Origin of the sequence: Paenarthrobacter sp. CC6 (assembly GCF_040560085.1) — a bacterium.
Lineage (GTDB): Bacteria > Actinomycetota > Actinomycetes > Actinomycetales > Micrococcaceae > Arthrobacter > Arthrobacter nicotinovorans.
Map to the genome: position 1 here is coordinate 112737 of NZ_JARDAN010000007.1, position 56995 is coordinate 169731.

55 protein-coding genes, 1 pseudogene and 1 riboswitch (1 of these 57 running past the window's edge) are annotated in these 56995 nt (G+C 63.1%); of the genes and pseudogenes, 34 read left to right on the forward strand and 22 right to left on the reverse strand.

Going from position 1 to position 56995, the window contains the following annotated elements; all coding sequences use genetic code 11:
• The first annotated feature begins 66 nt into the window (after nt 1-66).
• The gene (locus PV760_RS07375; RefSeq protein WP_079582113.1) at nt 67-789 is read left to right on the forward strand and encodes a hypothetical protein; all 723 of its coding nucleotides are present in this window, start codon (nt 67-69) and stop codon (nt 787-789) included.
• A 141-nt stretch (nt 790-930) separates the two neighbouring features.
• On the opposite strand, the gene PV760_RS07380 is transcribed toward PV760_RS07375, so the two are convergent.
• The gene (locus tag PV760_RS07380) at nt 931-1614 is read right to left on the reverse strand and encodes a type 1 glutamine amidotransferase domain-containing protein (RefSeq protein WP_018778756.1); all 684 of its coding nucleotides are present in this window, start codon (nt 1612-1614) and stop codon (nt 931-933) included.
• Complete coding sequence (locus tag PV760_RS07385) at nt 1611-2243, reverse strand: TetR/AcrR family transcriptional regulator (protein ID WP_210078130.1); 633 nt, start codon at nt 2241-2243, stop codon at nt 1611-1613. The genes PV760_RS07380 and PV760_RS07385 overlap by 4 nt, the downstream gene beginning before the upstream one ends.
• Nucleotides 2244-2341: 98 nt before the next feature.
• Between PV760_RS07385 and PV760_RS07390 the strand changes: the two genes are divergently transcribed.
• Nucleotides 2342-3289 carry an NAD-dependent epimerase/dehydratase family protein gene (locus PV760_RS07390; protein WP_354627466.1) on the forward strand — a complete coding sequence of 316 codons (948 nt, stop codon included), beginning with the start codon at nt 2342-2344 and terminating at the stop codon, nt 3287-3289.
• 496 nt (nt 3290-3785) lie between these two features.
• On the opposite strand, the gene PV760_RS07395 is transcribed toward PV760_RS07390, so the two are convergent.
• The 7 genes from PV760_RS07395 to PV760_RS07425 form a co-directional block, all read right to left on the reverse strand.
• Nucleotides 3786-4982 (reverse strand): Gfo/Idh/MocA family protein, encoded by a 1197-nt coding sequence (locus PV760_RS07395; protein ID WP_354627467.1) that lies wholly within the window; start codon nt 4980-4982, stop codon nt 3786-3788.
• Between the two features lie 5 nt (nt 4983-4987).
• Nucleotides 4988-5734 (reverse strand): ThuA domain-containing protein, encoded by a 747-nt coding sequence (locus PV760_RS07400; protein ID WP_193590031.1) that lies wholly within the window; start codon nt 5732-5734, stop codon nt 4988-4990.
• Between the two features lies 1 nt (nt 5735).
• Complete coding sequence (locus PV760_RS07405; protein ID WP_018778751.1) at nt 5736-6839, reverse strand: Gfo/Idh/MocA family protein; 1104 nt, start codon at nt 6837-6839, stop codon at nt 5736-5738.
• A gap of 47 nt (nt 6840-6886) precedes the next feature.
• Nucleotides 6887-7789 (reverse strand): carbohydrate ABC transporter permease, encoded by a 903-nt coding sequence (locus PV760_RS07410; protein WP_193590033.1) that lies wholly within the window; start codon nt 7787-7789, stop codon nt 6887-6889.
• On the reverse strand, nt 7786-8727 hold the full coding sequence (locus PV760_RS07415; protein ID WP_354627468.1) for a carbohydrate ABC transporter permease: 942 nt from the start codon (nt 8725-8727) through the stop codon (nt 7786-7788). The genes PV760_RS07410 and PV760_RS07415 overlap by 4 nt, the downstream gene beginning before the upstream one ends.
• 2 nt (nt 8728-8729) lie before the next feature.
• Nucleotides 8730-10037 (reverse strand): ABC transporter substrate-binding protein, encoded by a 1308-nt coding sequence (locus tag PV760_RS07420; RefSeq protein ID WP_354627469.1) that lies wholly within the window; start codon nt 10035-10037, stop codon nt 8730-8732.
• A 197-nt stretch (nt 10038-10234) separates the two neighbouring features.
• Complete coding sequence (locus PV760_RS07425; protein WP_354627470.1) at nt 10235-11230, reverse strand: LacI family DNA-binding transcriptional regulator; 996 nt, start codon at nt 11228-11230, stop codon at nt 10235-10237.
• Between the two features lie 559 nt (nt 11231-11789).
• Between PV760_RS07425 and PV760_RS07430 the strand changes: the two genes are divergently transcribed.
• Complete coding sequence (locus PV760_RS07430) at nt 11790-14735, forward strand: NACHT domain-containing protein (protein ID WP_354627471.1); 2946 nt, start codon at nt 11790-11792, stop codon at nt 14733-14735.
• 120 nt (nt 14736-14855) lie between these two features.
• Here the strand turns inward: PV760_RS07430 and PV760_RS07435 are convergent, their stop codons facing one another.
• Nucleotides 14856-15542, reverse strand: a complete 687-nt coding sequence (locus PV760_RS07435) for a HEPN domain-containing protein (protein ID WP_354627472.1) — start codon at nt 15540-15542, stop codon at nt 14856-14858.
• Complete coding sequence (locus tag PV760_RS07440; protein ID WP_354627473.1) at nt 15514-16527, reverse strand: GmrSD restriction endonuclease domain-containing protein; 1014 nt, start codon at nt 16525-16527, stop codon at nt 15514-15516. Before PV760_RS07440 ends, PV760_RS07435 begins: the two co-directional genes overlap by 29 nt.
• Nucleotides 16528-16934: 407 nt before the next feature.
• Here PV760_RS07440 and PV760_RS07445 point away from each other — a divergent pair, with 407 nt between their 5' ends.
• The 11 genes and pseudogenes from PV760_RS07445 (at nt 16935) to PV760_RS07495 (ending at nt 28455) form a co-directional block, all read left to right on the forward strand.
• Nucleotides 16935-17738: a hydroxypyruvate isomerase family protein gene (locus tag PV760_RS07445; RefSeq protein ID WP_018778737.1), complete on the forward strand. Its 804-nt coding sequence runs from the start codon at nt 16935-16937 to the stop codon at nt 17736-17738.
• 80 nt (nt 17739-17818) lie between these two features.
• A pseudogene (locus PV760_RS07450) lies at nt 17819-18700 on the forward strand (2-hydroxy-3-oxopropionate reductase); the annotation flags it as partial.
• A gap of 120 nt (nt 18701-18820) precedes the next feature.
• On the forward strand, nt 18821-20596 hold the full coding sequence (gene gcl / locus PV760_RS07455) for a glyoxylate carboligase (RefSeq protein WP_039242967.1): 1776 nt from the start codon (nt 18821-18823) through the stop codon (nt 20594-20596).
• A 25-nt stretch (nt 20597-20621) separates the two neighbouring features.
• Nucleotides 20622-21788 (forward strand): glycerate kinase, encoded by a 1167-nt coding sequence (locus PV760_RS07460; protein WP_354627474.1) that lies wholly within the window; start codon nt 20622-20624, stop codon nt 21786-21788.
• Nucleotides 21781-23130 carry an allantoinase AllB gene (allB, locus tag PV760_RS07465; RefSeq protein ID WP_018778733.1) on the forward strand — a complete coding sequence of 450 codons (1350 nt, stop codon included), beginning with the start codon at nt 21781-21783 and terminating at the stop codon, nt 23128-23130. Before PV760_RS07460 ends, allB begins: the two co-directional genes overlap by 8 nt.
• Before the next feature lie 11 nt (nt 23131-23141).
• A complete protein-coding gene (locus PV760_RS07470) occupies nt 23142-23867 on the forward strand; it encodes a winged helix-turn-helix domain-containing protein (protein ID WP_039242970.1) in 726 nt (241 codons plus the stop codon).
• A gap of 81 nt (nt 23868-23948) precedes the next feature.
• On the forward strand, nt 23949-24416 hold the full coding sequence (gene bcp / locus PV760_RS07475; RefSeq protein ID WP_018778731.1) for a thioredoxin-dependent thiol peroxidase: 468 nt from the start codon (nt 23949-23951) through the stop codon (nt 24414-24416).
• Nucleotides 24417-24594: 178 nt separating this feature from the next.
• Nucleotides 24595-25713: a PP2C family protein-serine/threonine phosphatase gene (locus tag PV760_RS07480; RefSeq protein WP_110505498.1), complete on the forward strand. Its 1119-nt coding sequence runs from the start codon at nt 24595-24597 to the stop codon at nt 25711-25713.
• Between the two features lie 19 nt (nt 25714-25732).
• Nucleotides 25733-27721: a glycosyltransferase family 2 protein gene (locus PV760_RS07485; protein WP_039242973.1), complete on the forward strand. Its 1989-nt coding sequence runs from the start codon at nt 25733-25735 to the stop codon at nt 27719-27721.
• A complete protein-coding gene (locus PV760_RS07490; protein WP_018778728.1) occupies nt 27711-28043 on the forward strand; it encodes an STAS domain-containing protein in 333 nt (110 codons plus the stop codon). The genes PV760_RS07485 and PV760_RS07490 overlap by 11 nt, the downstream gene beginning before the upstream one ends.
• The gene (locus PV760_RS07495; protein ID WP_039242974.1) at nt 28036-28455 is read left to right on the forward strand and encodes an ATP-binding protein; all 420 of its coding nucleotides are present in this window, start codon (nt 28036-28038) and stop codon (nt 28453-28455) included. Before PV760_RS07490 ends, PV760_RS07495 begins: the two co-directional genes overlap by 8 nt.
• A 509-nt stretch (nt 28456-28964) precedes the next feature.
• On the opposite strand, the gene PV760_RS07500 is transcribed toward PV760_RS07495, so the two are convergent.
• Nucleotides 28965-30059 (reverse strand): pyridoxal-phosphate-dependent aminotransferase family protein, encoded by a 1095-nt coding sequence (locus tag PV760_RS07500; protein WP_354627475.1) that lies wholly within the window; start codon nt 30057-30059, stop codon nt 28965-28967.
• A 25-nt stretch (nt 30060-30084) separates the two neighbouring features.
• Nucleotides 30085-31326, reverse strand: coding sequence for an MFS transporter (locus tag PV760_RS07505; protein ID WP_354627476.1), 1242 nt, complete (start codon nt 31324-31326; stop codon nt 30085-30087).
• A gap of 62 nt (nt 31327-31388) precedes the next feature.
• On the opposite strand from PV760_RS07505, the gene PV760_RS07510 reads away from it, so the two are divergent.
• The 7 genes from PV760_RS07510 to purM all read left to right on the forward strand — a co-directional run bounded on the left by PV760_RS07510 (nt 31389) and on the right by purM (nt 37107).
• Nucleotides 31389-31850, forward strand: coding sequence for a winged helix-turn-helix transcriptional regulator (locus PV760_RS07510; RefSeq protein WP_354627477.1), 462 nt, complete (start codon nt 31389-31391; stop codon nt 31848-31850).
• Between the two features lie 77 nt (nt 31851-31927).
• Nucleotides 31928-32758 carry a phosphatase PAP2 family protein gene (locus tag PV760_RS07515; protein ID WP_354627478.1) on the forward strand — a complete coding sequence of 277 codons (831 nt, stop codon included), beginning with the start codon at nt 31928-31930 and terminating at the stop codon, nt 32756-32758.
• Between the two features lie 154 nt (nt 32759-32912).
• Nucleotides 32913-33422, forward strand: a complete 510-nt coding sequence (gene uraD, locus PV760_RS07520; RefSeq protein ID WP_018778722.1) for a 2-oxo-4-hydroxy-4-carboxy-5-ureidoimidazoline decarboxylase — start codon at nt 32913-32915, stop codon at nt 33420-33422.
• On the forward strand, nt 33419-33760 hold the full coding sequence (gene uraH / locus PV760_RS07525) for a hydroxyisourate hydrolase (RefSeq protein WP_018778721.1): 342 nt from the start codon (nt 33419-33421) through the stop codon (nt 33758-33760). Before uraD ends, uraH begins: the two co-directional genes overlap by 4 nt.
• Nucleotides 33761-33851: 91 nt before the next feature.
• Entirely contained in the window at nt 33852-34184 is a 333-nt protein-coding gene (locus PV760_RS07530) for a hypothetical protein (protein ID WP_039242993.1), read from the forward strand.
• Nucleotides 34185-34330: 146 nt separating this feature from the next.
• Complete coding sequence (gene purF, locus PV760_RS07535; RefSeq protein ID WP_055972604.1) at nt 34331-35962, forward strand: amidophosphoribosyltransferase; 1632 nt, start codon at nt 34331-34333, stop codon at nt 35960-35962.
• On the forward strand, nt 35959-37107 hold the full coding sequence (purM, locus tag PV760_RS07540) for a phosphoribosylformylglycinamidine cyclo-ligase (RefSeq protein WP_055972608.1): 1149 nt from the start codon (nt 35959-35961) through the stop codon (nt 37105-37107). The genes purF and purM overlap by 4 nt, the downstream gene beginning before the upstream one ends.
• A gap of 204 nt (nt 37108-37311) precedes the next feature.
• Here the strand turns inward: purM and PV760_RS07545 are convergent, their stop codons facing one another.
• On the reverse strand, nt 37312-38082 hold the full coding sequence (locus tag PV760_RS07545; RefSeq protein ID WP_354627479.1) for a VOC family protein: 771 nt from the start codon (nt 38080-38082) through the stop codon (nt 37312-37314).
• Nucleotides 38083-38330: 248 nt separating this feature from the next.
• Nucleotides 38331-38555: a DUF3073 domain-containing protein gene (locus tag PV760_RS07550; protein WP_018778327.1), complete on the reverse strand. Its 225-nt coding sequence runs from the start codon at nt 38553-38555 to the stop codon at nt 38331-38333.
• Nucleotides 38556-38799: 244 nt separating this feature from the next.
• Between PV760_RS07550 and PV760_RS07555 the strand changes: the two genes are divergently transcribed.
• Nucleotides 38800-39747 (forward strand): septum formation family protein, encoded by a 948-nt coding sequence (locus tag PV760_RS07555; protein WP_354627480.1) that lies wholly within the window; start codon nt 38800-38802, stop codon nt 39745-39747.
• 12 nt (nt 39748-39759) lie between these two features.
• Here PV760_RS07555 and clpB read toward each other — a convergent pair whose 3' ends face one another.
• Nucleotides 39760-42417 carry an ATP-dependent chaperone ClpB gene (clpB, locus tag PV760_RS07560; protein WP_354627481.1) on the reverse strand — a complete coding sequence of 886 codons (2658 nt, stop codon included), beginning with the start codon at nt 42415-42417 and terminating at the stop codon, nt 39760-39762.
• Nucleotides 42418-42554: 137 nt separating this feature from the next.
• On the opposite strand from clpB, the gene PV760_RS07565 reads away from it, so the two are divergent.
• The gene (locus PV760_RS07565) at nt 42555-43172 is read left to right on the forward strand and encodes a pyridoxamine 5'-phosphate oxidase family protein (RefSeq protein WP_055972618.1); all 618 of its coding nucleotides are present in this window, start codon (nt 42555-42557) and stop codon (nt 43170-43172) included.
• Between the two features lie 177 nt (nt 43173-43349).
• Here the strand turns inward: PV760_RS07565 and PV760_RS07570 are convergent, their stop codons facing one another.
• Genes PV760_RS07570 through PV760_RS07585 form a run of 4 tightly spaced genes read right to left on the reverse strand, consistent with a single transcriptional unit; the run spans nt 43350 to nt 46447 of the window.
• Nucleotides 43350-44420, reverse strand: coding sequence for a sulfate/molybdate ABC transporter ATP-binding protein (locus PV760_RS07570; RefSeq protein WP_354627482.1), 1071 nt, complete (start codon nt 44418-44420; stop codon nt 43350-43352).
• Nucleotides 44417-45226 (reverse strand): ABC transporter permease, encoded by an 810-nt coding sequence (locus PV760_RS07575; RefSeq protein ID WP_354627483.1) that lies wholly within the window; start codon nt 45224-45226, stop codon nt 44417-44419. Before PV760_RS07575 ends, PV760_RS07570 begins: the two co-directional genes overlap by 4 nt.
• 7 nt (nt 45227-45233) lie before the next feature.
• Nucleotides 45234-46040 carry a molybdate ABC transporter substrate-binding protein gene (modA, locus tag PV760_RS07580; protein WP_354627484.1) on the reverse strand — a complete coding sequence of 269 codons (807 nt, stop codon included), beginning with the start codon at nt 46038-46040 and terminating at the stop codon, nt 45234-45236.
• Nucleotides 46037-46447 carry a TOBE domain-containing protein gene (locus PV760_RS07585; RefSeq protein ID WP_018778319.1) on the reverse strand — a complete coding sequence of 137 codons (411 nt, stop codon included), beginning with the start codon at nt 46445-46447 and terminating at the stop codon, nt 46037-46039. Before PV760_RS07585 ends, modA begins: the two co-directional genes overlap by 4 nt.
• A gap of 203 nt (nt 46448-46650) precedes the next feature.
• On the opposite strand from PV760_RS07585, the gene PV760_RS07590 reads away from it, so the two are divergent.
• The 6 genes from PV760_RS07590 to PV760_RS07615 all read left to right on the forward strand — a co-directional run bounded on the left by PV760_RS07590 (nt 46651) and on the right by PV760_RS07615 (nt 52872).
• Nucleotides 46651-47826, forward strand: coding sequence for a sensor histidine kinase (locus tag PV760_RS07590; RefSeq protein ID WP_018778318.1), 1176 nt, complete (start codon nt 46651-46653; stop codon nt 47824-47826).
• The gene (locus PV760_RS07595) at nt 47823-48473 is read left to right on the forward strand and encodes a response regulator (protein ID WP_354627485.1); all 651 of its coding nucleotides are present in this window, start codon (nt 47823-47825) and stop codon (nt 48471-48473) included. The genes PV760_RS07590 and PV760_RS07595 overlap by 4 nt, the downstream gene beginning before the upstream one ends.
• A gap of 88 nt (nt 48474-48561) precedes the next feature.
• Nucleotides 48562-49443 (forward strand): hypothetical protein, encoded by an 882-nt coding sequence (locus PV760_RS07600; protein ID WP_354627486.1) that lies wholly within the window; start codon nt 48562-48564, stop codon nt 49441-49443.
• Nucleotides 49444-49561: 118 nt separating this feature from the next.
• Nucleotides 49562-50431, forward strand: a complete 870-nt coding sequence (locus tag PV760_RS07605; protein WP_193590059.1) for a DUF4031 domain-containing protein — start codon at nt 49562-49564, stop codon at nt 50429-50431.
• Complete coding sequence (locus PV760_RS07610; RefSeq protein WP_354627487.1) at nt 50428-51204, forward strand: 2-phosphosulfolactate phosphatase; 777 nt, start codon at nt 50428-50430, stop codon at nt 51202-51204. The genes PV760_RS07605 and PV760_RS07610 overlap by 4 nt, the downstream gene beginning before the upstream one ends.
• Nucleotides 51205-51213: 9 nt before the next feature.
• Nucleotides 51214-52872, forward strand: coding sequence for a sialidase family protein (locus PV760_RS07615; protein WP_354627488.1), 1659 nt, complete (start codon nt 51214-51216; stop codon nt 52870-52872).
• 12 nt (nt 52873-52884) lie between these two features.
• On the opposite strand, the gene PV760_RS07620 is transcribed toward PV760_RS07615, so the two are convergent.
• Both PV760_RS07620 and PV760_RS07625 read right to left on the reverse strand, forming a co-directional pair.
• The gene (locus PV760_RS07620; RefSeq protein ID WP_018778312.1) at nt 52885-53286 is read right to left on the reverse strand and encodes a YccF domain-containing protein; all 402 of its coding nucleotides are present in this window, start codon (nt 53284-53286) and stop codon (nt 52885-52887) included.
• Between the two features lie 318 nt (nt 53287-53604).
• Nucleotides 53605-54201: a phosphoribosylanthranilate isomerase gene (locus PV760_RS07625; RefSeq protein WP_018778311.1), complete on the reverse strand. Its 597-nt coding sequence runs from the start codon at nt 54199-54201 to the stop codon at nt 53605-53607.
• A 98-nt stretch (nt 54202-54299) separates the two neighbouring features.
• Here PV760_RS07625 and PV760_RS07630 point away from each other — a divergent pair, with 98 nt between their 5' ends.
• The 5 genes from PV760_RS07630 to PV760_RS07650 form a co-directional block, all read left to right on the forward strand.
• Nucleotides 54300-54947, forward strand: coding sequence for a HutD/Ves family protein (locus PV760_RS07630; protein ID WP_193590063.1), 648 nt, complete (start codon nt 54300-54302; stop codon nt 54945-54947).
• A 57-nt stretch (nt 54948-55004) separates the two neighbouring features.
• Nucleotides 55005-55070: riboswitch (guanidine-III (ykkC-III) riboswitch) on the forward strand.
• A 9-nt stretch (nt 55071-55079) separates the two neighbouring features.
• Nucleotides 55080-55394 carry a DMT family transporter gene (locus PV760_RS07635; protein WP_064722538.1) on the forward strand — a complete coding sequence of 105 codons (315 nt, stop codon included), beginning with the start codon at nt 55080-55082 and terminating at the stop codon, nt 55392-55394.
• A gap of 2 nt (nt 55395-55396) precedes the next feature.
• Nucleotides 55397-55771 (forward strand): DMT family transporter, encoded by a 375-nt coding sequence (locus PV760_RS07640; protein ID WP_354627489.1) that lies wholly within the window; start codon nt 55397-55399, stop codon nt 55769-55771.
• A gap of 197 nt (nt 55772-55968) precedes the next feature.
• Nucleotides 55969-56973 carry an aldo/keto reductase gene (locus tag PV760_RS07645; protein WP_354627490.1) on the forward strand — a complete coding sequence of 335 codons (1005 nt, stop codon included), beginning with the start codon at nt 55969-55971 and terminating at the stop codon, nt 56971-56973.
• Nucleotides 56974-56977: 4 nt separating this feature from the next.
• Nucleotides 56978-56995: the 5' portion of an MBL fold metallo-hydrolase gene (locus PV760_RS07650; RefSeq protein WP_018778306.1), read on the forward strand. Its footprint extends 633 nt past the window's final position; 18 of the gene's 651 nt are visible here — the first part of the coding sequence; the start codon lies at nt 56978-56980; its stop codon lies beyond the right edge, outside the window.

Consider the following 56995-nt stretch of genomic DNA (forward strand, 5'->3'; position numbering starts at 1 on the left):
GACCGATAGTCTTATCTCGACTGGGAATCGCCCGGCTGAAAAAGTAGACCCAATGGGGGAAATAGAGTGAAGAAGTTTGCGCTGCAGAGCGTCGGAATGTCGGCGTTGGTAGTGATGGCACTGACCGGATGTGGTGGGTCGACCGGCTCCACTGGTAGCGCTTCGCAAGAGGCTACGGCGTCACCCACGCCCACCGCTGCCAAGCAGTACACCAACGACGAGCTCGTTGAACTGGTCAAGCAGATCAAGCCGAAGTCAGGCAAGGAATTGACCATTGCTTCCAGCGAGGAACTCGCCCAAGAGAACCCCATGAAGGCGCTCATGAGCATGTTCACCATCGAACCGGCTGAGTGCAAGGACCTCGCAACGCTGGGTGGCAGTGAGACCCTCGCCGGTTCAACCACCGCTGCCGGCGCAGATCTGGACGCTGCATCAGGGGTCATGACAATGGTGACCCTTACGTCCGGGCTCGATAAGCAGAAGCTTCAGGACAGCATCGATAAGAGCGGTGTCCAGGCAGAGAAGTGCTCGAAGATGACGCTGTCCATGTCCGGTCAATCGATGAACGTCGCCACTGAAAAGTTCGACGGCATCAACACGGTCCCCGGAACTGTGGCCTACAAGACCGAAATGTCCACAGCCAGCGGCGCGGCACAAACCACCTACATGGCATACGCCATCAAGGAGGGCGTGCTGATCTCCGCTACGGCGTCCGGCAAAGGCGCTGATGCCAACGGCGTTGCCACGGCCAGCGACCTCATGGAGCAGGCAGCAGCACTGATCAAGTAGCAGCCCGCCCTATCAGGGCCGCGACCCTCAAGGGTCGCGGCCCCTTCCTATTTTCCAGGGGCTGAATTTCCCGGCCCTCCGGATCAAAAAATCAACCCCCGACGCCGGCACGCGCGTTTCGTACTATCGCCGCCAGACGCTTTAGAGAAGTTCCGCGACCTTCCGCGCCGTCTCCTTGGCCGATCCAGGATTCTGCCCGGTAACCAGTTTCCCGTCCGCAATGGCGTAGGAGACGAAGGGGAGCTTGGCCTTCTCATAGCGCGCCCCGCGCTTCTTCATCTCCTCTTCGGCGTTGTACGGCACAAGCTTGTCCACCCGGGCCAGGACTTCTTCCTGCCACGCGAATCCGGTGACCTTCCGGCCCTCCACCAGGAGGCTGCCGTCTGAAAGCCTGGTGTTGAGCAGGCCGCAATATCCGTGGCAGACCGAGGATACGATGCCGCCCTGTTCCCAGATTTCGCGGGTGATCCTCTGCAGGCCCAAGCTGTCGGGGAAGTCGTACATCACCGCATGGCCCCCGGTGAAGTAGATGGCGTCGTAATCCGTGGCCTCAATGCCTTCGGGGCTGGCCGTGTTCTCAAGAAGGGCCATGCGCTCCGGGTCCGCATGCCACGCCTTGGAAGCTCTGTCATAGCTTGGGAACTTCAGTGATCGGGGTTCCAATGGGACCGCTCCGCCCTCAGGACTGACGATGGCTTGCTCGAAACCGTGTTCCTCAAACACCTCCCAGGCGTGAACCAGTTCGGAGAGCCAAAGGCCGGTGGGGTGTGACGGATCGTCGTAGTGGCTGACGTTGGTGACGACGTGGAGGATGCGTTTGGTCATGCTGGTTCTCCTTCTGGCGGCCCGGCGGGGACTTGGCCCGCCGTCGTCTTGCTGTTGTTGAGCGCGAAGATTGCCCCGACCGCCAACTTCACGCGGGCTGCAACGTCGTCGTTGCTTTGGGGCGGCAGTTTGCCGTCCAGGTGCAGGAACGCCAAGCCGTGCGCCATGCTCCACAGAGCGACCGAAAGGCCTGAATTGCCTGGAAAAAGGCGCTCGAACACTCGGTTCAACATGCCATGGAGTTGCCCAGCCGCCTGAACACGTTCGCTGTCGGCCTCGTCGCATTCGTTGCCGAACATCAGCCGGAATACGGCGGGCCGCCTCAAAGCGAACGCCACGTAGGCCACACCTAGAGCCGTGATGACATCCTGTGGCGCCGCAGCCTCCGGCAACCTATCCGAAGCAGCTTCCAGATCTGCCAGGAGGTCACGGAAGCCCTCCACGGCAACAGCGTTATCAAGAGCCTCCCGATCAGCGAAATGCCGGTACGGCGCAGTCGGAGACACCCCCGCGCGGCGGGCCACGGCTCTCAGGGAGAACGGCTCCCCCGCTTCCAGGCTCTCGACGGCGGCAGCGACCAGTGCTGCACGGAGGTCACCGTGATGATAGGGCTTTACTGATGTTGACACTGCTAACTTCGCCTCCTACGCTGATGTAAGCAGTGTACACATAGCGCACTGACACGTCCACGCCGGCGCACAAAGCGCGTACGAAACCGAGGTTGAAAATGCAGACAATATTGGGCGCCAACGGCCAGATCGCAATCGAACTGGCCGAGGAGCTGCACCGTGCCTACACCGAGGACCTGCGGCTTGTCAGCCGGAACCCCCGTAAGGTCAACGAGTCGGATTCGCTGGTCAAGGCAGACCTGCTCGACGCCGAACAGACGGCTGCGGCGGTCAAGGGCAGCGATATCGTCTACTTCACGGCTGGCCTCCCGGCGAACACGGAGCTGTGGGAAGCACAATTTCCCACCATGCTCCGCAACGCATTGGAAGCATCAAGGGCTGCCGGGGCCAAGTTCGTCTACTTCGACAACACCTACATGTACCCCCAGGACGATCGCGTTCAGACCGAAGAAACCTCGTTCGCGCCCGTGGGGCGTAAGGGAAAAGTCCGCGCGGACATGGCATCGATGGTGCTGGAGGAAATGGCCAGGGGCGATATTCCTGTCCTCATCGCCCGGGCACCCGAGTTCTACGGACCGGGCCGCACGCAGAGCTTCACCAATGCGCTCCTCATCGACCGCCTGAAGAAAGGCAAGAAGCCCTTCGTGCCCGTGCGGGACGACCGCGAAAGGACGCTGATCTGGACACCGGACGCCAGCCGGGCTCTCGCTCTTCTGGGCGACACGCCTGACGCTTTCGGGCAGACGTGGCACCTCCCGGTCGATGCGGAGTCACTGACCTACCGGCAGTTCGCCAACATCGCCAACGAGGCGTTCGGACAGGACGCCGGCTACACCGTCGTGCCCCGATGGGTTCTCAACGTCGCAGGACTGCTCTCAGCCCAAGTGCGCGAGTTGCGGGAACTTCTTCCGCGCTACGAACACCACAACCGCTTCAGCTCCTCGAAATTCACCTCACGGTTTCCTGAGTTCGCGGTAACTTCCCCTCGGGACGGCCTGGCAATCATATGCCGCGAAGCCGATTCGTCGCTGCCGGGTTCAGACTAAGGCGCCCAGTACCTGCTACATCTGGAACGGTGGTCGAGGAAGGCGGCAAAGCTGGTGGTTGCGTCATCGCATGAAAGTGACCCGTCGAAAGCGCCGCAGTATCGTCGTCTTCCTAGCTGGATTTATCTCTTTCGCTATGTTCTGGCCGGCCTTCGGCGTATTGCCTTCGCTCGGCATCGGGTTCGCAGCAGCAGCAGCCGCTATGGCAATTGATGCTGGAATAGCTTCTCGCCGCAATTCGCGACGGGCTTAGTTACTGCCTGGGCTCCCCTTGATGCTCCAACGCGGGTCCTGAATGTGGGACCTCTTGAATTTAGGTGATACCCGCAGAACCGGCAGAAAATTCGACTCAGGATCGTACGTTGGGCTTAATAAAAGATGTCCAGGGCTGGTTGAGACATGTTTTATTAAGGCCGTCTGGCCCAACGGTCCGTGCCGCGGCGTCTGCGTTACGGACGCCCGTTTCCCGGCAGGGAACGACTTCAACCGTCTTTCTCTAGATAACTCCGACGACAGAGGAGTCTCGGTCGTTGATCTCGCCCATAGATCGAACCCCCGTCACCACACTCCTGTTCCGCGCCGACTCCTCGACGGCGGCCAGCACCCGCTGGATCTGCAGCCCGTCATCGAACGACGGCGACGGCTGGCTTCCGTCGCGAACGGCAAGCAGGAAGTCGCGCACCTGGTGCGTGAACGTGTGCTCCCAGCCGATGATGTGCCCTTGCGGCCACCACGCCTCGAGGTACGGATGCTCGGGCTCGTTGACCAGGATCCGCCGGAAGCCCTGTTCCCGCACAGGCAGCGTAGCGTCCAGGAAGCCAAGTTCGTTCAGGTTCTCCAGATCAAACGTCAGCGAACCCGAAGACCCGTAGATCTCTACCTTCAAAGAGTTCTTCTGTCCCGTAGCCACTCGTGACGCTTCTACGGAGGCACTCACGCCGCCGGTCAGGCCCAAAGTGGCCCACGCGGCGTCGTCGACTGTCACTTTCTCCAGCCCAGCGGCACCGGGGCGTTCGGTCACAAAGGTCCGCAGCGTGCCCGTCACCTCGGTGACGGTTTGGCCCGTGAGGTGCTGGACCTGGTCGATGGCGTGCGAGGCGATATCGCCCAGCGCTCCGGACCCGGCCGTCTCCTTGCGGAGCCGCCAGCTCATGGGGGTTTCGACGTCGGAAAGCCAGTCCTGCAGGTAGGCGGCACGGACGTGCCGCACGGTTCCAAGACGCCCTTCGGCAATCAGTTCCCGGGCCAATGCAAGTGCAGGAACGCGGCGGTAGTTGAAGCCGATCATCGATTGCACACCCCGGCCCCGCGCCGAAGCTGCAGCGGTAGCCATCAACTCGGCCTCTTCCAGAGTGTTGGCCAGCGGTTTCTCCACGAGCACGTGCTTCCCGGCGGCCAGAGCTTCCAAAGCGATCTCCGCGTGCATCCAACCGGGCGCGCAGATATCCACAATGTCGATGTCGTCCCGCGCTATCACGGAACGCCAGTCCGTGGCTGACTCGGCCCAACCGTACTTGGCAGCGGCCTCGGCCACCGCCGAGGCGTCCCGACCAACCAGCACTTTCTGCTCGAAGGCCGGGACTTCGAAGAAGCTGGCCACGTTCCGCCACGCGTTCGAGTGGGCCTTCCCCATGAAGGCGTAACCGATGGCGGCCACGCCCAATGGACGGCCACTAGGAAGAGGAGTGTTCATCGTCTTTAGGCCTCGAACCAGCCCCGTGCAGGGTTGGAAACCTCGGGTGACTCCCGGAAGACGCCCGGCTGGGCCACCCAGCCGACACCGTTGGCGATGACCTTCTGGATCTGTGGCTGGTGGTACACCGGGTATTCCTGGTCGCCGGGGCTGAAGTAGAAGATCCGGCCCTTGCCCCGGGAGAACGTCACGCCGGAACGGAACACCTCTCCCCCGGTGAACGAGCTGATGAAGATCAGGTCATCGGGCTCCGGGATGTCGAACAGTTCGCCGTACATTTCCTGCTGCGGAATAACAATCGGGCTCTCAATGCCGGCTGCGATCGGGTGCGACGGCTTGACCGTCCACACCAGCTCGCGTTCGCCCTCGTTACGCCACTTCAGCGAGCAGGTGGTTCCCAGCAAGCGGGTGAAGATCTTGGCGAAGTGCCCGGAGTGGAGCACCACAAGGCCCATGCCGCCGAGCACGTGGCGCTGCACGCGTTCCACTACTTCGTCAGCAACTTCCCCATGCGCAATGTGCCCCCACCACAGCAGCACGTCAGTCTGCTCCAGCACCTCTTCGGAGAGTCCATGCTCGGGATCGGCGAGTGTCGCCGTCGTGATTTCGGAGTCCGGGTAGAAGCCGCGCAGCCCGGCGGCGATGGCGCCGTGGATCCCTTCGGGGTACATCTCGCCGATGGTTGCGGGCTCGTTACGGGCCTCGTGGACAGCTTCGTTCCAGACGACAATCTTCAATTTCGCATCAGACATTTCAGAGCACCACTTCACGTTGTTCAAGGGCGGATTTGTAGCAGGCATCGAGCACCAGGGCCCGGCTGAGGGCGAGCGAACCGTCGTGGCTTCCCCACACGGTCTCGCCGCCGCGCACAGCGGCGATGAAGTCGTCGACGACGGCCTGGTGGGCTCGCCCGGGTTCGGCCACCACTTCGAAGTCCGCGTTTTCGCCGTCCTTTTCGGTGAAGACGTGGACGTCCGCTACCGGGTTCTCGGAGGCGCCGACCGAGCGCAAGTCCGCGCCGCCGTCGGTCCCGTAAACAGTGAAGTCCATAAGGTCCCGCTCGTCGCGGTACGTGGCCCAACCGGCTTCCAGGATCAGGGTGCCGCCGCCTTCCAGCCGGATGAATGCGGAGGCGAAGTCTTCCACTTCAAACTTGTGGCTGGAGTTCGACGCCGTGTACCGGGCGTTGCCGCCGAGGCCACGCGGGCCGAGTTCGGAATGGGTCGACGCGGAAACGGCCAGCACCTTGGGCTCGCCGAGGAGGTGCAGCGAGTAGTCCAGGACGTGCACGCCGATGTCAGCAAGCGGCCCGCCGCCGGCGAGTTCCGGGTTGGTGAACCAGCTGCCCAGCATCGGAATGCCCTGCCTGCGCAGCCACGACGCCTTAGCGTAGTACGGGCGACCTAGCGTCCCGGCGTCGATCACTTCCTTGAGTGCCTGAATGTCGCCGCGGCGGCGGTGGTTGAACGCGACGTCCAGGACGCGGCCGGCCTTACGGGCGGCGTCCACCATCTGTTGACCCTCGACGGCGTTACGCGCCAACGGCTTTTCGCTCAGCACATGCAGTCCACGCTCGAGCGAGGCAATGGCGATGGGTGCGTGCAGGAACGTCGGCACGGCGACGCTGACGGCGTCGAGGCCTTCCAGCTCGATCATGTCCTCCCAGCGGGCGAACGCGTGGGGAATGCTGTACTCCTCCTTCAGCTGGGCAAGGAGGTCGGCTTCCATGCCCGCGACGGCGACGATCTCGACGCCGTCGATGTTGCTGTACGCCTTGAGGTGCTGCTGGCCGGCCCAACCGATGCCCACAACTCCCACTTTGAGGGTTGTGGACGGGGCCTGCTGCTGAATGCTCACGTTGTTCCTGTTCTTTCCGGGTTTCTGGTTGTGGGTTTGAAAGGCGCTTAGCCCTTGACCGCGCCGGCCGTCATGCCGGACACGATGCGCTTCTGGCACAAGAGCACCAGGATCACCAGCGGCACGGTGATGATCACCGACGCGGCGCTGATGGTGCCGAGGGGTTGGTCGAACTCGCTGGTGCCGCTGAAAAACGCGATCGCGACAGGCACGGGCCGGGCTTCGGGCGAGGTGGTCAGCGTGACGGCCAGGAGGAATTCGTTCCAGACCGAAATGAACACCAGGATCGCCGTCGTCGCCAGGCCGGGGACCGCCAGCGGCAGGATGACCTTGCGGAAGGCGACAAACGGTGTGGCGCCATCCATGTACGCGGACTCCTCAAGTTCACGCGGTATCTCCTTGAAGAAGGACGTCAGCGTGTAGATCGCCAGCGGCAACGCGAACGTCAGCTTCGGAATGATGAGGCCAAGCAACGTGTCGTACAGCCCGATCTCGCGCCAGATGGAGAACATCGGGGCCGCGATGGCGATGGCCGGGAACGTGGTGACCGAGAGGATCAGCGTCAGGATCATCGCCTTGCGGCGCATCTTCAACCGGGCCAGCGCATAGGCGGCAAAGGACGCGAACACCAGCGCCACGGTTGTAGTCACGACGGCGATAATCACCGAATTGCGCAAGGCCAGGAGGAACTCGGGGTTCTGGAAGACCACCAGATAGTTCTCCAGGGTCGGCTGGCTCGGGAAGAGCTCACCTTGGGACAGGCTCGCGCCCTTCTTAAGGGAGGTGTTGACCAGCCAGTAGAACGGGATGAGCGAGAAGCCCATGACGGCCACCACGAACACCCAGACCATGGGGTGCAGTTTCGCTTCCCCACGCAAGCGACGACGTTTCGGCGCCTTGGCGCGCGTGGCGAGTTCCGGCGTCGGGCGTTCAGCAGTCAGCGTGCTCATTGTTCCTCCTTCGCGACGTCGCGGATGTTGCCGCCGGCGAAGCGGACGTAGATGACCGAGACCACCATGACGGTGAGGAAGGTCAGGATGGACAGCGCCGAGCCTTCGCCCACCAGCCGGTTTTCGCGCAGCTGTGTGTAGGCGAGCATGGACATGGATTCGGTGCCGTTGGCTCCGCGGGTGAGGACGAACGGCAGGTCGAAGACTCGTAGGGCGTCCATGGTGCGGAAGATCGCGGCGAGGACGATCGCCGGACGCAGGAGCGGCAGGGTGATGTTGACGAAGGTCTGCCATTTGCTGGCGCCGTCGAGTTCCGCGGCCTCGTACGTTTCGGCGGAGATGACCTGCAGGCCGGCCAGGATGATGAGCGCCGCGAAGGGCGTGGTCTTCCAGACGTCGGCCATGACGATCACGGCCATCGCGTAACCGTGCTCCCCGAGCCAGACGACGTCACCGCCCGGCAGCCCCAGTGTGGAGAGGACGTTGGTGACCAGGCCCATGTTGGGCTGGAACATCGTTTGCCAGGTGATGGCGCTGACCACGGTGATGATCGCGTACGGCAGCAGCACCACGGTGCGCAGGACCGCGCGGCCCTTGAAGGCGAGGTTGAGCAGGAGCGCCATGGCCGTGCCGAGGACGAGTTCCAGGGTGACGGAGAGGCCTGCGAAGAGGAAGGTCTGGCCGAAAGCCGCCCACCATTCCCGGCTTGCGAGGGCGTTGATGTAGTTTTCCAGGCCGACAAAACGGGACAGGCCTGCGGTGCGGACGCTGTACTGGTTCAGCGAGAGCCAGATCGCGTAGCCAATGGGGACTGCCGCCACCAGCGCCATGATCACCAGCGACGGGGCCGTCATGCGGAAGGCGAGCTTCCGTTCGGCCCGGTCGCGGCCGCTTGTCTTCGCTGGGCCGCGGCTTGGCGGGATTGTTTTGAGGGCCATGGCTAGAAGCTCGCCTTGGCGGTGGTGATTTCGTCAGCCATCTTCTTCACGGCTTCCTCGGTGAAGGTGGTGCCGGAGAGGACGGCGTAGACGTTCTTGTAGATCGCCTGCGAGATCTGCGGGTAGACCGGGGAGATCGGGCGCGGCTTGGCACCCTTCACCGAGGCGAGGAGTTCCGTGGCGAACGGCATCTTTTCTAGCACAGCCGCGTCAGAATAGGCGGCCTCGTTGACCGGGGCCTGCGAGTAGTCCATGGCCACGTGCTTCTGCCAGTCCGGGGTGGTGGCGAAGTCGATGAACGCAACAGCTCCGGCCTGGTTGGTGGAGTGCGCCGAGATGGCGAGGTTCCAGCCGCCGAGCACGCCGGAGGCCTTGCCGCCTTCCCATGACGGCAGCGGTGCAACCGCGAAGCTGGACGCCAGCGGTGTTGCGTTCAGCAGGCGGTAGACGTGCGGCCAGTTGCGCTGGTATCCGAAGTCGCCGGACTCGTAGGCGAGGCGGGCCGGGTCTTCGTTGTAGGTGAGGACGGCACGGTCGGCTGAGCCATTCTTGAGGCCGTCGCTCATGAAGTTGAGCACGTCGCGGGTTTCCTTGGAGTCGATCTTGACGTCGCCCTGGTCGTTGAGGACTTCGCCGCCTGCGCTGTAAAGCATTTCGAGGAAGTTCACCGTGAGGCCCTCGTACTGCTTGCCTTGGTAGACGTAGCCGTTGCTTGGCGCCTTGGCGGCTTCGGCGTAGAGCTGCTGCCATGACTCGGGCTTGGCTACCTTGTCCTTCTGGTAATAGATCAAACCGGCGTTGGTGAAGAACGGTGAGCCCCAGTACTTGTCCTGGTATTTGGTGGTTTCCACAGTGGAGGGAATGAGCCGATCCTTGTTGGCCTCCACCAGCTTGGTCTGGTCCAGCAGCCAGCCCTGGGAGGCGAACTCGGAGGTCCAGATGACGTCCGTGACGAAGAGGTCGCACTCGGTGGACTTGCCCTCGAGCCGCTGCACGATCTGCGTGCGGGCTTCATCCGTGGTGGCGCCGATCTCGGTGTACTTGGCCGTGACCTTGCCGTTCGCCTTGGTGAACGCCTCCGCCGTGCCCTTGTAGATGCCGCTCGCGTCCTTGACGCCGCAGATGTTCACGGCACCGCTGGCATTAGCGCCCGACGCCGGATCGGCAGCTGCCGCTTGTTCCGCACCTTGGGGTGCGGCTCCCCCGCCGCACGCGCTGAGGAGGAGGGCTGCGGCGATTGCGGTAGCCGCGAGGGCTTTGCGTTTTGCGGCCTTGTTCTGGAGCGGGAGAGCAGGTCGGTTCAAGTCCACAAGTGGCTCCTTTGGTGGCTGTGGGTGGCGTTCAGTGCGCGTTTGGGCTGGCCCGCGTGCTGTGGGTGGCTTCTTTGCCGGTGGTTCTTTTTGATTCGTGGAATCGATTCCAAACGTTCCCAAAAGAATCGGCCTTGCGGCCGTGGAATCGATTCCAAAGTAGTGTGACAGGGACCACTGAGGGCTGTCAACCCTCTTTATTTCGTGGAGTCCCGGATGACGAGTTCGTGCGGGAGGAAGGTTCTCCCCTTGCGATGTGAGCCCTCGACGGTCATCCGCTCCAGGAGTTCAGCGAAAGCGACTCGGCCCATTTCGTAGGCCGGCTGCCTGACGGTGGTGAGCTCCGGGACGCACATTTCTGCTTGCGCCGAGTCATCGAAACCTGCCACGGCGATGTCATCCGGAACGCGTAGTCCGGCGTCAGTGAGCTCGCGGACGCATCCGGCTGCGACGACGTCGGTGCCGCAGAAAACGGCATCTGGAAGGTCTTTCGTTTCCAGGAGTTTCTTTGTGAGTGCTCTGCCCGAGTGGAAACCGAAGTTGCCTTCGCCGAACAGGATCTGGTCCGGTTCCAAGCCTGACGCCTTGAGGGCTTGACGGAATCCTTCCTCGCGCAGCCGGCCTGAGCGGGCGCCTCTATGGGCGAGCATGGCCAGCTTCTTGGCGCCCGTGTCGACCAGGTGCTTGGTGATGTCGTAGGCGGCCTGGCGGTCATCGATGGACACTCCGAAGGCTGCCTCGGCGTCGACGATTTCACAGACCTGGATAACGCTCAGTTGTTCGGCGACTGCATTGACATCGTCGTCCGGCATCGTTGGCGAAAAGATCACCAATCCATCGACGGAGCCGTTCCGCAGCATGTCCACGAGCTGCTGCTCACGATCCAGATCCCCGTCGGTGGCTGCGATGAGGCTGACGTAGCCGGAGTCCGCGGCAGCGTCGCCGACACCACGGAACACTTCGCTGATCACCAGGGAGTCCAGGTTTTTGGCGAGGGCCAGGACGCGCATCGTTCTGTCTCGACGGAGATCCCTGGCCGAGGCCAGAGGACGGTAGCTGAGCTCCCTGATTGCAGCGTTGACCTTTTCCTTGGCCGACGCGCTGACGGCCGAACTCCCGTTCAGAACGCGCGACACCGTCCCCACGGACACACCCGCAGTTCTGGCGACGTCCTGAACTGTCGCTCGAGCCATTCGATTTGTCCTTCCGAGACGGCCTCCGTGTGCTTAGGTCGATGCCTGTTTGGGCCCACCGGCGCTCCTCAGCTTAGCCGGAGCAAGGGAAGTACCACCCAGTTGTTGGCGAAACCACTCCAGATAGCTAGATGTACCGGGCACGAAGGTTGGGCGGCTGCTGGGCGGATGGCCCCGATCACAACCTGCGCCCTCGGGTGGTTTCTACCGTGCAGCCATGTCTGGAGGGCATGACAGCGGGCTGATCCCGCTACTTGATCTCAGTCGACTGCGAACGCTCAAAAGGGAATTCCAAAGACACTAATTTCCCTGTATGCAAGATCGGACCCGCAAGAGTCCTCCGGACGTACCGTTCGACCACGCTCAGATATACAGAAGGCCGCTTAGCCAAAGTACCCGGCAATGACAGGTACGGACACACCACGGACGCAATACCTCAGGATGAGCGCATGACATCCCGGACTGCTCTTTGTGAGCAAGTAAGAAGTAGTCGCGGCAGCTACTTGCATTGCTGGGTTATATAGTAAAGCTGAAGTCCGCATCTATCGAGGAGAAGACGGTGACCGGTATCATTGAAGCCGTCGCGATCAAGTCTATTGAAGCCGCAGTTACGGCCGCAGCCAAGAAAGCTGGGGAGCAGTTGTGGACCGGGGTCAACCCCTTCACCAAACGTAACAAGAAAAAGGCTGAAGTGCTTTTGCAATTAATTCAGTCTTTAGATTTTACAGATCAACTCTCACTCATTGGCCTTCTTCAAGATCTGCCTTCAGGTGTTTCACTTGCAAGAATTGAAGAGACCCTGACTTCACTGCCAACCAAAAGCGTTACCCAAGAACTAATCTCCGGCCACCTCGTTCACACGGCACCTAAGAGACTTGCGACGATCCGCGAGAACTTTCAACTCTCACTCTTACAGCAGCTGCAATTGGAGTCATCCCCAGATATTAAGAAGTTCGCTGAAGCTGTTCTTGCTAAACTAGAAAATGCAATAACTCGTATAATAAATGAATACCGCTTGATTGATCCAACTGGTTTTGAGCAAATGCAAACGCTAGCAGCGGCCAGCCTTATAGATGCAACGATGCAAGCTATAGACCGACACAACTCGCTACTCAGCCGCTACGACTCGCCTAGCAATTACCGGCATCTCAAGACATGGATGCAGGATTATCGACATCAAGCGGCCGCGGCGCATGGATTTATAAGCCCGCCAGACCTAGAGCGGAAACGCAAAGTCCCCATGGATTTGCTTTACGTTCCCCCATCTATCCAGTCAAAAAACCTGAATGACGAAGATCAGGAGTGGAACCTAGATGAATTTGCAAATAATATAAACCGCACCGTACTTCTGGGTGACCCCGGCGGAGGAAAATCCACCGCCGCTAGTTATATAGCTTATAAGAATGCCAAAGATGACCGGGCACGACTCCCGTTTATTATTGTTCTGCGGGACTTCGCAAAAGATGACGACATCGAAAAGTCGATCTCTAGCTACATAGAGGAACGCTGCTCTACCCTTTATCAATGCACGCCGCCGGAGGGTGCTATCGAACACCTGCTTCTGAACGGCGAGGCCCTTGTGATCTTTGATGGGCTCGATGAACTGATCGACACGACCAAGCGCCGTGAGGTGACCCAGCGCGTCGAGCTCTTCTCCGAGCGGTATCCCCTCTCGCAGGCACTAGTCACTTCCAGACGAGTCGGTTACGAACAAGCACAGTTGGATCCTTCGACTTTTAGGTCCTATGTCCTCGGTGGCTTCGAAGCGGACGATGTAGCCCTTTATGTTCGCAACTGGTTCATGAGTGTAGAGGCACTTGATGGTGGGGAGCTTGACACGGCCGTCAGCAACTTTATAGATGAGAGTTCGAATGTCCCCGATCTAACTTCAACACCGCTGATGCTGGCACTCCTATGTATCATTTACCTAGGTCAAGGATATATACCAAAGAATCGACCTGCAGTATATGAAAACTGCGCGTTACTTCTCTTCCAGAGATGGGATAGTGACAGAAAGATATTTGTTGAGCTCCGCGCCAGCAATGAAGTGGATGCCGCAATAAAGCACCTCGCATACTGGATGCTGACAGACCAGGCGGGAACCGAAGCTGTAACAGAATCAGATCTTGTTGCTGAAACGTCTGAGTTTTTGGCGAGCACTTTCGAAAATGCAAAAGAACGCACTCTTGCGGCTAAGGAGTTTGTTGAGTTTTGTCGCGGTCGAGCGTGGGTATTCACTGATGCCGGGACAACCAAAGATGGTGAGGCACTCTTTAAGTTCACGCATCGCACATTCATGGAGTACTTCGCCGCTTTTGAACTTACTCGTATAACAGACGGGCCAACGGAGGTCGCAAAGGTTCTTCGACCTCATTTGGCAAAACAAGAATGGGACGTTGTCGCCCAGTTGGCAGTTCAAATATCGAACAAGCACTCAAAAGACGGAGCTACACGCATTTTTGAAGTGCTTCTAAGTGAGAAGCGACGGCGAAGTAATGCCAGTCGCGACAGCATCCATAGCTTCATATGGCGCTGCTTAACGTTCTTGCCCGCCAAGCCTCAAACATTGCGCCGCCTTGTCAATGCCTCTTTAGATTCTTCATATAATTTAAGCATTTCCGGCAAGGCGACGGGAGGTGGGTCACCCTCCATTTTTCGAGCTGTTCAGATACTTCCAGAAATGCGATCCGTTGTCGCGGACGCCCTTCTGGAAGGACTTCAACACTTTTCTCGCGAAGACAATGAGGAGCGCCAAACCTTTGGCCGGCTTCTTCTCGCCTCATGGAGGATGGCAGGTCACCGTCTTGAACCTCAGGGCCATGCTACGGAATGGTGGAAGGCGTGGGCCGACCGTCAAGTCCAAGACAATTTGCAGCTCCTCCTTGAGGAGGGTCCGTGGGAAAAGGACATGTGGCGGATTGCACTACTGCTCGGTCACATAGACATGGATGCTTATCTGGACAAAGCTAAAAATTGGAATGGTCGGCTTCTCGATCCCCTCTTCGAAGCCCAGTCGATCAGCCTGTTTGGAGGTTCCTATTTGGACTGGGCCTCAGTAATTCTCGGAAATAAGGCCTGGACGTCCAACCCAGACCTAAAGCAACGGCGTTTCAGTCAACTTCGCCAGCTTGGCAGGCAACTGGATCCTGCCGCTGAAACACCCTGGTTAAGTATGCCTTTGGAAGCCGACATCTGGATGCACAGGTGGGTCTGGGCGCATGATTCGGAGCAATTCGAAAACGATGATGATGTTGCTTGGGCGGTCTGGGTACTTCTATGCGCCATGCTTGAAGTTAAGGAGCACCTCATAAGAGGGGCCCACCGCTCCTCCGACGGCGCTGATGATTTTACAGACCGGCTCCTCCTGCACCGTTCATCGACCACGCTACCTACTGCAGATGTGTTCAGCAATACGCCCTTCGATAGCTTCGACGGTGAACGTAAGACCTTTAGAGATGCTTGGACGAGCGGTAAGATTCACATTACAGATCGAGCCCAATCGTGATGCTGACGCATACTGTGCGCATACGTATGTTCTGAATGGGGTGCGCCCGGATTCCAGCGGCCCGCGCTTCCCTATGTCAGGTCATATCTAGGTCACTAGACTCCTACACAGGATTTCAAGCTACCTAGGCAAGAGAAAGTATGCTGATGTCGTGCATTGAATCTCAATCCAGTCAATGAATGCGTTCCAGCACCTACTCCAGTCATCAATGAGATCTAAGGTCTCTTGGTAGGAGTAATTGCGGCCTACCTCATCCGCCCTTTGTTCACCATGCGCAATTGCATTGCGGTACCGAACGATCCCATTGATGTCGTCCCATATTCCGTACAACGGAACGGAGGGGTCCCCTAGGTGGAATAGATCACAAACAGTCGATATTTGACTCCGTTTCATAAAGGAACCATCCGAGGGGAAAACTGTCGTCTGAATACTCAAGTGCCGACCGGAGGTAGCCAGCTCCATGAGTTCCTGCCCTTTACCCGTCCACAGATGCTTGCGGTTTGAGTTCAAAAGGCCTTGAATTTTACTACTTGCGGCAACTACCTTGAAGCCAGGCTTGAGGCGTCCGTTCCCCGCCTTCGAACCAGCAACCTGCTCCAGTACTGACGTTACGATCTTCTTGAGCAAATTCTCGTAGGCGGCGAAAACTAACACAATGGCCAGCCCTCGCGTTTCACGAGAAATATCTCCGGTAGTGCCAACCGAAACTTCCCCGGCCACGACCAGATTTTTCGCCGACTGAAGTCTTATTCCAAAGTCAGTCCTATGGAGCGACAAATCAAGCATCGGATTCAAGGAATCGATCACGGCAGTATTCGATGCGTCCTCGCACACGAGGTCGGCTGTTCGTTGCACCGGTGGTGAATGACCTCAGCTCATCAGACGAGATCCACGTCGGATTAGCTACAGGTTCCAACGTAGGTTTCTTTGCCAATGCAAGCGCCGCACCCACCGTGACAGCCTCAAATAGATTAACCGGTGTTGCTCCCTTCCGCGTCTTAAGCCCGTCTGGGAAAGCTCTTCTAAGAAAGGCAAACGTGGTCCCAAATCTTGCTAGATTTTCGTCACTCAGCCCCCCTTCGACCATTTCTGAGGCATATTCATTCAAGAAGTCTTGTACCGAATGATCAAATGAGGTATAGCGATTCAAGAATGCAAAAAATCGTAGGACAAAGTCCTGAGGTGTCCCGTCTTTCCAGCGCCCCTCCGGTAGAACAACAAAGTTCGTGAAATCGGGGGACTGCGAGAGATACGCGAGTTTATCAATAAAATCACCGCGGAACACGCTCTGTCGGATCTCATGCGCTGATAGCACAATGCCACCGGTGTTCAGGCGTTCAAAAAGATCAAACCGCACCTGAAGATCGCTCTTATCGTTGAGAACGATGACTTTCATGGGCCGATCTTCGAGACCTGTCTGGATATCTTTTGGTAAATCAGAAAACGAGAGACCTTCAAAGTCCGTCAACTTTTCCAATTCGGTCAGTCTCGCCGAATGTCCCGTAAGCCCAGCGGCGGCTCGCGCATCGTCGTCGCCAGCGAAGTTCACCAGGCTGAGTAGACGTTGCAAACCGTCCACTACTTCCCAGGAACTTCCGACTGCCGAGTCTGTGTTCGTGGCCATAAAGAGTGGGGGAACAGGGATCCCTAGGAGAACCGATTCGACAAGCCTCGATTGCCGACCGATGGGCCAGCGGAACTGTCGCTGGTATATGGGTGCAATATCGATCCGCCCTCGCGAGACCCGTCGCAGCAGCTCGTCCACTGTGACGTCGTAAGTGTCGAAGTCCACCTGCCGACGCTGTATCTCCAACTGAGCACGCTGCTGCTCGGGCTTCGCTCGGACCAAGGTGGTCTCCTTTCCACCCGAACACAGTATCCCGAGAGGCCACGTCATAACCAAGCGCGTCGGGTCTCGCACTGAAGCGTGGGGCGACATCCACCCTTAACACTGCTGAATTTCTGGCTCCGCCATCCCAGTTAAGCCTTAGTAGAAAGGGCGACCCCGAAGCCAGAACCCGCCACTTGGTATCCCAAACCCCCACTCCCCCACCCACCCCCTTGACTCCCACCCCCGCCTTCCCTAAACTTTTCATAAAGCAGAATCTAAATTCCACAAAGCGGAAACTGAGGCCGACACCAAGGCAGCAGCCAAGCAGCAGGAAGATAGATCAAAGCCCCTCCTCGGAAGGACCTACGATGACGTACACAGTGAACTGCTCCATCCTCCTGACGGAGCTGCCCTTGCTCGAGCGCCCCGCCGCCGCGAAGGCAGCCGGTTTTGACGCCGTCGAGTTCTGGTGGCCCTTCGAGACCTCCGTCCCCAGCGACGCACAAGTAACCGAGTTTGAAACAGCCATCAAGGACGCCGGCGTTCAGCTCACCGGCCTGAACTTCAACGCGGGCAACATGCCGGGCGGTGACCGCGGCCTGGTTTCCTGGAAGGGACGTTGCTCCGAGTTCAAGGACAACATCGATGTCGTAGCCGGCATCGGTGAGCGCCTGGGCTGCAAGGCCTTCAACGCCCTCTACGGCAACCGCCAGGACGAGTTCACCCCTGAAGAGCAGGACGAACTCGCGGCAAAGAACCTCGCCGCAGCAGCAGAAGGCGTCGCCCGCATCGGCGGCACCGTCCTCCTCGAACCGGTCAGCGGCGCACCCAAGTACCCGCTCCTCACCGCCGAAGACGCACTCAAGGTCATCGCCCGCGTCAAGGCAGAATCCGGCGCACAGAACATCAAGCTCCTCGCCGACTTCTACCACCTGGCAGTCAACGGCGACGACGTCGAATCCGTCATCGAGAACCATGCCAAGGACTTCGGCCACATCCAGATCGCCGACAACCCCGGCCGCGGAGCTCCCGGAACCGGCACGCTCCCCCTCGGCGAATGGATCGCCCGCAGCCGCGAACTCGGCTACGACGGCTACATCGGCCTCGAGTACAAGGAACCGCAGGAGACGGCTTTCAGCTGGGCCATCCGCCAGCGCGCCAACGCCAACTAACGACGGCGGCACTCACCAAAGCGGCGGCGCTCACCAAATAGCCCGCACGAGTTAAAACACAGACTTTCAGAAAGAGAACCACAATGAGCAACGTTGCAGTCATCGGCCTCGGAATCATGGGCCTCCCCATGGCCATCAACCTCGTCAAGGCCGGCCACACGGTCACCGGTTTCAATCGCAGCCAGGACAAGATCGACAAGCTCGTCTCCGAAGGCGGCCAGGGTGCCACGAGCATCGCTGACGCAGTCAAGGACGCCGACGTCGTCATCACCATGGTCCCGGACTCCCCCGATGTTGAGGGCGTAGTCAGTGGCAAGGACGGCGTCTTCGCCAACGCGAAGAAGGGCACCCTCTGGATCGACGCATCCAGCATCCGCCCGGACGTCGCAAAGCGCCTCTCGGACGACGCAGTAGCAGCCGGCATCCGCCCGCTCGACGCTCCCGTATCCGGCGGCGAACAGGGCGCCATCGACGCCGTCCTGTCCATCATGGTCGGCGGCGAAGCTGCAGACTTCGAGGCAGCACAGGATGTCCTCAACGCAGTGGGCAAGACCATCGTCCACGTCGGCCCGTCCGGCTCAGGCCAGACCGTCAAGGCAGCCAACCAGCTGATCGTAGCCGTCAACATCCAGGTCCTCGGCGAGGCCATCGCCTTCCTTGAGGCCTACGGCGTAGACACCGACGCAGCACTGAAGGTCCTGGGCGGCGGCTTGGCCGGCTCGAAGGTCCTCGACCAGAAGGGTCAGAAGATGCTCGACCGCAACTTCGACCCCGGCTTCCGCCTGGCCCTCCACCACAAGGACCTCGGCATCGTCACCTCCGCAGCCCGCGAAGCCAACGTCGCTGTCCCGCTCGGCGCCGTCGTCGCACAGCTCGTCGCCGCAACCGTCAACCAGGGCGACGGCGGCCTCGACCACTCGGGCCTCTTCAAGCAGGTCCTCCAGCTCAGCGGCCGGAAGTAACCAGCCCCCACGGCAAATGAGTTTGTGTACAGCTGACGCCCGGAAAACGCCTTCTAGAAGGCGTTATCTGTACACAAACTCGCTTCAGCACACCCAAAAACAGACTTCAAGGAGTACACCATGGCTAAGATGCGCACCGTTGACGCGGCAGTCGCCATCCTGGAAAAGGAAGGCGCCACCGAGGCTTTCGGCCTGCCAGGCGCAGCGATCAACCCCTTCTATTCCGCAATGCGTGCCCACGGCGGCATCCGCCACACGCTGGCCCGCCACGTTGAAGGCGCCAGCCACATGGCTGACGGCTACAGCCGCGCTGCTGATGGCAACATCGGCATCTGCATCGGCACGTCGGGCCCCGCTGGCACGGACATGATCACCGGACTGTACGCAGCCCAGGCTGATTCCATCCCGATCCTCTGCATCACCGGCCAGGCACCCGTTGCCAAGCTGCACAAGGAAGACTTCCAGGCTGTGGACATCGAGTCCATCGCCAAGCCGTTGACCAAGTTCGCCATGACCATCCTGGAGCCGGGCCAGGTTCCCGGGGCGTTCCAGAAGGCGTTCCAGCTGATGCGCTCGGGTCGCCCGGGCCCGGTCCTGCTGGACCTGCCCATCGACGTCCAGATGGCCGAGATCGAGTTCGACATCGACGCCTACGAGCCCCTGCCGGTGGAGAAGCCCAAGGCTTCCCGCAAGCAGCTGGAAAAGGCACTGGACCTGTTGACCGCAGCCAAGCACCCGCTGATCGTTGCCGGTGGCGGCATCATCAACGCCGGCGCTTCCGCTCAGCTGGTTGAACTGGCCGAGATCCTGAACGTTCCCGTAATCCCCACGCTGATGGGCTGGGGCGCCATCCCGGACGACCACCAGCTGATGGCCGGCATGGTTGGCCTGCAGACCTCCCACCGCTATGGCAACGAGACCTTCCTGCAGAGCGACTTCGTGATTGGTATCGGCAACCGTTGGGCCAACCGTCACACCGGCGGCTTGGACACCTACACGGCCGGCCGTAAGTTCGTGCACATCGACATCGAGCCGACGCAGATCGGTCGCGTGTTCTCTCCGGACTTGGGCATTGCGTCCGACGCCGGTGCGGCGCTGGACGGTCTGTTGGAGCTGGCTCGCGAACGCCAGGCAGCTAAGACCCTGCCGGACTACTCGGGTTGGGTTGCCGAGTGCCAGGAGCGCAAGGGTTCCCTGCACCGCAAGACCAACTTCGACAACGTGCCCATCAAGCCGCAGCGTGTGTACCAGGAGATGAACAAGGCCTTCGGCCGCGACACCACCTACGTGTCCACCATTGGCCTGTCGCAGATCGCCGGCGCGCAGATGCTGCACGTGTTCGGCGCCCGCAAGTGGATCAACGCCGGCCAGGCCGGCCCGCTGGGTTGGACCGCTCCGGCAGCACTCGGCGTAGTGAGGGGTACCCCGGACGCCACCGTTGTTGCCCTGTCCGGTGACTACGACTTCCAGTTCATGATCGAGGAACTGGCCGTTGGCGCACAGTTCAACCTGCCGTACATCCACGTTGTGGTGAACAACAGCTACCTGGGCCTGATCCGTCAGAGCCAGCGCGGCTTCAACATGGAACAGAACGTTTCCCTGGCTTTCGAAAACATCAACAGCCCGGAGACAAATGGCTACGGCGTTGACCACATCAAGGTTGCTGAAGGCCTGGGCTGCAAGGCCATCCGCGTTGAGGACCCGAACGACCTGCCCGCCGCTTTCGACAAGGCCAAGGCATTGATGGGCGAGTTCAAGGTTCCCGTGGTGGTTGAAGTGATCCTGGAAAAGATCACCAACATCTCCATGGGCGTTGAGATCAACGGCGTGAACGAGTTCGAAGAGCTGGCAGAGACCGCGGCGGACGCACCCACCGCGATCCTGGCCAAAGCGTAAGTAAGTAAAGGAAGGAGGCACCGGAATGCGTGTTGTCATCGCCCCGGACAAATTCAAGGGCTCGCTGTCCGCGCCCGACGTCGCCGAGCACCTGGCAACAGGCCTGCTGGCAGGCTTCGGCCACGGCATTGAAGCAACACGCATTCCGGTGGCCGACGGCGGCGAAGGAACCATCGACGCCGCCATCGGCTCCGGCTTCACCCGCCGGACCACCACCGTCACCGGCCCGCTCGGCGAGCCTGTGAAGGCCGACTTCGCGGTGCGGGACCAGGAAGCTGTCATCGAAATGGCGGCAGCTTCCGGTCTCGCCCTCCTCCCGGACGGCCCGACGTCGCAGACGGCAAAGACAGCCACCAGCATAGGCACGGGCGAACTCATCCGGGCCGCGCTGGACCTCGGCTGCCGCAAGATCATCCTGGGTGTGGGCGGCAGCGCCAACACCGATGCCGGCGCGGGCGTCCTGCAGGGCCTCGGCGCCGTGTTCCTGGACAAAGACGGCAACGAGCTCCCCGGCGGCGGTGCCGCTCTCGCGGACATCGACGCAATCGACTTCTCCAACTTCGACGTCCGAGTCGAGGCAACGGAGTTCGTGTTGGCGTCCGACGTCGACAATCCCCTTCTGGGGGCCAGCGGAGCCCCAGCCATCTTCGGTCCGCAGAAGGGCGCGACGCCGGACGACGTCACCGAACTGGACGCCGCAGCAAGCCACTTCGTCGACGTCCTCGCAGCCACCACCGGACAACATGCCAAGTACGCCGCTAAGGCAGAAGGCGCTGGAGCCGCAGGCGGCGTTGGCTACATTGCCATCGCGGCACTGAAGGCCGAGCGGCGGCCGGGCATCGACGTCGTGCTTGAATTCACTGAACTCGAGCGCAGGCTCAAGGGCGCCGACCTGGTGATCACCGGAGAAGGCAGCCTGGACGAGCAAAGCCTGCTCGGCAAGACGCCCATGGGTGTCTCGCGGGCGGCACAAAGGGCCGGGGTTCCCGTGATCGCAGTGTGCGGCCGGAGTACCCTGAGCCGGGAACAACTCACGGATGCCGGCTTCCACACGGTCCACGCACTGACCGATCTGGAAAAAGATGTCCAAAAATGTATCGCTGAAGCAGGTCCGTTGCTTGAACAATTAGGTAAGCACATAGGCGTGTACCTGGCGGAACGGACCGAAAACAAGGAGTACCTCAATGTCTGAAGCAATCGGCGCCTATGACCTCGTTATCCGGGGCCAGCGCATCCTGACCACCGCCGGCCTCGCAGCCCGCGAAGTTGGCATCCGCGACGGCGTCATCGTCGCCATCGAACCCCTGGGCAACGGCCTGACGGGCAACGAGGTCATCGAACTCGCAGACGACGAAACCCTCATCCCCGGCCTGGTGGACACCCACGTCCACGTCAACGAGCCCGGCCGCACCGAGTGGGAAGGCTTCGCCTCCGCCACCCGTGCCGCAGCCGCCGGTGGCGTGACCACCATCATCGACATGCCGCTGAACAGCATCCCGCCCACCACCACCGTGGACGGCCTGGAGCAGAAGCGCGTGGTCGCCAAGGACCAGGCGTTCGTGGACGTCGGATTCTGGGGCGGTGCCATCCCCGGCAACAAGGCCGACCTCCGCCCGCTGCACGACGAAGGCGTGTTCGGCTTCAAGTGCTTCCTCCTTCACTCCGGCGTGGACGAATTCCCGCACCTGGACGCGGACGAGATGGAAGAGGACATGAAGGAACTCAAGTCCTTCGACTCCCTCATGATCGTCCACGCCGAGGACTCCCACGCGATCGACCGCGCCCCGCACCCGGGGGGCGACCACTACGAGACCTTCCTGGCTTCCCGTCCCCGCGGCGCCGAGAACAAGGCCATCGCCGAGGTCATCGAACGTGCCCGCTGGACCGGCGCCCGCGCCCACATCCTGCACCTCTCCTCCTCCGACGCGCTTCCCATGATCGCTTCGGCAAAGCGCGACGGCGTCAACCTCACCGTTGAGACCTGCCCGCACTACCTGACGCTCATGGCCGAAGAAATCCCCGACGGCGCCACGGCCTACAAGTGCTGCCCGCCCATCCGCGAGGCCTCCAACCGCGAGCTCCTCTGGAAGGGCCTGCAGGACGGCACCATCGACTGCATCGTCTCGGACCACTCCCCCTCCACACTGGACCTGAAGGACCTGGAAAACGGCGACTTCGCAGTGGCCTGGGGCGGCGTTTCCTCCCTCCAGCTGGGCCTGTCCCTGATCTGGACCGAAGCGCGCCACCGCGGCATCCCGCTGGAACAGGTCGTCTCGTGGATGGCTGAGAAGCCCGCCGCCCTGGCCCGCCTGCACAACAAGGGCCAGCTCGCCTTGGGCTACGACGCCGACTTCTCCATCTTCGCCCCGGACGAAGCCTTCGTCGTGGACGTCACCAAGCTCAAGCACAAGAACCCGATCACGCCGTACGACGGCCGTCCGCTCGCCGGCGTCGTCCGCAAGACCTACCTGCGCGGCACCCCGATCGACGGCCAGAACCCCGGCGGCAAGCTGCTCCGCCGCGGCAACGTTTAGGGTCCAGCGCCATGGCAGTCAATGCCTACGGGCCGCCCCCGTCGCGCGGTTCTTCCGCGCGGCGGCCCGGCTTGAACGCGCGCGGCCTGGCACTTTGGGTCAACCCGGCCGAGGGCGACGAGATCGATCCTGAGGTCTGGGAGCGGGCAGCACGACTGGTGCTGGCCCGCGCCATGAAACTTGCCCCGGAGGCGGAAGTCCGCATCTGGCCCGCCATCGGGGCACAGCACTCCGGCGTCGGCGACACTTCCTGGGGCGGCACTCCGCAGGAAGCCGCCGACGCCGGTACCACCGGCACACTCTCCCTCGCCGATGCCCTCGCCGAGGCCCGTTCCACGACAGGTTCCGACGGCGGCGACGGCGCCTCAGCGGGCGGCAGCACCGCCGTCGAGCCCGTAACGTTGGCGAGCCGCCGCAGCCAACTTGCGGTGGACCTCGCCGCTGAAGTAGTGCTGCTGGACGGCGAGCCCGTGGCCTTTACTGGCATGGAATACAAGCTGCTCCGCTACCTCGTGGTGAACTGCTCACGGGCCATCAGTCGTGAAGAATTGCAACGTTTCCTGGAGTCATTTGACCTTCCCGGCGCGGCATTTCGCTCGATCGACGTTTATGTTGGAAGGGTGCGGCGGAAGCTAGGCTCCGCCCGACACACCGTCGCCACCGTCCGTGGTGGCGGCTACCAGTTCGTGCCAGGGCCCTATGCCACAGTGCGCGGACCTGCGGAATACAGCATCTAACTTCGCTGTTCTGTCTTCTAGACAATCCGTTTTTTGAATGACCAATGCCGGCCGTTTGCCGGTGAAACGTAAAGGATCGCCATGACCCAGAAACTCCTCGTCGGAACGCAAGCACCTGACTTTGCGCTGCTCGACGCCGACGGCACCAAGGTCTCGCTGTCCGACTACCGCGGACGCAACGTGATTGTGTACTTCTACCCGAAAGCGGCCACCCCCGGCTGCACCACCGAGGCCTGCGACTTCCGCGACAACCTCGCCAGCCTGCAGGGCAACGGCTACGACGTCATCGGGATCTCCCCGGACGGCCCCGAGGCCCTCGCCAAGTTCACCGGCGAATTCGCACTGACCTTCCCGCTGCTCTCCGACGAAGACCACAAGGTTGCACTGGCCTACGGCGCCTGGGGCGAGAAGCTGGTGGACGGCGAAATCGTCGAAGGCCTGGTCCGCTCCACCGTTGTCCTCGACGGCGAAGGCACTGTGAAGCTCACCCAGTACCAGGTTTCTGCACAGGGCCACGTCCAGGCGCTCAAGGAAGAGCTGGGCGTCTAACCCTCGCTCACATCCCGCGTGCTTGAACCCGACGCTCGCTCACATCCCGCGTGCTTGAGCGAAACCCTCGGGCAGAAAACTGAACAAATCCTGTAACGCCCGCTCACCCATATGAGCGGGCGTTACATATGTCATGACTAAACGTGACAAATACCCAGCATCATTAGTTAATGGAGCCATGGTCTCAACCTCGCCCCCTCGCCATGCTGTCGTCGTCGAAGATGACGCCGACATCCGCGGCCTCCTCGTACTCGTCCTCGAGCAGCTCGACTTCGTGGTGACCGAGGCACCCGACGGTCTTTCCGGCGTCGAGGCCGTCCGCAGGACCAACGCCGAACTGGTGACCCTGGACATCAACCTCCCAGACATCGATGGCATGGAAGTGTGCCGCCGCCTCCGCGAATTCTCGGATGCCTACGTCCTGATGCTCACCGCCCGGGCCGACGAAATTGACCGCCTCAACGGCTTGGACACCGGCGCGGATGACTACATCAACAAGCCCTTCAGCCCCAAAGAACTCCAAGCCCGCATCCGTGCGCTGTTCCGTCGGGCCCGCACGCCCGCTGCTCCCGCCGAAGATCCGCGGCAAAGCGACGAACTCGAGCGCGCGGCGGTTGTGCAGCAAAGCCTCCTCCCTCGCGAAACAGTCCGGCTGGACGGATACGACGTCGCCGGCGCCTTCCGTCCGACGCGCAGCGTTGGCGGGGACTTCTACGACTGGTACCAGACCCGCGACGGGATGCACCTGACCTTCGCCGACGCCATGGGCAAGGGAATGGGCGCCGCCCTGATCGCAGCCACCGTCCGTGCCGTGATGCGGTCCGTCGCTGACACGCCCGCCATTGATGACGCCTTCGGTTCCGCCAGCCTCACCATCGCCGCCGACCTCGACCAGTCGGGCTCGTTCGCCACGATGTTCCACGCCCGCCTGGACAGCGCGTCCGGCAAGCTCAGCTATATCGACGCCGGCCACGGACTCGCGCTGCACATTCCGGCTGAGGGGGCGGCACAGAGGCTCATCTCCGCCGGTCCGCCCGTCGGCATCCTGGACGGACAGCACTGGCCGGCTTCGGAGCTGGACCTGGAGCCGGGAGATTCCCTGGTGATCGTCAGCGATGGTGTGCTGGACGCCCACGACTCCCTGGAGGACTTCCTGCGGAACGTCGAGAAAGCCGCGCGTACCGGGACTACCTCGGACGAAGTGTGCGCCGCCCTGCTGGAGCTGGCACCCGCGGCAACAGCCGAAGACGACGTGACCGCCGTCGTCGTCCGCCGCAGACCCGACGCTACGCACTAAAGCCACAAAAGGGGGGAATGTGACACGATTCTGGACTCGGTTGATCGTTGTCCTGACAGTGATTCTGGGCGTCAACTATGTGGCGTGGCGCTGGATGGCGTCGCTCAACTGGGAGGCGTGGTGGATCGCCGTCCCGCTGGTGATTGCGGAGACGTACAGCCTGATTGACGTGATGTTGTTCGGCCTGACGGTCTGGAACATCAAGTTCCGCAAACCGCCGCCCCCGGCCCCGGACACGGCCACAGTGGACGTCTTCATCACCACTTACAACGAACCCCTGGACCTCGTGCTGACCACAGCACTGGCCGCCAAGAAGATCACCTGGCCGCACAGCACCTGGATCCTCGACGACGGCGACCGGCCCGAGATGCGTCAACTCGCCGAATCGCACGGGATCGGCTACGTGACGCGCGGCGCGGACTGGACGCCCGACATGCCGCGGCACGCCAAAGCCGGCAACCTGAACAACGCGCTCATGATCACCTCGGGCGAGTACCTGTTGATCCTCGACGCCGACCAGATCCCCGAGCCGGACATCCTGGACAAGACGCTGGGCTACTTCAACGACGACCGCGTGGCCCTGGTCCAGACCCCGCAGTACTTCATCAACGTCCCCGCCGACGATCCCCTGGGCAGCCAAGCACCCCTGTTCTACGGCCCCATCCAGCAGGGCAAGGACGGCTGGAACGCCGCGTTCTTCTGCGGCTCCAACGCGATCCTGCGCAGGGAAGCGCTCATGCAGCTCGGCTTGGTGGGCTACGTGAAGGCCACGGAGAAGAGCGTCCGCCGCGCCCTCGCAGCGTCCCGGACCGCCATCAAGAAGGCTCGTCGCTCTGCTGAGGCTGAGAACCCGCTGGTGGAGCAGATGCTGAACGAGGTTGAGGCCGCCACGGAATCCGCCCAGAAGGAACTCGAAGCCGGAGCATCCCTGAGCGAGATCACCTACCGGGTCCGCCGCAAAGTGGACGACGCCGTCCGAACCCTCGTGGCCGCCGACTTCTCCGCGCTCCAATCCGACCTCGAAGAAATCGCCGCGATGGAACTTGCCCACGTCGGTGAGTCGGGCGTCACCACCGTGGCGAGTGACGCCGTCGACCGTATGTCAGGGCGCGACTGGTCTCCTCTGGGTGCGCTCGAGTCCGTCCACGCCGTCCTGGACGCCATCTCGGTGGAACGCACCGACGAAGCCCAGCCGATCATGCCCCTGGCCACCATCTCCGTCACCGAGGACATGGCCACCGCAATGCGCCTGCACGGCCTGGGCTGGAAGAGCGTGTACCACCACGAAATCCTCGCCAACGGGCTGGCGCCCGAGGACATCAAGACCATGCTGACCCAACGCCTCCGCTGGGCCCAAGGCACCATCCAGGTCCTGCTCCGCGAGAACCCCCTGGTGCAGCGTCGTCTGTCGTGGGGCCAACGGCTCATGTACTTCTCCACCATGTGGAGCTACCTCAGCGGATTCGCGGCCGTTATCTACTTCGCCGCTCCCATCATCTACCTGACGCTGGGCATCCTTCCAGTCAGCAGCTTGAGCTACGACTTCTTCATCCGCTTCATCCCGTTCATGGTGGTCAACCAGCTCCTGTTCCTGGTGGCCGGGCACGGGATTCCCACCTGGCGGGGGCAGCAATACAGCCTCGCGCTGTTCCCCACCTGGATCAAGGCCTGCACGACGGCGGCCCGCAACGTTTGGTTCGGCCGTCCCCTTGGGTTCGCGGTCACCCCCAAGGCGCGGCAGAGCGGCGGCCCGAGTTGGAGCCTCATCCGCCCGCAGATCATCGTGGCTGTGCTGCTGACTGTTGCGTTGATTGTCGGCCTAATCCGGTTGCTCGCCGGAATGTCCGAGCCTCTGGGGACACTGGTGAACGTGGCCTGGGTGGCGTTCGACCTCGTGGTCCTGAGCGTGCTGGTCAAGGCAGTTTTGTACAAGGGTTTTGTGCCTGAAAATGGGCCCGAGCATGGTGGGCCGGAACGCCCGGAGGAAAGGAAAGCAGATGCCGTTTAGCTATGAGGTCAAGGACTCCTACGCGGAGGTGAAGAGCGTGGGCCGGCTGAACATGGTGGCCGCGCCCAAGCTGCGTGAGGTAGTGAATGAGGTGGTGGCCGGCGGGTCCAGCCGCGTCGTGGTCAACCTGGCCGAAACGGACTTCATGGATTCCTCGGGCCTGGGGGCGCTCATTGGCTGCCTCAAAGCTGCACGCCAGGCCGGTGGTGACCTTCGGATCGCGGCCGTTCAACCGCAGGTCAAAATGGTCCTGGAACTGACCAACATGGATCGCGTCCTCACTGCCTACCCCACGGCCGAAGCCGCGTTCGGCGATGACTGACATACTCGCCCGGCGGGGATACCACGGGCCCTCCAACGAAGACGCCATCGAAGCCATCCACAACGAGCTCGACTCCCTGTGGGACGACGCCTCCTTTGTGCCCGACATGGACAGGATGACGTTCGCCACCGCCGTGATCGAAGCAGCGGCGAACATCGTCCAGCACGCGCTTCCCGTGGCTGAGAAGCCGGTGGAGATCGACGTCGACATCAGCGTCCGCCCGGCCCGACTCATTGCCCGGGTGAGTGCCTTTAATGCCCGGGAACCGTTCGCCGACGACATGCAGGCCTCGATGCCCGATGCGGAGGCAGAGTCCGGACGTGGGCTGGCGCTGATCGAAGCTTTGGTGACGACGGTGACGTTCGAGCGCCAGGACGGCACGAACACCTGGATCCTGACCCGCAACACCTGACCCTTGCTGACATCCCGGGTGCTTGGGCCGGACGCTTGCTCACATCCCAAGTGCTTCAACCGGACGCTTGCTCACATCCCAAGTGCTTCAACCCAACCCTTACTCACATCCCAAGTGCTTCAACCCAACCCTTACTCACATCCCAAGTGCTTCAACCGGACGCTTGCTCACAACCCAAGCGCTTCAACCCAACCCTTGCTCACAACCCAAGTGCTTGAACGCAACCCTCCGTCACAACCTCGGCTTTTGAGCCGCAACGCGTTTTCTTGACCCTTCGCCAAGCGCAACGCAGCGTGGAAGCGCTCGGAGGATCCGCCGTCGAGCGTTCCAGTGAACCGGGTGTCCAGGTAACCGCAGCACGGCCCGGAAGACGAGCAAGCGTCAGGACCAAACACGCGGAACGTGAGCAAGCGTCAGGACCAAACACGCGGGATGTGAGCAAGCGTCAGGACCAAACACGCGGGATGTGAGGAAGCGTCGATTTCAAGCACGCGGGATGTGAGCGAGCGTCAGGCCTTGGCGATCGCTTCCTTCAGCGCATTGAGCACCAGGGTCACCGAGGCACTGTTAGCGTTCGGGCCCATCATGCCGATGCGCCACACCGTATCCGCGAACTCCCCAACCCCCGAGCCGATCTCCATGCTGAAGTTCTCCAGGAGGTAGGCGCGGACGGCAGCCGAGTTGACGCCGTCGGGCACTTTGACCGTGGTGAGGCTCGGCAGGCGGGAGCCCTCGGCGGCAAACAGCTCGAGCCCCATTTCCTGCAGCCCGTCCTGCAAAGCGGCGCCCGCCGCCCGGTGCCGCGCCTGCACAACGTCCAGGCCCTCCGCCAGGATGCGGTCCAGTGCGGCTTCGAGGCCTGCGATCATCGTGACCGGCGCAGTGTGGTGGTACGTCCGGGCTCCGCTCGCCGCGCCAACGTAACCGCCGAGCAGGCCAATGTCGAGGTACCAGGAGCGCGGGTCCTTGACACGGCGTTCGAAGGCGCGGTCGGACACCGTGAACGGCGAGAGGCCCGGCGGAACGCCGAGGCACTTCTGGGTTCCGGCGTATCCGACGTCGATCCCCCAGTCGTCTGCCAACAGCTCCAGTCCGCCGATGGACGTGACGGCGTCGGTGATGAGCAGGGCGTCGCCCTTGCCCGCACCGAGGGCAGCGATGTCGGAGAGCACACCCACGGAGGTCTCAGCGTGGACGGCGGCGATGACCTTGGGATTGGGATGAGCTGAGAGAACGCGGTCGGCGTCCACAGGCTGGCCCCACTCGTGATCCACGCGAACAACCGTTGCCCCGCAGCGCCGGGCGACCTCGCACATGCGCACCCCGAATAGTCCGTTGACAGCGATGACTGCCACGTCGCCGTCGGTCACTGTGTTCACGAAGGCTGCTTCCATCCCGCCTGAACCGGTGGCACTCAACGGAAGAGTACGCGCGTTGGAGGTGCCCCAGACGGTTCGGAGTCCCTCGCAAGTGTGGTCGAGGCGCTCGATGAACACAGGGTCGAGATGACCCAGTACGGGGTACGCCAACGCGGCCATGGCTTCGGGGTAGCAATTGCTCGGGCCGGGACCGAACAGGAACCTGGACGTCAGAATGTCTGGCATGGCGAACTCCTTCAGCTGGTTGAGGTCATTCTGCCCCAGCATGCTGGGCGGAGCTAACCAAGCCCGCCGGCTTCTTGGCGTGCCGGACCCTGTCCGCACCCCACACCGCGAGCGCAAGCAATGCGAAGACCGCCCCGAGCACGCTGGCTCCAGCCCAGCCCCAGGCGTCAAACACCGGCGCTACAGCCGCAGCCCCAGCCGCGCTGCCTACTGAGTAGAACACCATGTAGCTCCCAATAATGCTGCTGGCTGACTCTTCAGCCCCGACCACGATCATGGTCTGGCTGCTGACGTGGACAGCCTGCACCGCAGCGTCCAGGACGATGATTCCGGCGATGAACCACAGCAGCGACCAACTTCCCATGGACAAGGCGAGCCATGAACCCAGGAGAGCAAAGAGGCTCACCCCAGTGACGCGCTGCCCCCAGCCCCTGTCTGCCGCAGCACCGGCTTTGGACGCCGCCAGTATCCCCACGAGCCCGGCCAGCCCGAAGAGCCCGATAGCACCCGGAGGCAGATTCCAGGCCGGACTGCCCAGGAGCAGCGACATACCGCTCCACAGCACGCCGAAGGACGCAAAGAGCAGCATGGTAATCAGGGCCCGGGTGCGGAATACGGGATTGTTCCGGGTCAGCACGACGACGGAGCAAACGGCCCGCCAGTAGCGCACCTCTCCCCGGTCGCGGTTGTCGGACGGCAGGGTACGGAAGACCGCGACGGCGAGGACCGCCCCAGCTCCGGCCGCGAGGACGTAGACCGAGCGCCAACCCCAGAGATCCGTCATGCCTCCCGCCACTGTCCGCGCCAGGATAATGCCACTCACGACGCCGGCAGTGACGGTTCCGATGTTTCCTCCCCTTTGCGCGGGGGTGCTTGAGGCGGCGGTGAACGCCACGATGGTCTGCACGACGGACGATGCCAGGCCCAGGAACATGAAGCCAACGAGAAGGGCAGCCGGGGAGGAAGCCAGGGCTACGGCCGTGGCTCCTGCCGAGGTGGCCCCGATCTGCAAGGCGATGAGTGCCCGGCGGTTCACCAGGTCGCCCAGCGGCACCACGAGGACCAGGCCGAGGAGATACCCGGCCTGGGCCGATGCCACCACCCAGCCCACGCCGGCAACAGGAATTCCCACATCCGCTCCGATGCGTTCAAGCAGGGGTTGTCCGTAGTAGAGGTTCGACACCATGAACCCGGCGACGACGGCGAGCAACAGCAAGTGACGACGGCCCAGTCCCGCCGGGGTGCTTGTCTGAATGCCGTTCCTCATAGAGCGCCTCCCGCTAGATGGTTTCAATATGCAACCATATGACCCTATGGCAGAATGGTTTCATGTTGCAACCAATCGACATGGACTGGACAGACCCCGAGTGCCCCGTCGCCAGGGCGGCTGACTTGGTAGGCGATAAGTGGACCTTGCTGATCATCCGGGACTCACTGGACGGCAAACGGCGGTTCTCGGAGTTCCAGAAGTCCCTGGGCGTGGCCAAGAACATCCTCTCGGACCGCCTGCGACTCCTGGTGGACAGGGGGATCCTCGCCCGGATTCCCAACGATCGAGGAACACGGAGTGAGTACGAACTCACAAGTGCCGGGCTCGACCTCTTCACGCTGATCCTCAGCCTCCGGCAATGGGGCGAGAGGAACGCCTTCGGCACCAACGAACGCCACTCCGTCTTGGTCACCCCGGCCACGGGTCAGACGGTGCCGCAGCTTCGCCCCCTGGGCCCGGACGGCAGCGAGCTCCAGCCCCGGGAGACGCTGGTGGTCAAAGTGGACCAGCCGGCACCGTGACGCGCCCCCAGCTTCCCCCGAATCCAAACTGCTAAGGTTACTCACCAATACCGAAGCCGCCACGATAGGGGACGCAAGTGACGACTGAAGGAAACGGGCCCGCAGAAAAGGGCATCCGGGGCGAGGTGCACCAGGACCGCTTCGTTGCCGGACAGGACCTGACGCGCTGGAAGTCCCCCGCCGGCCGGACGTTGGCCCGGGGCGCCGAATGGGTCACCGGACTCCTGGGCCCATATGCCGCACTCATCATCACCCTGGCGGTGGGCCTGGGCGTCACCCTGACGTTGGCCTGGGCGTTCGGCGAAGTGTATGAGTCAGTGACCGAAGCGGATGGGGTCGCAGGCTTCGACCACCCCGTTCTGGATGCTGCCAAGTCGGTCCGGTCCCCCGCTGTAGACGCGGCCATCACGGCCTACACAAATATCGGCGGCACTGTGGGCATGCCCATCATTGCCGTGGGCATCATGATCTTCCTGGCCACACGGCGCCGCTCATGGACGCCCGTCATCCTGATGCTCTCCGCTGGCTTGGGCTCCCTGGTGATCACCATCCTGGGCAAGCCGATCTTCGGCCGGACCCGCCCCGACCAAGCCGACGCAATTCCGCCCTATGAGCATTCAGCCTCCTTCCCCAGCGGACACTCCCTGAACTCGATCGTGATCGCAGGCATCGTGGCATACCTGATCATCCTGCGGCTCAACACCACGCGGGCACGGGTGGTCACGGTGGTCGTGGCGGCAGCCTTCGCCTTCACCATGGGCTTGAGCCGCGTCTATCTTGGCCATCACTGGCTGACCGACGTTCTGGCCGCGTGGGCCATCGGCATCGCCTGGTTGGCCTTGGTCATCACTGCGCATCGGCTCTACCTGACAGTGCGCACGCGGCGTCATCGCGAGGTAGTCTCTTGACACCGGGCGGGCCGCTCGGCTTAACTGAATTACGTATGCTGAAATAACAGTTCCATGATGCGGAAGCTTGAAGCACCAGACTTCCTCCCGATAAAGCGGGAGTTCCGCATAGCCCACACCATGGATGCCAGCATTTTGCACGAGGATGACAAGCATGGAGCTTGCAGTATTCAACACGGCTGACCGGGACGAGGCCATCAAGACCTTGACCCCCTGCCTGGACATCAGCCGCTGGGTGGAAACCATCGTTGACGCGCGCCCCTACGCCAACGTCGACGAACTCCTGGGACAGGCCCAGCGCGCCGCCGAGCCGTTCACCCCTGCCGAAGTGGAGTCAGCCATGGCCCACCACCCACGGATCGGTGAACGACCCAAGGCCCAAACCACCGAAGCCGCGATGTCGCGTTCGGAGCAGGCCGGTGTGGACCCGGGTGACAGCCAGACAACAGCAGCGCTGGCCGAAGGCAACCGCGCGTACGAGGAGAAGTTCGACAGGGTCTTCCTGATCCGTGCTGCAGGCCGCAGCGCACAGGAGATGCTCGCCGCCCTCCAGGAACGCCTCACCCACACCCCCGAAGAAGAAGACACAATCGTGGCCGGCCAGCTGCGGGAGATCGCACTGCTGCGGCTCTCCGGACTGATCAGCGAAGGAGTCAACGCATGAGCGTTTCACAAGTCACCACACACATTCTGGACACCGGTTCCGGCCGCCCGGCGACGGGTGTCGCCGTCGTGCTTTACGTCCGCGACGGCGACGACTGGACCTTGGTGGGCAAGGGCGAAACCGACGCCGACGGCCGGATCAAGAACCTGGGCCCCGAGCGGATTCCCGGTGGCGCCTACCGCCTGAACTTCGCCACAGGTGCCTACTACGAAGGTCTGGGCACGGAGACGTTCTTCCCGGAAGTGGACCTCCACTTCACAGTTTCCGACGCCGGCGAGCACTACCACGTGCCCCTGCTGCTGAGCCCGTTCGCGTTCTCGACGTACCGCGGCAGCTAACCCGCCCAGCCGATGTGACAGTTGATGCCAATGTTCCCCGCGAACATTGGCATCAACTGTCGCATCGGCGAGGAACGGTACGCTTGAAGACATGGCTTCAGAGGACACCACCCCCAACACCGCCCGCCGCGAAATCACCGTTCGCCGGGCACCCAAGTTCGTTCCCTTCATGATTTTGGGCGCGGTGGTGGGCGCGATCGTGGCCGCAATCATCGCCTACGGCCGCCCGGCCGACCCCGCCTTCGATGCCGGCACGGTCTTTGGCTTCTTCCTGATCGTCTGCGCCGGCGGCGGCGTCATCCTCTTCTCGGTCCTGGCCCTGATCCTGGACCGCGTCAGCGTCAAGCGCTCCGAGCGGGCCGTCGTCGAAGCCGTCCCGGATTCGGTTCCGGACGAAGGACCCGAGAACGACGACGTCCGCTAAGTCGGGCGCCCGGCCCGCCTCTTTTGAGGGGAGCCACTGTGAGACACACCGCATTTTCGGCCGGACACGCCTGATCTTTGCCCCTTCGCGGGGTCATATAGGAATCGGGGGAACGTACCACGGCCACAACATGAGACAATCGACCAGTGGCACGTGGCGACGGAAAACTTTCTCATGATCTTCTCCCCGGCGAAAAAGGCCCCCAGGACGCTTGTGGCGTCTTCGGGGTTTGGGCTCCCGGTGAAGAAGTAGCAAAACTCACCTATTACGGGCTGTATGCGCTGCAGCACCGCGGACAAGAATCGGCTGGTATTGCTACCAGTGACGGCAAGCGCATCAACGTCTACAAAGACATGGGCCTTGTGTCCCAGGTCTTCGACGAGACGACCCTCAACACCCTCACCGGGCACCTGGCCGTAGGCCACTGCCGGTACTCCACCACCGGTGCAAGCCACTGGGCCAACGCGCAGCCGACCCTCGGTGCGACGGCAACCGGTACGGTTGCCCTGGCCCACAACGGCAACCTGACCAACACCGCTGAGCTCCGGGAAATGATCCTTGAGCGCAACGACGGCCAGCTGACCGGTGAAATGAAGCAGGGCAACACCTCCGACACCGCACTGGTGACCGCTCTCCTTGAGGGCGAAGAGGGCAAGACCCTGGAGCAGACCGCACTGGAGCTGCTGCCCAAGATCAAGGGTGGTTTCTGCTTCGTCTTCATGGATGAAGGAACCCTCTACGCAGCCCGCGATACCTACGGCATCCGCCCGCTGTGCTTGGGCCGCCTGGAACGCGGCTGGGTTGTCGCTTCCGAGCAGGCCGGTCTGGCGACCGTTGGTGCGAGCTTTATCCGCGAGATCGAGCCCGGCGAATTCATCGCGATCGACGAGGACGGCGTCCGCTCCCAGCGTTTCGCCGAGGCAACCCCTGCCGGCTGTGTCTTCGAATACGTCTACCTCGCCCGCCCGGATGCTGCCATTGCCGGCCGCTCCGTGTACGAGGCCCGCGTTGAAATGGGTCGCCAGCTGGCCCGCGAAAACACGCACGAGGCTGACCTCGTGATCCCGGTTCCGGAGTCCGGTACCCCCGCCGCTGTTGGCTATGCCGAGCAGTCCGGGATCCCGTTCGCGCACGGCTTCGTCAAGAACGCCTACGTGGGCCGTACGTTCATCCAGCCTTCGCAGACCCTGCGCCAGCTCGGTATCCGGCTCAAGCTCAACGCTTTGGAATCCGTGATCCGCGGCAAGCGCATTGTGGTGGTGGATGACTCGATCGTCCGCGGCAACACCCAGCGCGCCATTGTACGCATGCTCCGTGAAGCCGGCGCCGCTGAGGTACACGTCAAGATTTCCTCTCCCCCGGTCCAGTGGCCCTGCTTCTACGGCATCGACTTCGCCTCCCGCGCGGAGCTCATCGCCAACGGCGCCACCATCGAGGAGATCTCCCAGGCCATCGGCGCTGACTCGCTGGCCTACATCTCCGAAGACGGCATGATCGGCGCCACCCAGCAGCCGCGCGAACGCCTCTGCACGGCATGCTTCACCGGCAAGTACCCGATCGAACTGCCGCACGCGGACAAGCTCGGCAAGAACCTGCTGGAACGGACCGATCTTGGCGGACTGGAACCGGCTGCCGAGGCCGATTCGGTGGACGCTTCCGAGGATCCGGCCGAGAAGCCGGGCGCGACAGGCTGCGATCCCGGGCCTGACGCCGAATTCGAGAATTTGCTGACCGACGCTGATCGTTTGACCGACGCCGACAAGAAAGAGTCTGTATGACCTCCGCAACCCCCGCCGCTGAGAACAACGCCGGCATCACCTACGCTTCGGCCGGTGTCGACGTCGAAGCGGGAGACCGCGCCGTCGAACTAATGAAGGACGCTGTCAAGGCGACACACAACTCGTCGGTGATTGGCGGCGTCGGCGGTTTTGCCGGCCTGTACGACGTCTCCAAGCTGCTCACCTTCAAGAAGCCGCTGCTGGCCACGTCCACGGACGGTGTCGGCACCAAGGTTGCCATCGCGCAGGCCATGGACATCCACGACACCATCGGTTTCGACCTCGTGGGCATGGTCGTGGACGATATCGTCGTTGTCGGTGCAGAACCGCTGTACATGACGGACTACATCGCCTGCGGCAAGGTTGTGCCCGAGCGCATCGCGGACATCGTCCGTGGCATCGCTGCTGCGTGCTCCGTGGCCGGTACCGCCCTGGTGGGTGGCGAAACCGCTGAGCACCCGGGCCTGCTGGGCGAGCACGAGTACGACGTCGCAGGTGCCGCCACCGGTGTCGTCGAGGCTGACGCGCTGCTCGGCCCGGACCGCGTCCGTGCCGGCGATGTCGTGATCGGCATGGCTTCCTCGGGCCTGCACTCCAACGGCTACTCCCTGGTCCGCCGCGTCATCAACCACGCCGGTTGGGCACTGGACCGCCAGGTTTCCGAGCTCGGCCGCACGCTGGGCGAAGAGCTCCTGGAGCCCACCCGCGTCTACGCAGCTGACTGCCTGGACCTGGCCCGCGCCTTCCCGGTGCACTCGGCCAACGCCGTTCACGGCTTTAGCCACGTCACCGGTGGTGGCCTCGCTGCCAACCTGGCACGCGTCCTCCCGCAGGGCCTCGTCGCCACGGTGGACCGCAACACCTGGGAACTCCCGGCCATCTTCAAGCTGGTCTCAGAGCTCGGCAACGTCCCGCTGGCCGACCTTGAGCGCACGCTGAACCTCGGTGTGGGCATGGTGGCCATCGTTTCCGCCGAAGCAGCAGACGCCGCCGTGGCCCGCCTGAACGACCGCGGCCTGCCGTCCTGGATCATGGGCACCGTTTCGGCTGACAGCGACTCGATCGACAAGACCGGCCCGGACTACGTCCAGGGTGCCAAGGGCGTCGACGGCGGCGCTGTCCGTTTGGTGAACGCCTACGCCTAAGCGGCAAATCGCCTTATAAAGGAGCGGCCGGGCAGTCTCAACTGCCCGGCCGCTCTTTTTATAGCCTGTGGGCTGTCACTGGCGACACCCATATTCGTTGGTGCCAAGGATCCGGACGGCCGACACCCACATCCGGGCAGCGTCAGTCCATGTCCGCGGCCTCAGTGAATATGCGCGTCATCAATGGCCACGGCCCGCTGTGCTTCACACCTGGATCAGGCTCAGCACACCGCCCTGCGGATCCTGGATGGTAGCGAGCGACCCCGCCTCCGGCCGGGCATCGGGTTCAACCAGCAGCTCTCCCCCGGCGGCAACAGCTGCATCGGCGGCTTTGCGGACATCGTCCACTCCGAAGTACACCTGCCATCCGGCTTCCTCGCCCTCTCCGGCAGGGACCACGCCAGCCACTTCCTCACCGTTCACCATCAGCGTGCGGTAGCTGCCGCCGTCGTCCTGGGGGTATTCGGTGACCTCGTATCCGAACAGCTGCTGGAGGAATCCGACGGCGGCCTGGGGCTCGTGCGTCAGGAGTTCAGCCCAGGCCAGCGCTCCGGGTTCGTTGTAGAGGTGGCTGCCGAGGTGCGTTCCGGCCTGCCAAATACCGGTGGTTCCGCCACCTGCGGCCTCGATGAACGCCAGTACCCCGGTATCCGCGACAGCCTCCGGCCCGAACTGGAGCTTCCCGCCGGCATGGGCAGCATCCTCGGCCACTTCCTCAGTGTCCGTGGCAGCGAGGTAGATGTTCCATTGGCCGCGGGTTCCGGCCGCTTCCTGCATGGAGTTCTGCGGAGCGATCACTGCCACCAACTGGTCCTTCACGAAGGCCTGGGAGTAACTGCGTCCATCGGGGGTGGGCAGGTCCTTGTACGTCCAGCCGAAAACGCGCTGGTAGAAATCCTTTGCCGCCGCGACGTCCCTGGTCTGCAGGTCCGCCCAACACGGCTCTCCGCTGGCGTAATGGTTTCGGGTGGTCATGGTGCCTGTGTACTCCTGCTTCCATCTGTGCGCGGCTCATTGGCCGACTCAGCTGCGGGATAGTTGACCCAACGCATGCTGCGCTGGAAACTCCAGCCTACGCAGAAAAGGGCCCCCAGGGTACGCCAATGAGCGGCGTGCCCTGAGGGCCCTTTTCAAAAGATGTACGGCATCCGGGGATGCGCGATGACCTTATGTACGACGGCGGTACGCAACTCAGTGCCAGCGGCACCTGTTGGTTGCGACAGCTATACGATACGGCGGGTGTCTACCTCGTCGTCATCATCTTCCGCGTACTTGTCCTCGTAGGCCGAATAGTCCGGCTCCGGGGGATCGTCGGGGAAGTGGCTCTTGACACGACTGGACGGACCCGTGAGCTCCCGCTCAAGTGCCGAATAGTCAGTGTTCGGGGAGTAGTACTTGATGTCCCGAGCCTGCTTGGTAGCTTTTGCCTTTTGACGGCCGCGCCCCATGGCGTGACCCCCTTTTGTACTTGGACCGGAGGTGGTCACCTTGGCTATCGGTGAGGCCCCGGAATGTTTGGTCAATTTGTCGTATGTCTAGATTACATGCTTTCAGGGGTGCCTGTGCGCCACTCCAACCCCGAGTCCGGGGCCAACACCGCCAAAACCAACGGCAGAGAACTCCAAGCCCGCCGAAAATTGGGTAGAGTCGGCCTCAATGCGGCTCCACAGCAGGAAAGGCACACCCCGGAATATGAGCCAGGACAACACCTCACCGCGTGATGGTTCGCCACACGATCAAGGCAAAGAGGGGTCATCCCCCACGCCCGAAACACCTCCCCCGGCTTCCGGTGAGCAGCCGCACTCGGCCCCACTGACGACACCATCAGGCCTCCAGCCGGATCCCGCACCCGAGCTTGATCCTGACTTCGTACCGAATCCGAGCGAGCAGCCGGACCCCGCGCTGCCACCGGAAAGCGGCGAGGCTACCGCAGCCACCGACGGCGACGCTCCCGACCCTGCTCACAGCGACGTTTCAGCGGCTGCTGAAGCGCCCACCGGCACGGACCCGCACTACCCGTGGCAGCAACCATATCCGCCCCAGCAGCCCACGGCGGGACAGCCCTACCAAACCCAGCCCTACCCAGGCCACGAGCCGGGCATGGGCCAGGAGTGGCAGCCCGAGCAGCACGGCGATCCGATCAAGCGTCAGCGCCTTGTCATTGGTGGAATCGTGCTCGGTGTCCTGGTCCTGATCGGGGTGGTGATCTGGGTCCTGCTTAACCTTCTCGGCACCCGCCCCGAAGCCTCCGTGGCAAGCCCCAGCGCGACGTCCACCCCCGGACCCCTTCCCCGCGACACGAACGCCAAGGATTTCCAGGTAGGCGACTGCTTCGCCAGCTTCGACCCCAAAGCCACTGAAGCCAGGGCCGTGGAGTGCGGAACAGAACACTCGGCCCAGCTCGGCGCAGTCTTCAGCTACGGAGCCGACGAGTCCTTCCCCGGCGCCACCGCTTTGCGGGACAAGGGCAGGGAAGTATGTAAAACAGTGAAGCTCAACAAAGCGGCCGCCAACTACATCCTGCTCCAGCAGAACGTGTACCCCAGCAGCACCAGCTGGGATAGGGGCGACCGCCGCGTTGATTGCTTCATCGTGGTGGACTCCGGCAACACCATCAAGGAAAACCTCCTCGACAAGTAGCGCCGGACGGCCTTACTTCCTGCGGACGGTGAGGCCCGTGCCTGCGGGGGCACCGCCGTCGGGGTTTGAGAGCGCCTCAAAACCCTCGATGGTGAGTTCGTCCACATCAGCCGCGGTATCGACCAGTACGGTGTCGCCGTCGCTGATCTCCCCTGCCAGGATCTCCTTGGCCAGGCGGTCACCGATCTCGCGCTGGACCAGGCGACGCAGCGGCCGGGCGCCGTACGCGGGATCGTAGCCGGACATCGCGAGCCAGGCGCGGGCGCCGTCGGTCACCTCGAGGCTGAGGCGGCGATCGCGGAGACGGTTGCCCAGCTCGGCCACATGCAGCTCGACGATCCTTGCGAGTTCCTCAACGGACAGCGGATCGAACAGCACGATCTCGTCCAGGCGGTTCAGGAACTCCGGCTTGAAGGATGCCTGGACCACGGCCATGACGGCGTCGCGCTTGGCTTTGGCGTCCAGCGACGGGTCCACCAGGAACTGGCTTCCCGAGTTGGACGTCAGCACCAGGATGGTGTTGCGGAAGTCCACGGTGCGGCCCTGGCCATCGGTGAGGCGACCGTCGTCGAGAACCTGCAGGAGGATGTCGAAGACCTCGGGGTGGGCCTTTTCGACTTCGTCCAACAGAACCACGGAATACGGGCGGCGACGCACGGCCTCGGTGAGCTGGCCGCCTTCTTCGTAGCCAACGTATCCCGGAGGGGCACCGACCAGGCGGGCCACGGCGTGCTTCTCGCTGTACTCGGACATGTCGATCCGGATCATGGCGCGTTCGTCGTCGAAGAGGAAGCCGGCCAAGGCTTTGGCCAGCTCCGTCTTACCGACGCCGGTGGGACCCAGGAACAGGAACGAACCGGTGGGGCGGTTGGGGTCGCTGATGCCGGCACGGGCACGCCGCACAGCATCGGAAACGGCCTGCACTGCCTTGCTCTGTCCGATGAGCCGCTTGCCCAGCTCTTCTTCCATGTGGAGCAGCTTCTGGGACTCGCCTTGGAGCATGCGGCCGGCGGGGATACCTGTCCAGGCCGAAATGACCTCGGCAATGTCGTCGGCGGTGACATCTTCCGCCACCATCAGCTCGGGCTTCGAACCGCCGCGGGCAGACTCTTCCTCGGCTGCGGCGCTCAACTCACGTTCCAGTGCGGGCAGTTCGCCGTACAGGATCCGCGACGCCGATTCGAGGTCGCCTTCGCGTTGGTGCTTGTCGGCGGCCGAACGCAGCTCGTCGATCTTGGCCTTCAGGTCACCCACGCGGTTCAGCCCGGCCTTCTCAGCCTCCCAACGGGCGTTGAGCGCGTTGAGTTCTTCCTTCTTGTCCGCCATGTCGGCGCGGATTGCGGCGAGCCGCTCGACGGAGGCGGGGTCGGTCTCGTTCTGGAGCGCCAGTTCCTCCATGGTCAAACGGTCGACGGCGCGGCGGAGCTGGTCGATCTCTTCCGGGGCGGAATCGATCTCCATGCGGAGCCGGGACGCAGCCTCGTCCACGAGGTCGATGGCTTTGTCAGGCAGCTGCCGACCCGAAATGTAGCGGTTGGACAGCGTGGCCGCAGCAACCAGGGCTGAGTCTGCGATGGCGACCTTGTGGTGTGCCTCGTAGCGTTCCTTGAGGCCGCGGAGAATGCCGATGGTGTCCTCGACGCTGGGCTCGCCCACGTAAACCTGCTGGAAGCGGCGTTCCAGGGCCGGGTCCTTCTCGATGTTCTCGCGGTACTCGTCAAGGGTGGTGGCACCGATGAGCCGCAGTTCGCCGCGGGCCAGCATGGGCTTGAGCATGTTGCCGGCATCCATGGCGCTTTCGCCGGTGGCTCCGGCGCCCACTACTGTGTGGATTTCGTCGATGAACGTGACGATCTGCCCGTTGCTGTTCTTGATCTCCTCGAGCACAGCCTTGAGCCGTTCCTCGAATTCGCCGCGATACTTGGCACCGGCCACCATGGAGGCGAGGTCCAGGGCGATGAGGGTCTTGCCGCGCAGGCTCTCAGGGACGTCGCCGGCCACCATGCGCTGGGCGAGGCCCTCGACGACGGCGGTCTTGCCGACGCCGGGCTCACCGATCAGCACCGGGTTGTTCTTGGTGCGGCGGCTCAGCACCTGAACCACGCGCCGGATCTCGCTGTCGCGCCCGATGACGGGGTCCAGCTTGCCCGACCGGGCCACGGCTGTCAGGTCCGTGCCGAACTTCTCCAAGGCCTGGAAGGTGTTTTCGGGATCCGGGGAGTCGACCTTCCGGTCACCCCGGACACCGGGCAGGGCGGCGAGCAGCGCCTCATGGGAGGCACCGGCGTCGCGCATTAACTTCCCGACGGCGTCACTTCCGGCGGAGAGCCCCAGCAGCAGGTGCTCGGTGGAGACGAAGGAATCGCCGAGTTTGTCGGCCTCGTTCTGTGCTGCCTGGATGGCCTGCATGGACTGGCGGGACAGCTGTGCCTGCTGCACCGAGGTGCCCGACGACGACGGCAGTGCCTTGATGGCCGAGCTCGCCTGCACGCTCACCGCATCAGGATCAGCGCCAGTGGCACGCAGAAGAGCCACGGCAACACCCTCCCGCTGGTCCATGAGGGCTTTGAGCAGGTGCGCCGGCTCCAGCTGGGGGTTCCCGGCCGTTGAGGCGTTCATGGCGGCCGCAGAAAGGGCCTCCTGGCTTTTGGTAGTGAATTTGACGTCCAAAGAGTGCTCCCTTTCTGGAGTGTGACCAATACTTTCAAAGTTGAGTCTACTACGCTCAAGTTTGATTTCGTGGTCATTGCTTCCATGTTTGCCCACGGCGAAACCAGTGTCCATAGCTGCCCGGTTAGGCTGGGGGCATGGACACCATTTCCACCGCTGATGAACTCGAAGCCCTGATCGGATTGCCCCTTGAGCGCGTGCGTAAGAAGGTCCGCACCGCGCTCAGTGAATTCGACCGCCAATGGCTGGCTGCCAGCCCCTTCTGCGTCCTCTCGACGACGGACGCGAACGGCCGCGTGGACGCCTCGCCCAAAGGGGACCCGGCCGGCTTCATCCACGTCCTGGACGAGCACACCATCGCCATCCCCGAGCGCCCGGGCAACAAGCTCGCTTTCGGTTTCCACAACATCCTGGAGAACCCCAACGTCGGCATCCTCTCCGTGGTGCCCGGCCGGACGGACACCCTGCGAATCAACGGCACAGCTCGGATTGTGCGTGACGCCGACTTCTTCGATCAGATGGTGGTCAAGGGGCACCGGCCGCGTGCCGCCGTCGTGGTTTCGGTGGAGGAAGTGTTCACGCACTGCGGCAAGGCCTTCATGCGCAGCGGCCTGTGGCAGCCGGAAACGTGGGAATCCGAAGACCTTCCTAGCATCGCGGTGCTCGCCCAGGCGTACACGCAGCCGGAGACGCCGCTGGAAGATCTCGAGACCTACTACGGGCCGTCCTATGCGGAGCGGATGTACCGGGAGTAACAGAGAATCTGTCCTGTGCTTGCCCTGCGCACGTAGGGCCAATGTTGTTGTGCCCACAGACACGTGCAGGCCGTGCCCTGTTTCTCCGGGAGGACGTGCCGGCGTGGAATCCAAACGGGCGCGGGGGCCGTCGGCGCAGCGCCGACAGTCTCCGTCGGTTGAAGCCGGGACTAAGACTCACGCCGGGTAGACCGACACCAGCGCGGACTTCACCACGAACCGCACCTCCATCCCGGGGGCAAGGCCGAGGTCTGCGGAAGCTGCAGGCGTGATGTCGGCGGACAACGCGCCGTCGGTGCCGGCGCTGGCGCGCACCCGGACCTGGTCGCCGTGCGGCTCAAGGTCGGTGATGGTCACCGCATAGGAGTTACGCGGGCTTCCGTGGACATCGCCGAGAAAAACGGAAACGCTCGACGGCGGGAACGCCGCCACGCCTGCCTGGCCGGGAACGGGTGACCAGTCGGGATCGTGCTGTCCAGCGAAAACCCGGCCATCCGGCGTCGTGATTCCCTCTCGGCCCAGAGTACCGCCGACGAGGTTCAGTCCGGCGAGCCCGGCGGCAAAGTGGCTCCTGGGCCGTTCAAGGACCTGGCGCGTGGGACCTTCTTCGACGATCCGGCCGTTTTCCACCACCACCACACGGTCTGCCAGCATGTAGGCGTCCAGGACATCGTGCGTGACGATGATGGCCTTCCGGTCCTTCAACACGCGTTTGAGCACACGGCGCAGCAGCGGTGCAGCGTGGATGTCCAGGGCAGCCATGGGTTCGTCGAGCAGCAGTAGTTCCGGCTCGGCGGCCAAGGCTCGAGCCACGGCAACCCGCTGCGCCTGGCCTCCGGAGAGCTGGGCAGGCTTCCTGTCGGCGAGGGACGAAGCGTCAACCTCCGCCAGCCAACGCTGCGCAGTTTCCCGGGCCGCAGCTTTGGATGCACCGGCACTGCGGGGGCCGAACGCCACATTGTCCACCACGCTCAGGTGCGGGAACAGCAGCGCTTCCTGGGCCAGAAGCGCCGTACCGCGCAGGTGGGGCGCGTCCCAATGGTGGGTGCCGGCGTCGAGGTTGAATAACTGCCGCCCGGCAATCCTGGCCGAGCCGGAATCGGGCCGCAACAGCCCGGCGATCACGCCCAACAACGTTGATTTGCCCGCCCCGTTGGGACCGAGGATGGCCACGGTTTCACCGTCAGCGAGGCCGAGCGACATGTCGAAGTTCCGGGCACGGAGGCTGGCCCGCAGTTCGAAGCTCATGCCTGGACCGCCGCAGCCGCGCGCCGACGGCCGCCGTAACTGAGCCCCACCACCGCGACCGCCACCGCCACCAGGACAAGGGACAGCGCGACGGCGGAGTCGGCGTCGGTCTCGCGCTGCAAGTAGATTTCCAGCGGCAGGGTGCGCGTGACGCCTTCCAGGCTGCCCGCAAACGTCAGGGTAGCTCCGAACTCCCCCAAGCTGCGCGCGAACGACAACACAGCGCCCGATGCCAGCCCCGGCAGGACCAACGGAAGGGTGACGCGGCGAAGGACGGTGGTGGGTTTCGCCCCGAGCGTCGCAGCCACGGCTTCATACCGGTTTCCTGCCGACCTCAAGGCACCCTCCAAACTGACCACCAGGAAGGGCAGGGCTACGAAGGTCTGCGCCAGGACCACCGCAGTGGTCGAAAACGCGATCTGGACGCCGGCCGTCTCCAGCGACTTCCCCAGCAGGCCCTGACGGCCAAAGGTATACAGCAGCGCGATGCCCCCAACCACCGGCGGCAGCACCAGCGGCAACAGGACGAAGGACCTCAGGAGTTTCTGGCCGGGGAACTCGCCGCGTGCCAGCACCAGCGCCAGCGGCACGCCCAACACGATGCAGAGGGCCGTGCTGGCGGCAGAGGTCCGCAGGCTCAGGCCCAACGCGGCCAGGGAAGACTCCGAGGTGATCAGGGGAACGAACTGCGGCCAGTTGACGCGCAGCAGCATGGCCGCCAGCGGAAGGACCACCAGGAGGCCGCCCGCTGCTGCCACGGCATAGATCCATCGGGGGACGCCATGGTAGCCGGTGGTGGTCTTCATGCTCTCCTTACGGTGCGCCGAAACCGGCGTCTCCCAGAACCTTCCTGCCCTTGTCGCTGGTCACTGCGGCCACGAAAGCCGCTGCCAGCGCCTTGTTCTTGCTGGAGCCTACCGTGGCGATCGGGTACGTGTTGACCGCCTTGTCCGATTCAGCGAACGGAATGCCTTTGACCTTGTCGCCGGCTCCCTTCACGTCCGTGACGTAGACCAAGCCGGCGTCGGCCTCGCCCGAGGTGACCTTGCCGAGCACGTCGGTCACCGAGGATTCCTCGCTGACGGGGCTCAACGTTATGCCGCTGGCCTTCTCAACCGTGTCCGTTGCCGCGCCGCAGGGAACCTGGCTGGCGCAGGTGACCACCTTGACGTCCGCTTTGGCCAAATCCGCGAAGGACGCGATCGACGCCGGGTTGCCGGGTGGGACGGCGATCTCAAGGACGTTCGTGGCGAAGTTGGTGGCAGTGCCGTCCACGAGGTTTGCGTCGGAGAGCTTGGCCATGTTCTTGGTGTCAGCCGAGGCGAACACATCGGCCGGGGCCCCCTGGGTTATCTGCGTGACGAGATCGGAGGAGCCCGCGAAGCTCAGGTTCACTTTGGTGCCTGGGTTCCTGGCTTCGAAATCCTTGGCCAGCTGGGTGAACGTGGACTTCAGCGAGGCCGCCGCGAAGACGGTCACTGTCCCGCTCAACTGGGACGTGCTGTTGGTGCTCGATGGGGCCGCAGCGGGGGCCGTGGTGCCACAGGCAGTGAGGGCCCCAGCCAATCCCACGGCTACGGAGATGCCCAGGATGCTCTTCTTCATGCGGAGGGTCTTCATATGATGCTCTTTCCCTGGGGCGTTTCGATGATCACCGTGGTGGCCTTGACTACCGCTGTGGCCACCGAACCGAGCTCAAGGCCGAGTTCCCGCACGGCCTCGCTGCTCATGAGGGACACCACGCGGAACGGGCCACACTGGAGCTCCACCTGGGCCATGACCTTGTCTGCGGTGATGCCGGTAACCAGGCCGACGAAGCGGTTCCGCGCTGAACTTCCGGAACGGGAGGGGTCGTCCGGAAGGTGGGACTGGCTGCGCGCCAAAGTCGCGAGTTCCAGGCCATCAACCGCCAATCGGCCAGCAGGATCCTTCTGCGGAGTGAGCGTCCCGTTCTCTGTCCAACGCCTCACGGTGTCGTCACTGACACCGAGGAAGCGGGCGGCTTCGGAAATTCGTATTTGCGGCATAGAAACAGTGTAGTTCCGTAAATGCGTACACAAGGGCCGTTCTACTCCGCAAACGCAATATGACTGTGCTTTGGGGGCGCGCGCCGCCGCACCCCCATCGGCATGTCGCGCCTCTCAGTACCTCGGACGAACTTGCTCCCCCGTTCGGATGAACCAGGGCCAAACGGGGCCCGAGCCCGGACCGCTCACCCTAGGGTTGAAGCATGTCACCGAGAATCCAGGCCCTCCGCCCCGCCGCCGCACCCTTGGCAGGCCTTGGCATGCTCGTGGCACTCATGGTCCTGGAGGAACGCAGTTTCGATTCGGCGAGCGCGGTCCTGGTCGCCCTCACGGCTGCGGTTGCAGCCGCCGAACTGGTCCCCGTTCCCGCCATCGTCTTCGCCTTCGCTGCCTTGGGCTTCCAGGCGTTTGGCATCTTCCCGAGCGTGATGCTGTCCGGCGCCACGCCTTATGTGTGCTTGCCGGTGCTCTTCTTTTTCGCCACTCTCGGTTGGAAAGAACCGCAGCGGTGGCCACTGCCCGTTGCGGCCGTGACCGCAGCCGGGCTGGTCACCGTGAACTGGTTCGCCGACACCGCGTGGATCAACTTTGTTTTCGGCAAACAGCTGACCGAAGCGAGCCCCTTCCGCATTGCTGTGTACGCCTTCCTGGTGTTCGCCTCATTCTCGGCCCTCAACCTCGCTGGATGGGCTGCCGCTGCGTCGGTCCGGCAGGCCGTTGCCAACCGGATGGCGAAGGAACAGGCGGAGTCCCGGCTCGAATCAACGGCGGGCGCCTTGGTGATCGAACAAGAGCGCAACAGGATCGCCCGGGAGCTGCATGACGTCCTTGCGCATTCCCTCGCCGTCATCACAGCCCAGGCGGAAGGGATCCGCTACGTCCACCGGACTGAGCCGGAACTGGTGGAGGAGGCGGCCAACGTCATTGCGTCTTCGGCAAGGAGCGCACTGCAGGAAACCCGGCGGCTCGTGCAAAGTTTCGGCTCGGAACTGGAGGGCCCCGCGCCCGGAACCTCGGAATTGCCGGCCCTGGCCGAACGCCTGGAGAGCAGCGGGATGCCTGTCGAGCTGCACACGGCCGGGCTGGAGGGCCTCTCCCCGGTAGAGGACCTCACCGTCTACAGAATCGTCCAGGAAAGCCTGACGAATGCGTTCAAACATGGGGACCGCGAGGCCGGCGCAGTGGTGACGGTTGCCCGCGAACCCCGCGGCCTGCGTCTGAAGATCCGCTCAAGGCTGGCCGACGGCGGGACTGAACTGCCGCCGTCGGGAACCGGCCGCGGCATCCCGGGTATGCGTGAACGCGCGACGGCGGCGGGCGGGCGGCTCACTACGGTCACCAACGGCCAACTCTTCGAAGTGGAGGCAATCCTGCCATGAACGACACCCCGATCCGCGTCGCATTGGTTGACGATCAACCCCTGTTCAGCGCTGGTTTGAAGATGATCCTTGGCAGCCAGCCTGACCTGGACCTGGTAGGCGAAGCCACTGACGGTGAGCAGGCTGTTGCCCTCGCGGCGGACGTCGGACCGGACGTGATACTGATGGACATCCGGATGCCGGTCATGGACGGGATCACCGCCACGCGCCACATCACCGAAAGCAGCGGCCGTACAAAGGTCATTGTGCTCACCACCATCCAGCACGACGAAGCCGTGGTGCGCGCCATCCAAGCCGGCGCCGGCGGTTTCCTCACCAAGGATGCGACACCGGAATTCCTGCTCGCCACCATCCGCACCGTTCACGCCGGGCACGCGGTCATGGCTCCTTCGGCTACGAATGAACTACTCAGGGACTACACCACTCCCGCAGAGTCCAACACGGCAGTCCTGGAACCCCTGTCAGCCCGGGAGCACGATGTCTTCATGCTGGCCGCCAAAGGCCTGGCCAACGGGGAGATCGCCGCGTCCCTGGTTCTCAGCGACGCCACGGTGAAATCCCACATCGGGAACATCCTGTCCAAGCTCAAACTCAAAAACCGGATCCAGCTGGTTGCCTTCGCGTACCAAAACAGGCTGATCGGCTAGATCGTCACCCTCCAAACCAGGCCCTGGAACACCAGGGCCGGCCACCGCATTGCCAAAAACCGACCATAATTCGTCCAGAGGAGAAACGATGAAAAAGAAAACCATTGGGGTACTGATTCTTACTGCCGGGGCTGCCGCGACATTGGCTGCCGCCGCCACGCCAGGAGTCTCCTCCATGCTGACCAAACCTGCGGAGCATCCGGTGTCCGGCGTGACTCTGGCAGCCGAGCAGTTCGCGTCCGCGGATTCCGCGGCCGAAAACGGGGTGGCCGAAGCCGTGCGTCGGTGCATGGCCAAGGCTGGATACGACTACACACCGGTTTCCGCAGGACAGCAATCCGTGGATCTCAAACAGCGCGTAGGCTTCGATACGCTCAGCGTTGAGACTGCACGGGCTTCGGGATACGCCTCAACCAAGCCCAAGGGACCGGGCGAGCCCGCCCCGGACTCCGACCTCGGCAAACTCATGGCCGATCCCGCTTTTCAGCAGGCCCTCAACGGCAGTGGCTCGCCTGAACAGAACATAGTCCAGTCCTCAGCAGGTACGGGGATGCTGTGGGGAGGCTGCAAAGCCGAGGGCATCACCGCCATCTATGGGACTGCCGACAACTACATGAGGGCCACCGCATTGGCTTTCAACTCCCTGATGGTCGCCACCAACGCTGCAGGCCAGGACGCCGGGATCCAGACCGCCGTCGACTCCTGGAAAGAATGCATGTCCACAACGGCCTTCCCCTACAGCCACCCGGGCGAAGCGGTCTCTGCGGGACTGGACGCCGGCGGCCAGAAAGAACTGAAGATCGCTGTCACCGATGCGGGCTGCCGCGAAAGCACCGGATTCGACGCGAAGATCACCACGGTGTTGGACAAGTACTTGACCACGCGCATGAAGGAACTGGAGACGGAGGTGGCCGCGGTTAAGCAGATACGCCACGATGCTGCAGAGCGTGCCCGGCTGTTGTTGGGATAGTCGGCGCCACAGATGATGTCCCACCGGTGCGTTCCTTCCCCGCTGCCGTGACCGGAAGCCTCTTTGCAGGCATCCCGTCCGGCGACTGGGAGGGATCGCCCGGGACTACACTTTGGCCATGGCCATCTACGTCGATCCGCCCCTGTGGCCCGCGCACGGGACAGTTTTTTCGCATCTGGTCTCGGACACGTCGCTGGATGAGCTCCATGCGTTCGCGGCTGCCGCCGGGGTTCCGGAGAGGGCCTTCGACGGGGACCACTATGACGTCCCGGAGCGCCGCTACGACGACCTCGTGCTCGCCGGCGCAATCCCCGTGGAGGCCAGAATCCTGGTCCGCAAACTCATCGCCAGCGGCCTGCGCATTCCCGCGCGGGAACGGAGTAAAGCTTTGACAGTTCCGTTGATGGAGCGTTGGAACAGTATCTTCCCCGGCCATGAGGAGCTGGGCCTGGAGCTGTTGGAGCGGTGGGGTGAGGACGGCAGGAAATACCACAGCCGCACACACCTCCTGGCAGTTCTTGAAGCCCTGGACACTCTGACAGAACCCGCCCTGCCTGCACGGACCGTCTCCTTGGCGGCTTGGTTTCACGACGCCGTTTATGAAGGTGTTGCTGGTCAGGATGAGGAAGACTCAGCCATCCTGGCCGAGGACCGGCTCACGGCTGCTGGCCTCGCCGCTGCCGATGTGGCCGAGGTGGCCCGGCTCGTCAGGCTCACTTCCACCCACTCCCCTGAGCCCGGTGACCATGCCGGCGCCCTCCTCTGCGACGCCGACCTCTCTGTCCTTGGCGGCGACGAACAGGCCTACGCACGTTACCTGGCCGCCGTCCGCGAAGACTACGCCCACGTCAGCGACGATGACTTCGCGAAGGGTCGCGCCGCCGTCGTACGCCATCTGCTAAGCCTGGACCCGCTGTTCCACAGCGAACGGGCCAAGGGCCTCTGGCTCGACGCCGCCCGCCGGAACCTAGCGGGCGAACTCGCGTGAGCGGCGTGCCCAGCGAACCCGGAGCGCCGCAGCGGCAGCTCCCGTACTCGGTCCGGTTTGAATGGGGGCTCGACGGCGCCCGTGCAGTTGTGCCCGGAGCTGACCTTGCGGTGGTGGTTGACGTCACGTCGTTCACCACGTGCGTGAGCGTCGCGGTGGATCGCGGGGCGGTGGTGTTTCCCTATCCGCTGAGGGACGCGGGTGCAAGCGAGTTCGCGGCCCGCCACGGGGCTGCATTGGCGGGGCCGCGGGGTTCGGAAGGGCTGAGCTTGTCGCCCGTGAGCCTCAGTGCTGCGCCGGTACTCGACCGGGTCGTTCTGCCCTCCCCCAACGGGTCCACCATCAGCCATGAATTGGCCGGTTCAGCCCGTCAGGTGGTGGCCGTTTCACTCCGCAACGCCGCTGCCACGGCCGATTGGGTGCAGGCCACACTGCCTCATGGTGCCGTTATTGCCGTCATCGCTGCGGGTGAGAAATGGGGCAACGGTAGCCTGCGACCGGCTTTGGAGGACGAGCTTGGAGCCGGGGCGTTCATTGCCGGGCTCGCGGCTGCCGGGCGTCACAATTTTTCCCCGGAAGCGGCCGCTGCTGCTGCCGCCTTCGATGCTGCGGAACCGCATCTTGCGGGCACTCTGCGGGGATGTTCCAGTGGCCGGGAACTGATCGACGCCGGTTTTGCGGGTGATGTCGTCATCGCGGCGGAGCTGGACGCAGGTTCCGCAATTGCTCTCTTGCAGGACGGTGCCTATCGGGGAGTGTTGGCGTCCAGCTAGCATAGAGGTGTGACCTCCTACCTCTTGGACCCTTCCCGCTCATCGGTTCCCCTAGCCGTCCCCGATGTAGAGCACGTCCTGGCTGTGCGCGGCGTGGGCGGCTACCGGCAATACCGCATCCCTGCCCTTGCTATCAGCACCCGGGGCACTCTTCTAGCCGCCTATGACGGCAGGCCCAACCTGGACGACCTCCCCAATCCCATCGATCTCCTCCTGCGCCGCAGCTACGACAACGGAGTCACGTGGGAGCCACAGCAGCTGGTTCGCACCGGTTCGGGACTCCACGGCTTCGGCGATCCCAGCCTGCTGGTGGACTCCGACACCGGGCGCATCTTCATGTTCCATGCCGCCGGGACCCACGCAGGTTTCTTTGAAGCAGTTGCCGGATTGGAGCCGGATGACGACGTGCAGCACGCGGACGTCAGCTTCTCCGACGACGACGGCGACACCTGGCAGCACCGCCGGCTCACCGCGCAGCTTAAGCACGGCGCTGTCACTGGCCTGTTCGCCGCCGCCGGACAGGGCATCCAGATCCACACCGGACCTTTTGCGGGCCGGCTGGTGCAACAGTTTGTGTTGCTGGTGGACGGTGCCATCACGGCCGCGTCTGCGTTCAGCGACGATCATGGTGAGACATGGACTTTGGGCGAGCTGATCGGTCCGGGTACCTCAGGCGTGGGGCCGAACGAGAACAAAGTAGTGTGCTTGGACGATGGCCGGTTGCTCCTGCATTCGCGGGCCACGCCTTGCCGCTTGGCTGCAGTGTCCGAGGACGGCGGCCAAACGTGGAGCCCGCTGCAGCCTGTTCCGGATTTGCCGGATCCCAGCGACAACGGGTCCCTGACGCGCTTCGATGGTCAGCCGCATGGTACCTTCGCGGCGCCGGAGACTTCATCCTGGCTGCTGGCGAGCAACAACCAGGACCCGCATCTGCGTCGGAACACCATGCTGAGTCTCTCCCCCGACAACGGCGCCACCTGGCCGGCAAAGCTGCTTCTGTGCCCGGGAAGCTCGGCCTACTCCACCGTGGCGCGGCTGCCGAACGGGAATATCGGGGTTCTCTATGAACGGCAGGGATACCGGGAGATTGTGTTCGCGTCCATTCCTGCCGAGCAGCTGGCGGGGCAACTCTCCGCTTCACCCCGGGTTATGCCTGGGCCCACAGGCCTGGTCTTCGACATGGAACTGCGGTCCATCACCCCAGGCCGGCCCGCCGTGTGGCAGAACGCCGGCGACTTCCACGTGATCCCGTCCAACAGCGACGGCCAATGGGATGTCCAAACGTGGAAAGAAATCGGGCAGGGCTACGCCGGAGACCAGGTTCTCGGCACCCGGGAAGCCCAGGATCTCAACTACGGACCCATCGTCCCCGGCTACAAAGCCGGGGACATCCTTGCCTTCACCGGACGGGTCCGCAACGGAGGCACTGAGCCGGCTGCCGGCGTCGTACTTCGCGGACCGCACCAGAACGCGGGCGGTTTCCCGCCCGCGGACCTGTTACCCGGCGAGCATGTCCTCTACTTCACGCCGACCTACACCATTACGGCGTCGGACCTCGAGCACAGCACGCTGGAACTCGCCTTCACGGTGGAGGCCGACGGCGGGAGCGTGCGTGTGGAGCGGACGTTCCGTTTCGATCTGCGCACCGGGGCGGTTGTTGCGTCCTAGCGGGGCCGCACCTTAGCGGTAGGTGCTGACGAACGGCTGGTTGGTGGGCACAATCTGCTTGCCGAGCGGCATCAGCGACACCGGGATCAACTTCAGGTTGGCGATGGCCAGCGGAATCCCAATGATGGTGATGGCCATGGCAAACGCCGTAACCACATGGCCGATGGCAATCCAGATACCCGCCACCAGCAACCAGATGACGTTGCCCAGGAGCGCGAAGACCCCTGTGCCGCCCGGCTTCTCAACCACCATCCGCCCGAAGGGCCACAAGCAGTACGCCCCGATCCGGAACGAAGCGATGCCCCAAGGAATGGTCACGATGAGCACGCAGCAAATAATGCCTGCCGCGAAGTAGCCCAGGGCCAACCAGAACCCGCCGAAGACAAGCCAGATGACGTTAAGGATCGTTTTCATGTCCTCATTCTCTCCTGCGGGGCTGACAAAATGCCTAGGGGTCTGCCCTGAATCTTCCCTGACTTCAGCCGCCCAACCCGACGCTCGCTCACATCCCTATAGCTTCCCCCCCACCCCTCTTCCACACCCCACGCACTTCCCACCAACCCTCACTCACACCCCTACCGAAGCGCCCTGGATGTGAGGAATCGTCCGGCCGAAACACCGGGAAGTGAAGAAGGATCGGGTTGAAACACCCGGAACGTAAAGAAGCGTCCGGCCGAAACACGCGGGACGTGAGGAAGGATCCGGTTGAAACCCTAGGGATGTGAGGGAGGGTCAGGCTTTGGCGGCTGTGACGAAGGCGCGGATCTTAGCCAGGTCCTTCACACCCCGCGAAGACTCGACACCGGAGGAAACGTCCACTCCCCAAGCGCCGGCAGCGGCTGCGGCGAAGGCCACGTTGCCGGGTTCCAGACCACCGGCGAGCAACCACGCCCGGCTCTCGAGCCCCTTGTCACGCACTGAGGCGTAGTCCCAGGACTCCCCCGACCCCGGCACTGCGGCGTCGATCAGGAACACGTCTTCACCCAGATCCGCGAACTCGTCCTGGGAGGCACCCATGGTGACGGCCCGGATGAGCCGCATGCCGGCGTCGTGCACTGTTTTGACGTCGTCCGCAGTACGGCGACCGTGCAGCTGCACCCACGAAAGTCCTGACGCGCGGGCCGTCGCTACGGCATCGGCGGCGGCTTCATGCCGGAAAACGCCCACGGCATGAACCCCGGCGGGCACCAGCGGGAGCAGAATACGAACCTGGTCCGGGCTGACCTCCCGCGGGCTGGTGGTGAGGACGAAACCGACGGCGTCAGCACCGGCGTCGACGGCTTCACGTACTGATTCGGGCGTGCTCAAGCCGCATACTTTGACGAACATCCAGCGCCTCCCTCACTACCCGAACAACGTTTTCCACATATGACGTTAGCAAGCCGCGTTGCCATCGGAGAACCTGCGTCCACCATTAGGCTGGTCGGATGGAGATTATCCGTTTTGCTGACATCCGTCCCGAACCGTGGCGCAATGGCGGCGGGGTGACGCGCGAACTCGCGAGCCACCCGCAGGCAGCCTCTGCGCAGGACGGTGCCTGGGATTGGCGTGTCAGCATCGCCGACGTCTCCAAAGCCGGAGAATTCTCCGTTTTCCCGGGCATGGAGCGGGTCATCACCATCATCGACGGCGAACTGCTGCTCCTCACCGTGGACGGCTCCGAGCACCCGCTCGAGAAATACCGTCCGTTCCGTTTCTCCGGCGAGGCCGCATCCTCGGCGACTCTCCCCACCGGCGATATCCGTGACTTGAACGTCATCGCCCGCGAAGGCGCGTTCAAGGGCTACACGTCGATCGTTGAGATCTCCAAGAAACGGGCTCACCCGGTATTCGAGGGGCAGTTGGCTGTTCTGCTGGAGGGCAAGGCGACAGTTGCGCCCGGCGCCGGAGTCGAGGAAGAGCCGGCTGCTGAGGAAAAGTCCGACGGCGGCGCTCCGGCAACCAGCCCCGGGGAACCCGTCGAGTTGGCTCGCTATGACGCCGTCGTGGGTTCGGATACCCGCAGCCCTGAGATCTCCGGGCGGGGCTTTATCGCAGTGATCTCGATCGACCATGTGGAGCCGGCTGACGCCTGAGCTGGTGACGTTAACCACCAGAAGTGGCCACCCCGCGCCGGAGTTGCTAGCCTGAAATGAAGGTTCCGCTCTGGAACCTCCGGACGACGGTTCAGTACCCGGCACGCGACAAGACTGGCCAAAGGAAATGTCATGTCGTGGATAATTCTCATTCTTTCCGGTGCACTCGAGGCCGTCTGGGCCGCAGCTCTGCACCGTTCCAAGGGCTTCCGTAAACCCGTCCCAACAGTCGTTTTCCTGGTCGCAGTCATTGCGAGCATGGGCGGGCTGGCAATCGCAATGCAATCCATCCCAACGGGCACGGCCTACGCCGTGTGGGTGGGGGTGGGTGTGGTGCTCACCGCGGCTTACGCGATGGTCACCAAAGTTGAACGCGCGACGACGGCCCGGCTGCTTCTGCTTGCCGGCATCGGCGCATGCGTGGTCGGCCTGAAGGTGGTGGCATAGCCATGACAATAAAAACCAAGAACACCGGTAACGGAATCTTCTGGGCCATCCTCCTGGCGTCGGCGCTCCTCGAAGCCGTGTGGGCCACCGCTTTGGGGCTCTCCAATGGCTTCACGCAACTCATGCCCACACTGGTCTTCGCGGTCACCGCAGTATTGAGCATGCTGGGACTGGGTATCGCGGTGAAGCGCATCCCCCTTGGCACTGCTTACGCGGTATGGGTGGGTATCGGCGCGGCGCTGACCGTTGGCTGGGCCATGATCACGGGCGTCGAATCGGCAAGCCCCCTGAAACTGCTGTTCATCGCAGGAATCGTGGGCTGTGCCGCCGGCTTGAAGGCGCTGCCCGCAGAGAAAGCTGTAGCCAAGCCCGAGTAGCGCCCGCTCCCTGGCACCCTGTTTCGATGGTTCGCTGCACACCATGCCGCTCGCACGGCACACTGTGCAGCGAACCATCGAATCAGCCAGGCAAGGCCACGCGAGGCCAGGCGGTGCTCGCAGAAATCGCAGGAATACCCCAGCGCGCCATCGGGTTCACGCCTTCAAGAGCACCCAAACACGCATTGGAGACGTTCATGACTGCAGTTCAGCTCGGAGATGGCTTCACGGTCAGCCCCCTCGGTTTCGGCGGAATGGCCCTGACCCCTGTCTATGGCGGGATCGACCCAGAGGAAGGCCTGCAAACACTCAGGCACGCCGTGGACGCGGGCATCACGTTCATCGACACCGCAGATGTGTATGGCGCGGGCAGCAACGAGGAACTCGTGGGCAGGCTCCTGAAGGAGCGCCGCGACGAGATCCAGGTAGCCACGAAGTTTGGAATTGAGGGCAACCCCGCGGACGGATACACGGGAGTCCGCGGGGATGCACCGTACGTCAGGCAAGCGGCGGAAGCGAGCCTCCGCCGCTTGGACACTGACGTCATTGACCTCTACTACATGCATCGCCGTGACCTCCGCGTTCCGATAGTGGAAACCGTGGAGGCAATGGCGGAGCTGGTCCGTGAGGGCAAGGTCCGGCACCTCGGCTTGTCGGAAGTGACAGCCGAGGAGCTCAGGCAGGCCAACGCCGTCCATCCCATTGCCGCGGTCCAGAGTGAATGGTCAATCTGGAGCAGGGATGTTGAGCTCAACGTTGTTCCTGCAGCCAAGGAGCTTGGCGTAGGGTTTGTGCCGTATTCGCCGCTGGGCCGTGGGTTCCTTACGGGAACCGTCAGCGCGGGCGATCTTGGCGAAAATGACTTCCGCCATAAGATCCCCCGTTTTGGCGACGAGGCACTTGATGCAAACCAGGCCGTTGTAGCCGCGGTTCGCGAGGTAGCCAGTGGGCTGGATGCAACTCCTGCCCAGGTAGCCCTGGCTTGGCTTTTCGCCCAAGGTCAGCGCCTCGGGATTTCGGTGGTCCCCATCCCCGGCACGCGCAGGACGTACCGGATCGACGAGAATCTCGGCGCACTGTCCCTGCAACTGGGAACAGCGCACCTTGAGGTGCTCGACCAAGCCGCTGCCGCCGTCGTGGGTTCACGCTCCGCCGACCCCAATTGGGTCTCGCAGGGCCGCGAAGCCAAGAACGTAGGCTGAACGAATGGATTCGCTTATTCAC

Bases quoted from the DNA above. Each gene is read 5' to 3' on its own strand.
- PV760_RS07380 (WP_018778756.1), bottom strand. From the start codon at position 1,614: ATGACCAAACGCATCCTCCACGTCGTCACCAACGTCAGCCACTACGAC.
- PV760_RS07390 (WP_354627466.1), top strand. From the start codon at position 2,342: ATGCAGACAATATTGGGCGCCAACGGCCAGATCGCAATCGAACTGGCC.
- PV760_RS07395 (WP_354627467.1), bottom strand. From the start codon at position 4,982: ATGAACACTCCTCTTCCTAGTGGCCGTCCATTGGGCGTGGCCGCCATC.
- PV760_RS07400 (WP_193590031.1), bottom strand. From the start codon at position 5,734: ATGTCTGATGCGAAATTGAAGATTGTCGTCTGGAACGAAGCTGTCCAC.
- PV760_RS07410 (WP_193590033.1), bottom strand. From the start codon at position 7,789: ATGAGCACGCTGACTGCTGAACGCCCGACGCCGGAACTCGCCACGCGC.
- PV760_RS07415 (WP_354627468.1), bottom strand. From the start codon at position 8,727: ATGGCCCTCAAAACAATCCCGCCAAGCCGCGGCCCAGCGAAGACAAGC.
- PV760_RS07425 (WP_354627470.1), bottom strand. From the start codon at position 11,230: ATGGCTCGAGCGACAGTTCAGGACGTCGCCAGAACTGCGGGTGTGTCC.
- PV760_RS07445 (WP_018778737.1), top strand. From the start codon at position 16,935: ATGACGTACACAGTGAACTGCTCCATCCTCCTGACGGAGCTGCCCTTG.
- gcl (WP_039242967.1), top strand. From the start codon at position 18,821: ATGGCTAAGATGCGCACCGTTGACGCGGCAGTCGCCATCCTGGAAAAG.
- PV760_RS07460 (WP_354627474.1), top strand. From the start codon at position 20,622: ATGCGTGTTGTCATCGCCCCGGACAAATTCAAGGGCTCGCTGTCCGCG.
- allB (WP_018778733.1), top strand. From the start codon at position 21,781: ATGTCTGAAGCAATCGGCGCCTATGACCTCGTTATCCGGGGCCAGCGC.
- PV760_RS07470 (WP_039242970.1), top strand. From the start codon at position 23,142: ATGGCAGTCAATGCCTACGGGCCGCCCCCGTCGCGCGGTTCTTCCGCG.
- bcp (WP_018778731.1), top strand. From the start codon at position 23,949: ATGACCCAGAAACTCCTCGTCGGAACGCAAGCACCTGACTTTGCGCTG.
- PV760_RS07480 (WP_110505498.1), top strand. From the start codon at position 24,595: ATGGTCTCAACCTCGCCCCCTCGCCATGCTGTCGTCGTCGAAGATGAC.
- PV760_RS07490 (WP_018778728.1), top strand. From the start codon at position 27,711: ATGCCGTTTAGCTATGAGGTCAAGGACTCCTACGCGGAGGTGAAGAGC.
- PV760_RS07495 (WP_039242974.1), top strand. From the start codon at position 28,036: ATGACTGACATACTCGCCCGGCGGGGATACCACGGGCCCTCCAACGAA.
- PV760_RS07500 (WP_354627475.1), bottom strand. From the start codon at position 30,059: ATGCCAGACATTCTGACGTCCAGGTTCCTGTTCGGTCCCGGCCCGAGC.
- PV760_RS07505 (WP_354627476.1), bottom strand. From the start codon at position 31,326: ATGAGGAACGGCATTCAGACAAGCACCCCGGCGGGACTGGGCCGTCGT.
- PV760_RS07510 (WP_354627477.1), top strand. From the start codon at position 31,389: ATGTTGCAACCAATCGACATGGACTGGACAGACCCCGAGTGCCCCGTC.
- uraD (WP_018778722.1), top strand. From the start codon at position 32,913: ATGGAGCTTGCAGTATTCAACACGGCTGACCGGGACGAGGCCATCAAG.
- uraH (WP_018778721.1), top strand. From the start codon at position 33,419: ATGAGCGTTTCACAAGTCACCACACACATTCTGGACACCGGTTCCGGC.
- PV760_RS07530 (WP_039242993.1), top strand. From the start codon at position 33,852: ATGGCTTCAGAGGACACCACCCCCAACACCGCCCGCCGCGAAATCACC.
- purM (WP_055972608.1), top strand. From the start codon at position 35,959: ATGACCTCCGCAACCCCCGCCGCTGAGAACAACGCCGGCATCACCTAC.
- PV760_RS07545 (WP_354627479.1), bottom strand. From the start codon at position 38,082: ATGACCACCCGAAACCATTACGCCAGCGGAGAGCCGTGTTGGGCGGAC.
- PV760_RS07550 (WP_018778327.1), bottom strand. From the start codon at position 38,555: ATGGGGCGCGGCCGTCAAAAGGCAAAAGCTACCAAGCAGGCTCGGGAC.
- PV760_RS07555 (WP_354627480.1), top strand. From the start codon at position 38,800: ATGAGCCAGGACAACACCTCACCGCGTGATGGTTCGCCACACGATCAA.
- PV760_RS07565 (WP_055972618.1), top strand. From the start codon at position 42,555: ATGGACACCATTTCCACCGCTGATGAACTCGAAGCCCTGATCGGATTG.
- PV760_RS07570 (WP_354627482.1), bottom strand. From the start codon at position 44,420: ATGAGCTTCGAACTGCGGGCCAGCCTCCGTGCCCGGAACTTCGACATG.
- PV760_RS07575 (WP_354627483.1), bottom strand. From the start codon at position 45,226: ATGAAGACCACCACCGGCTACCATGGCGTCCCCCGATGGATCTATGCC.
- modA (WP_354627484.1), bottom strand. From the start codon at position 46,040: ATGAAGACCCTCCGCATGAAGAAGAGCATCCTGGGCATCTCCGTAGCC.
- PV760_RS07585 (WP_018778319.1), bottom strand. From the start codon at position 46,447: ATGCCGCAAATACGAATTTCCGAAGCCGCCCGCTTCCTCGGTGTCAGT.
- PV760_RS07590 (WP_018778318.1), top strand. From the start codon at position 46,651: ATGTCACCGAGAATCCAGGCCCTCCGCCCCGCCGCCGCACCCTTGGCA.
- PV760_RS07595 (WP_354627485.1), top strand. From the start codon at position 47,823: ATGAACGACACCCCGATCCGCGTCGCATTGGTTGACGATCAACCCCTG.
- PV760_RS07600 (WP_354627486.1), top strand. From the start codon at position 48,562: ATGAAAAAGAAAACCATTGGGGTACTGATTCTTACTGCCGGGGCTGCC.
- PV760_RS07605 (WP_193590059.1), top strand. From the start codon at position 49,562: ATGGCCATCTACGTCGATCCGCCCCTGTGGCCCGCGCACGGGACAGTT.
- PV760_RS07620 (WP_018778312.1), bottom strand. From the start codon at position 53,286: ATGAAAACGATCCTTAACGTCATCTGGCTTGTCTTCGGCGGGTTCTGG.
- PV760_RS07625 (WP_018778311.1), bottom strand. From the start codon at position 54,201: ATGTTCGTCAAAGTATGCGGCTTGAGCACGCCCGAATCAGTACGTGAA.
- PV760_RS07630 (WP_193590063.1), top strand. From the start codon at position 54,300: ATGGAGATTATCCGTTTTGCTGACATCCGTCCCGAACCGTGGCGCAAT.
- PV760_RS07635 (WP_064722538.1), top strand. From the start codon at position 55,080: ATGTCGTGGATAATTCTCATTCTTTCCGGTGCACTCGAGGCCGTCTGG.
- PV760_RS07640 (WP_354627489.1), top strand. From the start codon at position 55,397: ATGACAATAAAAACCAAGAACACCGGTAACGGAATCTTCTGGGCCATC.
- PV760_RS07645 (WP_354627490.1), top strand. From the start codon at position 55,969: ATGACTGCAGTTCAGCTCGGAGATGGCTTCACGGTCAGCCCCCTCGGT.